The sequence below is a fragment of the Burkholderia pyrrocinia genome (assembly GCF_018417535.1).
GTDB lineage: Bacteria > Pseudomonadota > Gammaproteobacteria > Burkholderiales > Burkholderiaceae > Burkholderia > Burkholderia pyrrocinia_E.
This window is the reverse complement of record NZ_CP070978.1, coordinates 2,682,727-2,739,355: the sequence shown is the minus strand read 5'-3', so window position 1 is coordinate 2,739,355 and position 56,629 is coordinate 2,682,727. Positions and strand designations below refer to the sequence as shown.

General features: G+C 66.2%; 55 protein-coding genes and 1 pseudogene (2 of these 56 running past the window's edge). 28 read left to right on the top strand and 28 right to left on the bottom strand.

What is annotated here, in order from left to right; all coding sequences use genetic code 11:
- The 3 genes from JYG32_RS30435 to JYG32_RS30425 form a co-directional block, all read left to right on the top strand.
- Positions 1-273, top strand: the final stretch of a protein-coding gene (locus JYG32_RS30435) for an ABC transporter permease (protein WP_213266063.1). The gene continues 516 nt to the left of window position 1, outside the view; only the last 273 of its 789 coding nucleotides appear in the window; its start codon lies beyond the left edge, outside the window; its stop codon occupies positions 271-273.
- A gap of 220 nt (positions 274-493) precedes the next feature.
- Complete coding sequence (locus JYG32_RS30430) at positions 494-1,171, top strand: lytic transglycosylase domain-containing protein (protein WP_213266062.1); 678 nt, start codon at positions 494-496, stop codon at positions 1,169-1,171.
- Positions 1,172-1,211: 40 nt separating this feature from the next.
- The gene (locus JYG32_RS30425) at positions 1,212-1,622 is read left to right on the top strand and encodes a lysozyme inhibitor LprI family protein (RefSeq protein ID WP_213266061.1); all 411 of its coding nucleotides are present in this window, start codon (positions 1,212-1,214) and stop codon (positions 1,620-1,622) included.
- Between the two features lie 30 nt (positions 1,623-1,652).
- On the opposite strand, the gene JYG32_RS30420 is transcribed toward JYG32_RS30425, so the two are convergent.
- Positions 1,653-2,528 (bottom strand): LysR family transcriptional regulator, encoded by an 876-nt coding sequence (locus JYG32_RS30420; RefSeq protein ID WP_174379770.1) that lies wholly within the window; start codon positions 2,526-2,528, stop codon positions 1,653-1,655.
- Between the two features lie 169 nt (positions 2,529-2,697).
- Between JYG32_RS30420 and JYG32_RS30415 the strand changes: the two genes are divergently transcribed.
- Positions 2,698-3,771 (top strand): alkene reductase, encoded by a 1,074-nt coding sequence (locus JYG32_RS30415; protein WP_213266060.1) that lies wholly within the window; start codon positions 2,698-2,700, stop codon positions 3,769-3,771.
- 72 nt (positions 3,772-3,843) lie between these two features.
- On the opposite strand, the gene JYG32_RS30410 is transcribed toward JYG32_RS30415, so the two are convergent.
- The 8 genes from JYG32_RS30410 to JYG32_RS30375 all read right to left on the bottom strand — a co-directional run bounded on the left by JYG32_RS30410 (position 3,844) and on the right by JYG32_RS30375 (position 12,773).
- Complete coding sequence (locus JYG32_RS30410; RefSeq protein WP_174379768.1) at positions 3,844-5,196, bottom strand: HipA domain-containing protein; 1,353 nt, start codon at positions 5,194-5,196, stop codon at positions 3,844-3,846.
- A complete protein-coding gene (locus tag JYG32_RS30405) occupies positions 5,196-5,522 on the bottom strand; it encodes a helix-turn-helix domain-containing protein (RefSeq protein WP_174379767.1) in 327 nt (108 codons plus the stop codon). Before JYG32_RS30405 ends, JYG32_RS30410 begins: the two co-directional genes overlap by 1 nt.
- Before the next feature lie 208 nt (positions 5,523-5,730).
- The gene (locus JYG32_RS30400; RefSeq protein WP_213266059.1) at positions 5,731-6,171 is read right to left on the bottom strand and encodes a dihydroneopterin aldolase; all 441 of its coding nucleotides are present in this window, start codon (positions 6,169-6,171) and stop codon (positions 5,731-5,733) included.
- Complete coding sequence (locus JYG32_RS30395) at positions 6,168-6,800, bottom strand: sarcosine oxidase subunit gamma (RefSeq protein ID WP_213266058.1); 633 nt, start codon at positions 6,798-6,800, stop codon at positions 6,168-6,170. Before JYG32_RS30395 ends, JYG32_RS30400 begins: the two co-directional genes overlap by 4 nt.
- Positions 6,790-9,801 carry a sarcosine oxidase subunit alpha family protein gene (locus tag JYG32_RS30390; RefSeq protein WP_213266057.1) on the bottom strand — a complete coding sequence of 1,004 codons (3,012 nt, stop codon included), beginning with the start codon at positions 9,799-9,801 and terminating at the stop codon, positions 6,790-6,792. Before JYG32_RS30390 ends, JYG32_RS30395 begins: the two co-directional genes overlap by 11 nt.
- Complete coding sequence (locus tag JYG32_RS30385) at positions 9,798-10,097, bottom strand: sarcosine oxidase subunit delta (RefSeq protein WP_174379763.1); 300 nt, start codon at positions 10,095-10,097, stop codon at positions 9,798-9,800. The genes JYG32_RS30390 and JYG32_RS30385 overlap by 4 nt, the downstream gene beginning before the upstream one ends.
- 29 nt (positions 10,098-10,126) lie before the next feature.
- Complete coding sequence (locus JYG32_RS30380; RefSeq protein ID WP_006480591.1) at positions 10,127-11,371, bottom strand: sarcosine oxidase subunit beta family protein; 1,245 nt, start codon at positions 11,369-11,371, stop codon at positions 10,127-10,129.
- Positions 11,372-11,387: 16 nt separating this feature from the next.
- Positions 11,388-12,773, bottom strand: coding sequence for an L-serine ammonia-lyase (locus tag JYG32_RS30375; protein ID WP_174379762.1), 1,386 nt, complete (start codon positions 12,771-12,773; stop codon positions 11,388-11,390).
- 284 nt (positions 12,774-13,057) lie between these two features.
- Between JYG32_RS30375 and JYG32_RS30370 the strand changes: the two genes are divergently transcribed.
- The 8 genes from JYG32_RS30370 (at position 13,058) to denD (ending at position 21,237) form a co-directional block, all read left to right on the top strand.
- Positions 13,058-14,125, top strand: coding sequence for a GlxA family transcriptional regulator (locus JYG32_RS30370; protein ID WP_174379761.1), 1,068 nt, complete (start codon positions 13,058-13,060; stop codon positions 14,123-14,125).
- A gap of 201 nt (positions 14,126-14,326) precedes the next feature.
- Positions 14,327-15,031 carry a FadR/GntR family transcriptional regulator gene (locus JYG32_RS30365; RefSeq protein WP_213266056.1) on the top strand — a complete coding sequence of 235 codons (705 nt, stop codon included), beginning with the start codon at positions 14,327-14,329 and terminating at the stop codon, positions 15,029-15,031.
- Positions 15,032-15,092: 61 nt separating this feature from the next.
- A complete protein-coding gene (ltnD, locus tag JYG32_RS30360; protein ID WP_213266055.1) occupies positions 15,093-15,983 on the top strand; it encodes an L-threonate dehydrogenase in 891 nt (296 codons plus the stop codon).
- Positions 15,984-16,002: 19 nt separating this feature from the next.
- Positions 16,003-17,301, top strand: coding sequence for a 3-oxo-tetronate kinase (gene otnK / locus JYG32_RS30355; RefSeq protein WP_213266054.1), 1,299 nt, complete (start codon positions 16,003-16,005; stop codon positions 17,299-17,301).
- Positions 17,298-17,939, top strand: a complete 642-nt coding sequence (locus tag JYG32_RS30350) for an aldolase (RefSeq protein WP_433960865.1) — start codon at positions 17,298-17,300, stop codon at positions 17,937-17,939. The genes otnK and JYG32_RS30350 overlap by 4 nt, the downstream gene beginning before the upstream one ends.
- A 119-nt stretch (positions 17,940-18,058) precedes the next feature.
- Complete coding sequence (locus JYG32_RS30345; RefSeq protein ID WP_213266053.1) at positions 18,059-19,384, top strand: MFS transporter; 1,326 nt, start codon at positions 18,059-18,061, stop codon at positions 19,382-19,384.
- Positions 19,385-19,460: 76 nt separating this feature from the next.
- Entirely contained in the window at positions 19,461-20,237 is a 777-nt protein-coding gene (gene otnI, locus JYG32_RS30340; protein WP_213266052.1) for a 2-oxo-tetronate isomerase, read from the top strand.
- Between the two features lie 28 nt (positions 20,238-20,265).
- A complete protein-coding gene (denD, locus tag JYG32_RS30335) occupies positions 20,266-21,237 on the top strand; it encodes a D-erythronate dehydrogenase (protein ID WP_213266051.1) in 972 nt (323 codons plus the stop codon).
- A 68-nt stretch (positions 21,238-21,305) separates the two neighbouring features.
- On the opposite strand, the gene JYG32_RS30330 is transcribed toward denD, so the two are convergent.
- From JYG32_RS30330 to JYG32_RS30320, 3 genes are all read right to left on the bottom strand, one after another.
- The gene (locus JYG32_RS30330; protein ID WP_213266050.1) at positions 21,306-22,394 is read right to left on the bottom strand and encodes a lysylphosphatidylglycerol synthase domain-containing protein; all 1,089 of its coding nucleotides are present in this window, start codon (positions 22,392-22,394) and stop codon (positions 21,306-21,308) included.
- Positions 22,391-23,560 carry a bacteriohopanetetrol glucosamine biosynthesis glycosyltransferase HpnI gene (hpnI, locus tag JYG32_RS30325; protein ID WP_213266049.1) on the bottom strand — a complete coding sequence of 390 codons (1,170 nt, stop codon included), beginning with the start codon at positions 23,558-23,560 and terminating at the stop codon, positions 22,391-22,393. The genes JYG32_RS30330 and hpnI overlap by 4 nt, the downstream gene beginning before the upstream one ends.
- A gap of 62 nt (positions 23,561-23,622) precedes the next feature.
- The gene (locus tag JYG32_RS30320; protein WP_213266048.1) at positions 23,623-24,252 is read right to left on the bottom strand and encodes a hypothetical protein; all 630 of its coding nucleotides are present in this window, start codon (positions 24,250-24,252) and stop codon (positions 23,623-23,625) included.
- Between JYG32_RS30320 and JYG32_RS30315 the strand changes: the two genes are divergently transcribed.
- From JYG32_RS30315 to JYG32_RS30305, 3 genes are all read left to right on the top strand, one after another.
- The gene (locus JYG32_RS30315; RefSeq protein WP_174379751.1) at positions 24,251-24,910 is read left to right on the top strand and encodes a response regulator; all 660 of its coding nucleotides are present in this window, start codon (positions 24,251-24,253) and stop codon (positions 24,908-24,910) included. The genes JYG32_RS30320 and JYG32_RS30315 overlap by 2 nt on opposite strands.
- A complete protein-coding gene (locus tag JYG32_RS30310; RefSeq protein ID WP_174379750.1) occupies positions 24,907-26,370 on the top strand; it encodes an ATP-binding protein in 1,464 nt (487 codons plus the stop codon). The genes JYG32_RS30315 and JYG32_RS30310 overlap by 4 nt, the downstream gene beginning before the upstream one ends.
- A 70-nt stretch (positions 26,371-26,440) precedes the next feature.
- Positions 26,441-26,968 (top strand): cytochrome b, encoded by a 528-nt coding sequence (locus JYG32_RS30305; protein ID WP_213266047.1) that lies wholly within the window; start codon positions 26,441-26,443, stop codon positions 26,966-26,968.
- A gap of 267 nt (positions 26,969-27,235) precedes the next feature.
- Here the strand turns inward: JYG32_RS30305 and JYG32_RS30300 are convergent, their stop codons facing one another.
- Complete coding sequence (locus tag JYG32_RS30300; RefSeq protein ID WP_213266046.1) at positions 27,236-27,511, bottom strand: DUF4148 domain-containing protein; 276 nt, start codon at positions 27,509-27,511, stop codon at positions 27,236-27,238.
- 71 nt (positions 27,512-27,582) lie between these two features.
- A complete protein-coding gene (locus JYG32_RS30295; protein WP_213266045.1) occupies positions 27,583-27,927 on the bottom strand; it encodes a DUF4148 domain-containing protein in 345 nt (114 codons plus the stop codon).
- A gap of 242 nt (positions 27,928-28,169) precedes the next feature.
- Between JYG32_RS30295 and JYG32_RS30290 the strand changes: the two genes are divergently transcribed.
- Positions 28,170-28,859, top strand: a complete 690-nt coding sequence (locus JYG32_RS30290; protein WP_174379746.1) for an aspartyl/asparaginyl beta-hydroxylase domain-containing protein — start codon at positions 28,170-28,172, stop codon at positions 28,857-28,859.
- A gap of 30 nt (positions 28,860-28,889) precedes the next feature.
- Here JYG32_RS30290 and JYG32_RS30285 read toward each other — a convergent pair whose 3' ends face one another.
- Positions 28,890-29,831 (bottom strand): LysR substrate-binding domain-containing protein, encoded by a 942-nt coding sequence (locus tag JYG32_RS30285; RefSeq protein ID WP_174379745.1) that lies wholly within the window; start codon positions 29,829-29,831, stop codon positions 28,890-28,892.
- Positions 29,832-29,908: 77 nt separating this feature from the next.
- Here JYG32_RS30285 and JYG32_RS30280 point away from each other — a divergent pair, with 77 nt between their 5' ends.
- The 3 genes from JYG32_RS30280 (at position 29,909) to JYG32_RS30270 (ending at position 31,929) form a co-directional block, all read left to right on the top strand.
- Positions 29,909-30,307 (top strand): nuclear transport factor 2 family protein, encoded by a 399-nt coding sequence (locus JYG32_RS30280; protein WP_213266044.1) that lies wholly within the window; start codon positions 29,909-29,911, stop codon positions 30,305-30,307.
- Positions 30,308-30,434: 127 nt separating this feature from the next.
- Positions 30,435-30,704: a MoaD/ThiS family protein gene (locus JYG32_RS30275; protein ID WP_213267514.1), complete on the top strand. Its 270-nt coding sequence runs from the start codon at positions 30,435-30,437 to the stop codon at positions 30,702-30,704.
- Between the two features lie 82 nt (positions 30,705-30,786).
- The gene (locus tag JYG32_RS30270) at positions 30,787-31,929 is read left to right on the top strand and encodes a WD40/YVTN/BNR-like repeat-containing protein (RefSeq protein ID WP_213266043.1); all 1,143 of its coding nucleotides are present in this window, start codon (positions 30,787-30,789) and stop codon (positions 31,927-31,929) included.
- A 52-nt stretch (positions 31,930-31,981) separates the two neighbouring features.
- On the opposite strand, the gene JYG32_RS30265 is transcribed toward JYG32_RS30270, so the two are convergent.
- On the bottom strand, positions 31,982-32,914 hold the full coding sequence (locus JYG32_RS30265; RefSeq protein ID WP_213266042.1) for a LysR substrate-binding domain-containing protein: 933 nt from the start codon (positions 32,912-32,914) through the stop codon (positions 31,982-31,984).
- Positions 32,915-33,061: 147 nt separating this feature from the next.
- Here JYG32_RS30265 and JYG32_RS30260 point away from each other — a divergent pair, with 147 nt between their 5' ends.
- Complete coding sequence (locus JYG32_RS30260; protein WP_213266041.1) at positions 33,062-33,487, top strand: PACE efflux transporter; 426 nt, start codon at positions 33,062-33,064, stop codon at positions 33,485-33,487.
- 69 nt (positions 33,488-33,556) lie between these two features.
- Here JYG32_RS30260 and JYG32_RS30255 read toward each other — a convergent pair whose 3' ends face one another.
- The 8 genes and pseudogenes from JYG32_RS30255 to JYG32_RS30220 all read right to left on the bottom strand — a co-directional run.
- The gene (locus JYG32_RS30255; protein WP_174379740.1) at positions 33,557-33,964 is read right to left on the bottom strand and encodes a hypothetical protein; all 408 of its coding nucleotides are present in this window, start codon (positions 33,962-33,964) and stop codon (positions 33,557-33,559) included.
- A gap of 4 nt (positions 33,965-33,968) precedes the next feature.
- Positions 33,969-34,589: a M35 family metallo-endopeptidase gene (locus JYG32_RS30250; RefSeq protein WP_249744787.1), complete on the bottom strand. Its 621-nt coding sequence runs from the start codon at positions 34,587-34,589 to the stop codon at positions 33,969-33,971.
- A gap of 28 nt (positions 34,590-34,617) precedes the next feature.
- Positions 34,618-35,178, bottom strand: coding sequence for a hypothetical protein (locus tag JYG32_RS30245; RefSeq protein WP_213266039.1), 561 nt, complete (start codon positions 35,176-35,178; stop codon positions 34,618-34,620).
- Complete coding sequence (locus JYG32_RS30240) at positions 35,175-35,543, bottom strand: hypothetical protein (RefSeq protein ID WP_213266038.1); 369 nt, start codon at positions 35,541-35,543, stop codon at positions 35,175-35,177. Before JYG32_RS30240 ends, JYG32_RS30245 begins: the two co-directional genes overlap by 4 nt.
- A gap of 337 nt (positions 35,544-35,880) precedes the next feature.
- Positions 35,881-36,828 carry a choline ABC transporter substrate-binding protein gene (locus JYG32_RS30235; protein ID WP_174379736.1) on the bottom strand — a complete coding sequence of 316 codons (948 nt, stop codon included), beginning with the start codon at positions 36,826-36,828 and terminating at the stop codon, positions 35,881-35,883.
- Positions 36,829-36,931: 103 nt separating this feature from the next.
- The gene (locus tag JYG32_RS30230; protein ID WP_174379735.1) at positions 36,932-37,930 is read right to left on the bottom strand and encodes a GlxA family transcriptional regulator; all 999 of its coding nucleotides are present in this window, start codon (positions 37,928-37,930) and stop codon (positions 36,932-36,934) included.
- Between the two features lie 108 nt (positions 37,931-38,038).
- Positions 38,039-38,935, bottom strand: coding sequence for a choline ABC transporter permease subunit (choW, locus tag JYG32_RS30225; RefSeq protein WP_174379734.1), 897 nt, complete (start codon positions 38,933-38,935; stop codon positions 38,039-38,041).
- A pseudogene (locus JYG32_RS30220) lies at positions 38,928-40,477 on the bottom strand (quaternary amine ABC transporter ATP-binding protein); the annotation flags it as partial. The pseudogene JYG32_RS30220 and the gene choW, both read right to left, overlap by 8 nt.
- Before the next feature lie 277 nt (positions 40,478-40,754).
- Here JYG32_RS30220 and JYG32_RS30215 point away from each other — a divergent pair.
- From JYG32_RS30215 to JYG32_RS30205, 3 genes are all read left to right on the top strand, one after another.
- Positions 40,755-44,177 carry a DUF2339 domain-containing protein gene (locus tag JYG32_RS30215; RefSeq protein WP_213266037.1) on the top strand — a complete coding sequence of 1,141 codons (3,423 nt, stop codon included), beginning with the start codon at positions 40,755-40,757 and terminating at the stop codon, positions 44,175-44,177.
- Positions 44,174-45,532: a DUF3999 domain-containing protein gene (locus tag JYG32_RS30210; protein ID WP_213266036.1), complete on the top strand. Its 1,359-nt coding sequence runs from the start codon at positions 44,174-44,176 to the stop codon at positions 45,530-45,532. The genes JYG32_RS30215 and JYG32_RS30210 overlap by 4 nt, the downstream gene beginning before the upstream one ends.
- Positions 45,533-45,653: 121 nt before the next feature.
- A complete protein-coding gene (locus JYG32_RS30205; RefSeq protein ID WP_213266035.1) occupies positions 45,654-46,301 on the top strand; it encodes a lytic transglycosylase domain-containing protein in 648 nt (215 codons plus the stop codon).
- Between the two features lie 10 nt (positions 46,302-46,311).
- Here JYG32_RS30205 and JYG32_RS30200 read toward each other — a convergent pair whose 3' ends face one another.
- From JYG32_RS30200 to JYG32_RS30185, 4 genes are all read right to left on the bottom strand, one after another.
- Positions 46,312-47,010, bottom strand: coding sequence for a response regulator (locus JYG32_RS30200; RefSeq protein WP_213266034.1), 699 nt, complete (start codon positions 47,008-47,010; stop codon positions 46,312-46,314).
- Between the two features lie 64 nt (positions 47,011-47,074).
- Positions 47,075-49,159 carry a potassium-transporting ATPase subunit KdpB gene (kdpB, locus tag JYG32_RS30195; protein WP_213267513.1) on the bottom strand — a complete coding sequence of 695 codons (2,085 nt, stop codon included), beginning with the start codon at positions 49,157-49,159 and terminating at the stop codon, positions 47,075-47,077.
- Between the two features lie 361 nt (positions 49,160-49,520).
- Entirely contained in the window at positions 49,521-50,309 is a 789-nt protein-coding gene (locus tag JYG32_RS30190; RefSeq protein ID WP_213266033.1) for a GNAT family N-acetyltransferase, read from the bottom strand.
- Positions 50,310-50,521: 212 nt separating this feature from the next.
- Entirely contained in the window at positions 50,522-51,655 is a 1,134-nt protein-coding gene (locus JYG32_RS30185) for an RNA-guided endonuclease InsQ/TnpB family protein (protein WP_213266032.1), read from the bottom strand.
- 245 nt (positions 51,656-51,900) lie between these two features.
- Between JYG32_RS30185 and JYG32_RS30180 the strand changes: the two genes are divergently transcribed.
- The 5 genes from JYG32_RS30180 to JYG32_RS30160 all read left to right on the top strand — a co-directional run.
- Complete coding sequence (locus JYG32_RS30180; protein ID WP_213266031.1) at positions 51,901-52,206, top strand: NIPSNAP family protein; 306 nt, start codon at positions 51,901-51,903, stop codon at positions 52,204-52,206.
- 311 nt (positions 52,207-52,517) lie between these two features.
- A complete protein-coding gene (locus JYG32_RS30175) occupies positions 52,518-53,168 on the top strand; it encodes an NADPH-dependent FMN reductase (protein ID WP_174382705.1) in 651 nt (216 codons plus the stop codon).
- Between the two features lie 245 nt (positions 53,169-53,413).
- Entirely contained in the window at positions 53,414-53,632 is a 219-nt protein-coding gene (locus JYG32_RS30170; RefSeq protein WP_047902452.1) for a hypothetical protein, read from the top strand.
- 95 nt (positions 53,633-53,727) lie between these two features.
- On the top strand, positions 53,728-54,630 hold the full coding sequence (locus JYG32_RS30165) for a ferritin-like domain-containing protein (protein WP_174382704.1): 903 nt from the start codon (positions 53,728-53,730) through the stop codon (positions 54,628-54,630).
- A gap of 1,106 nt (positions 54,631-55,736) precedes the next feature.
- A protein-coding gene (locus tag JYG32_RS30160; RefSeq protein ID WP_213267512.1) for an ESPR-type extended signal peptide-containing protein crosses the window boundary here: on the top strand, positions 55,737-56,629 show its 5' end (the start). 7,384 nt of this gene lie beyond the right edge of the window; the window shows 893 of its 8,277 coding nt (coding positions 1-893); its start codon is at positions 55,737-55,739; the stop codon falls past the right edge of the window.

Below are 56,629 nucleotides of genomic sequence, written 5' to 3'. Positions count from 1 at the left end.
AGCGGCTGGCAGCAGCTGGTGTCGGTCGAGCTGCCGCTCGCGTTTCCGGTGATCGTCAACGGGATCCGGCTCGCGGTCGTGATCAATCTCGGCACCGCGACGATCGGCTCGACGGTCGCCGCGCGCGGGCTCGGCGACGTGATCATCGCGGGCCTGCAGACGTCGAACACCGCGTTCGTGCTGCAAGGCGGCGTGATCGTCGGGCTGCTCGCGGTGCTCGTCAGCGACGCGATCGGCGCGATTGCGCGGAGGGCGACCGCGCGGAGGGCGTAGGCGGTTCGCGTCGCTTTCCCGTGCACGGGGAAATGAGGATACGATCCCGGAACCGACGGTGACATTTATCCGGACTCCGATGCGTGTCCATGCAACGATCGGCCCGTCGATCATCGCAGACCGACACAAGCCTACACGTCGCTTTCATTCGAGCCGGCGCTCGACCACCGGTGACGATTGGCCGATATACTATGCGCCTCACATTTCCCAGCATTCCACCATGCGACGGTTTCTCTGGCTGATCGTGCTTTCGCTCGGCATCGCGCAACAGGCATCGGCGCAGCAAGTGCCCGCGCTGCCTGCATCCGCGCCCGAAGCGGCCGCATCGGCACCGTCCGTCGCATCCGCGCCACTCGCCAACGCCAACGATCAGCCGAACGAAGAAAACCGCCGCATCACGTCCTACCTGACGAAGAAGTTCGGCGTCGCGAAGGAACGGGCCGCGAAGCTCGCCGATATCGTGAGCGTTACTGCGACGAAATATTCACTGCCGCCGGCACTCGTTTACGCCATCATTTCGATCGAATCGCGCTTCCAGGAAAAGGCGCGCGGCCAGCACGGCGCGACGGGGCTGATGCAGGTCGTACCGGCCGCGCATCGCGGCCTGCTGCGCAACGTGAAGGATCTGACCGAGCCGAACGCGAACGTCGAAGCCGGCTCCGCGATCCTGTCGGGCTATGTGAAGGCAGCCGGCGGCAACGTGCAGGCCGGGCTGAAGAGCTATGGCGGTTCGAACGCGTATGCGGCAAAGGTGATGCAGCGGGTCGATTCGTTCCGGTTCGTGCTCGAACCCGACGACGACGCGAAAGCCGGGAAAGCCGCGAACGACACGAAGGCACGGATGGTGCCGGTCAGCGAATCGTCGTCGACATCGACGTCGGCTCGCAACACGCGGTAAGCGCGACCGCGCACTCCCCCTTTTGCGACTTGTCCTGCGCATGCGCTACGCAATCCGACACGCTGCCCGCCTTCTCGCCGTCGCCGCGCTGGCGAGCGGCGCTGCGTCCGCGTTCGCCGCGGTCGATTGCGAACAGCAGGGGCCGACGATGGACGCGGTGCGAAACTGCATCGTCGACAACAGCAATCAGGAAGTGGAGCGCGCGTACCGGTCGCTCGAACGCAAGACCCGGCAACGCAACCCCGATGCCGCGAAACAGCTCGCAAAATCGCAGGCGAGCTGGCTCGGCTTCGCGAGCGACACCTGCAATTACGTAAAGACCGCCAATCCGCAGCAGATGATTCCGGACGACGCATGGATGAACTGCTGGGTCGACTTCGGCCAGGCGCGCGTGCGCATCCTGAAAAAATGGGAAGCGCAGGGGAACGCGCCGCAACCTGCGCACAACTGACCGGCGCCCGGATGCCCGCGCCGCCGGATGTCACGCCTGCGCAAAGTGCGCGCGCAGAAACTCGATGAAAATCTGCGTCTTCGCGGGCAGCAAGCGCGTTTCCGTCATCGCGTAGACGGGAACCGGCGTGCCCTCCCATCCGGGCAGCACGCGACGCAACCTTCCTGCGGCCACGTCGTCGGCCACAATTTCCTCCGTCATCTGGATAATCCCCGCACCGTGCACGGCCAGTTGCCGGATCATGCCGACGCTGTTCACGACGAACCGCCCGCCCACCGGCACCTCGACCTCCCGCGCGCCGTCATGCAGCGTCCACGCATCGACGCGCTGCACGCTCAGGCACTGATGCTGCTTCAGGTCGTCAGGCTCGCGCGGCTCGCCCGAGCGCTCGAGATAGCGCGGCGACGCATACAGATGATTGCGGAACGTGGCGAGCCGCCGCGCGACGAGTTGCGAATCCGCCGATTCGCCGATACGGATCGCGACGTCGAACGGCTCGCTCACCAGATCGACGCGCCGTGACGTCAGCTCGAAATCGAACGTCAGCTTCGGGTAGCGGTTCGCGAATTCGACGATCAGCGGCGTCAGGTAGATCACCGCAAAATCGACCGGAAACGACGCGCGCAGCACGCCCGCCGGTTCGGCCAGCAGTTCGCCGAGCTGCTCGTGCGCGAGCCGCGCCTCGTCGACGATGCGCTTGCAGCGCTCGAAATACAGTTGCCCGGCCTCCGTGAGCTCGATCCGGCGCGTCGTGCGATGCAGCAGCCGCAAGCCGATCGCCTTTTCCAGCGCGCCGATCCGCCGCGACAGCGTCGAATTCGGCATGCCCAGCGCGTCGGCCGCACTGCGAAAGCCCTTCGCCTTCACGACCTCCACGAACAGCGCCATGTCGTTCAGTAATTCCACACCCACCGCTCCATCAATGGATCAATGTTATCCAAACTACCATATTTATCTCGAAAAAGAAGCAATGGATGATGTATCCATGGCGGCAAGGCTGGCGCAACGGTGCGCGGCCGGCGCCCGATACGGCATCGCCCCGGTGCCGTTACCCGACCCTCAAGGAGCACGCATCATGGACGCACTGTTCACCCCGGCCCGTGTCGGCCGCTACACGCTGCAGAACCGCCTGGTCATGGCACCGATGACGCGCAGCCGCGCCGCGTTCGACGGCACGCCCGGCGAACTGGCCGCCGAATACTATGCGCAGCGCGCGGGCCTCGGCCTGATCGTCAGCGAAGGCACGCAGCCGTCGGACGACGGCCAGGGCTACCTGACGACGCCCGGCATCTACACCGATGCGCACGTCGCCGGCTGGAAGGCGGTCAGCGACCGCGTGCATGCGCGCGGCGGCCGTCTGTTCATCCAGTTGATGCACGTGGGGCGCATGTCGCACCCCGACAACACGCCGCATCATCGCCAGGGCGTCGCGCCGTCCGCGATCGCGCCGGGCGTGCCGATGTTCACGGTAAAGGGGATGCAGGAGATTCCCGCGCCGCGTGCGCTGACGACGGACGAAGTGCGCGAGACGGTGAACGACTTCCGCGTTGCCGCGCGCCGCGCGATCGAGGCCGGCGCCGACGGCGTCGAGATCCATGGCGCGAACGGGTATCTGGTCCAGCAGTTCTTCGCGCCGAACGCCAACACGCGCACCGACGCGTACGGCGGTACGATCGAGAATCGCGCGCGCTTCGCGATCGAGGTGGCCGAGGCGATCGCCGACGAAATCGGCGCGGACCGCACCGCGATCCGCCTGTCGCCCGGCACCACGTTGTGGGGGATCGACGAAGGCGCGGAAGGGCCGGACCTGTATCGCCACCTGGCGACGCAGCTCGACCGGCTCGGCCTCGCGTACCTGCACGTGATGCACCAGGGCGACGAGCCGCTGCTCGCGGACCTGCGCGAGCGCTGGAGTGGCACGCTGATCGTGAACCGGCCGGGCCGCACGCGCGACGCGATCGGTACGGATGTCGCAGCGGGCATTGCCGATCTCGAAGCGTACGGCCAGATGGTGCTCGCGAATCCGGATTTCGTGACGCGGCTGAAGACGGGTGCGCCGATGAACGACGCGCAGCGCGACACGTTCTTCGGCGGCGACGCGCGCGGGTATGTCGACTATCCGGCGCTGAGCGGCGCGGCTGCGGCGTAACGCATCCGCGCAGGGCAATCGCTGCGACACGCTGAATCCGGTGTCGCAGCGTCGCCCGCCAACCGTCCGATATCAGAGAAGATCGACGTTTACCTTGGATATCATGGGGGCAATACGCAGCGTACGGTCTGCCTGAGCACACACGTACTCCGAAATATTTCGCACCCAGGCACGCTCTTCGCCTGCATAAGCCTCCAACTCCGCCAACTCGGGAGCCAGTTTCCTCGCCAGCGTCGCCATCTTTGTCATTTCACGTGCGACGAACGATGGCCGGATTTGCGCGCGATGCGCAAAGTCCGCCAGGGCAAAAGCGGTCAGCTCCTCCATTCGGAACACATCCCCGTAAGCCATCGCCATATCCTGGACATACGCGTCACCATACACGTTGACGCAAACGAGATCGTAAAGCGGCGCCGGATCGAGACCGCCGCTGCTGACGAAAAACGAAATATTCTTGCCGTGCGCGTCGCTGTTGCCGATCAGCAATTGCAGCAGCGCCCAGCGCAGCATCGCCGAACGTGCGGCCGCCGGAGTCTCGAGACACGGTGTCAAGGAAAACAGCTTCTCGAAGCTCACGCCCTCGCGAATATTACGTACGTCCGCGTTGTTGCCGAGGTTGCGTTCGTATTTGAGTGTCGCCGGCAAATCCAGCGCCTGACATCCGTCGATGATATGGAGACGACGAACCGCGCGGACGCGTTGCGGATCGTCCGGTTCGGTCGTCGCGATCCGGTCGAATCGTTCGATGAGCAGAATGGGTTCCGGGATGCGCCGCATCTCGACATGAGCCACCGGCAGCCCCATTCGGGCAGCCAGCGTCATGCAGAAATGCTCGTTCGCGACCATGAACGGAGCATGCGGGTTGCTGGACTCGGGCTTCAGGATATGCGTGCTGCTGAGCCGCCCCTCGACGAGCGCGAATTGCTCGCCCTCGACCAGCACCTGAAGCTTGTCCTGATGACCGGCAATCGATAGACGGACCTGATTGTCCCAGACGGGAAACGGAATCGCATCGCGCTTGCGAATGCGGTCGCTCAACTCCTCCGCGGATATCACGCGCCGCACCGATTCGTGGGCCTCCGGCGCCTGCGCATCGGCATTGTCGTCGGGGAAAAAGCTTAACGCGCCGACAGGCTCTTTCCCGAGCATGCGGATCAAACCGAAAACATTGTCCTTCGAGATCTGATACATCGCCGCGGCCACTTCGAGTGCGCGGCCCTCGGGCAACAGGTTGCCGATGAAGCGCTGGACCGCACCGGCAGGAGGTGGACCTCCATCGAGAGGAATGCACGGCGACAATGCAAATGCGTCGGCGCGCGCCTGCCACGTCGGATCGTACGAAAATCCGTAATCATCCTGACGGGCATCGTAGGTCAACCGGCCGACAGGCGAGCCGTTGGTCGAAATGCTCAAGCGATGGGCCATCAGGCCACCTCCTGCGACCCCGCCGGATTGGCTTGTGATGCCATATATTCGTGTAACGCCTTGCGTGCCGCAGGCACTTCGCGTTTCGGCACGACGAGCAAATTGAGACCCAGGCCGTCGAGTACCTTGAACAATTTGTCGAGGCTCACGGCGCGACCGTTTTCCAGCCGCGACAGCACGTCCTTCGAGACGCCGAGCATATCGGCCGCGTCGTCGATCCGCATCTGGTTCTGCGCTCGCCGGTTGCGGATGAGCGCACCCAGCGCGGCCAGATCCAGTGCCAGCGGGTCGGGTGTCGCAATCGGGCGAGGTAAGGTACGGGCCATAATTCCGGAATTCCAGGAACAAAGAGCCGCCGGTGAGGCCGGTCGACATTGTTACGAAAATACCGGAATTATACCCGCGCAAACCTGAAGCCACCAATTATTCCTATATTTCAGGAACAAAGGCACCCGCATTCACTGGATGCTTATTGTTCTCATATTTCAGGAACTATGCATCTCGGCAAACGACCCGACGGCACTGTCGTCGGCATCAAAACTGCCCCGCCGCCCCCGTCCACCGCAAGTAATCCCCGCGCGTCCAGTCGAGCGACACGCCGACACGCTTCGTCCCCGGCCGGATCTTCGGCTTGTACACCGACAGCGTCAGCGACTCCAGCGCGGGCCATTCGCGGAACGACAGCACCGCGATATCGGCGACGAGCGTCTCCAGCAGCCGCGTATGCGGCTTGTGCGACAGAAACGCCGCGACGCGCGTGCAATAGCCGTCGTAATCGATCCACTCGCCCTGCTCGCTCGGCTCGCAGCGATAGCCGAGCCGCGCATCGATCACGATCGGCTGCGGCGCTTCATGCTCGTGCGCGTGAATGCCGATCCGCGCGGGCACCTTGAGTTCGTCGACGAACACGCTCCAGCCGCGTCCGCGCAGGCGCGGCGCGTCGATCGCCACGAACGGTTCGTCGAACGGCTTCATGACGCGAGCGGCTCGGCCGCGTCGAGCATGATGCGCACGAAATAGTCGGCGAAGCTGCGGCGCAGGACGATCTCGAACGCATCGTCGCCGGTCGGGATCAGCACGATCGACGACTTGAAGTAATGCGACTGCGCGCACTGGCCCGGCTTGAACGCACGCGGATGGAGATCGAGCGGGCAGCCGCGCGCGAGCACGTCGCGCACGCGTTCGCCGCTGATCTCGACCACCGTGTAGCCGCTGCCGACGTCGACGGCCGCCGCATACGAACCCTGCACGGCCTCCGCCAGCTTTGCCTCGAGCACGCCGGCCGGCACGGGCCCGTTCGATCGCACGAGCCATTCGTCGGGGCCGAGCCACAGCACGTCGTACTCGGCACCGCGCGCGACCGTGTTCGGCGCCGCGGGCGGCCGGCAGCCGACCACGCGCTCGAACGCGCTCACGAATGCCGGATCGCTCAACTCGCCGCGCACGTTGACGAGATCGAGGAACGGCCGCTCGCGCAGCGTGAACTTCTTCGATGCGCGCGCCTGGTGCGTCTTCAGCACGTCGGCCGCGCCGACGAACGGCGATTCAAGCGTCACGCCGCCCGCGCCCGCCACCTGCGACTGGTTTCTCGTTTCATTCCACATGCTGGCGCACCCCTTCGGTATCGTAGAAAACCGGGCTCGAGATCTTCGCGGTGATGCGCTTGCCGTTGGCCAGCGGAATCACGACGCTCTCGCCCATCTTGTTCAGGCCGCCCTTCACCACCGCGAGCGCGATCGAGCGCTTCAGGATCGGGCTGTAGTAGCTCGACGTCACGTGGCCGATCATCGGCGTCGGATCGACCGCCGACACCTGCGTGTCCTTCGCGACGATCTGCGCGCCTTCCGGCAGCACGAACTGCTCGTCCTCGGTCAGCAGGCCGACGAACTGCTTGCGGCCTTCCTTCGTGGTGTCCGAACGCGCAAGCGAACGCTTGCCGAGGAAGTCCTTCGACTTCGCGACGACCCCGCCCATCCCGAGGTCGTACGGCGTGACCGAACCGTCGGTATCCTGGCCGACGATGATGTAGCCCTTCTCCGCGCGCAGCACGTGCATCGTCTCGGTGCCGTACGGCGTGATGTCGAACTCGGCACCGGCCGCCATCAGCGCTTCCCACACCGCGCGGCCCGCGTTCGCCGGCACGTTCACTTCATAGGCCAGCTCGCCCGAGAAGCTGATCCGCATCACGCGCGCCTTCGCGCCCGCGACGGTGCCGTTGCGGTAGCTCATGAACGGGAACGCTTCGTTGCCGAAGTCGATGTCCTGGCACACCTTCTGCACGACCTTGCGGCTCTTCGGGCCGACCACCGCGAACGTCGCCCAGTGATCGGTGACGGACGAGAGCCGCACCTTCATGTCGGGCCATTCGGTCTGCAGCCAGCGTTCGAGCCACGTGAGCACGCGCGCCGCGCCGCCCGTCGTGGTCGTCATCATGAAATGCTGGTCGGCGAGGCGCACCGTCACGCCGTCGTCGAACACCATCCCGTTCTCGTCGAGCATCAGCCCGTAGCGGCACTTGCCGACTTCGAGCTTGTTCCACGGGTTCGTGTACATCCAGTTCAGCAGCTTCACCGCATCGGGGCCCTGGATGTCGATCTTGCCGAGCGTCGACGCGTCGAGGATGCCGACGCTGTTGCGCACCGCGAGGCATTCGCGCTTCACGGCCGCATGGAGATCCTCGCCGTTCTTCGGGAAATACCACGGCCGCTTCCAGTTGCCGACGTCCTCGAACAGCGCGCCATGCTCGACGTGCCATTCATGCACGCAGGTCTTGCGGATCGGGTCGAGGAAATCGCCGAGCTCGCGGCCCGCGAACGTGCCGAACGTCACCGGCGTGTAGTTCGGGCGGAACGTCGTCGTGCCCGTTTCCGGAATCGTCTTGCCGAGCGCCTGCGCGAGGATCGCCATCCCGTTGATGTTGCCGAGCTTGCCCTGGTCGGTGCCGAAGCCCATCGCCGTATAGCGCTTCACGTGCTCGACCGACTCGAAGCCTTCGCGCGCGGCGAGCAGGATGTCGGCGGCCGACACGTCGTTCTGGAAGTCGACGAACTGCTTCGGCCCGCGCGCCGCGGCCTCGCGGCTGCCGACGAGCCACAGCGGCTGCAGTGCGCCTTCGACGGTTTCGGCGACCTGCGGCGCGACCGGGCGCTGCGCGGCCGAGAAGCCCGCCGCCTTCGCCGCTTCCGCGCCCGCATCGACCGCGAGCCGCAGCGCACGCGCCAGGCCGAATTCGCCGGCCGCCGCACCGATGCTCGCCTCCGCCTGCACGGGCTTGCCCGGCAGGAAGCAGGCCTTCTCGTCGTTCCAGCAGGCCTTGCCGCCCGACTGCGCGAACAGGTGCAGCACGGGGCTGAAGCCGCCCGACATCGCGACGAGATCGCACGGCAGCGTCTGCAGCTTGCCGCTCACCTGGCCGTTCGTGCTGGACGCGACGTCGACCGACGATACGCGCCACTTGCCCGAAGCGGCCGTCACGACCGCGCCGCTCATTACCGTCACGCCCTGCCGCTTTGCGGCGGCCGGCAGCGCGCCGTTCGACGATGCGCGCGAATCGACGACCGTCACCTTCGCGCCGCACGCCTTCAGGTCGAGCGCGGTCTGGTACGCACGGTCGTTGTTCGTGAACACGACCGCGTTGCGGCCCGGCAGCACGCCGAAGCGATGCACATAGGTGGACACGGCCGACGCGAGCATCACGCCAGGCAGATCGTTGTTGCCGAACACGATCGGACGCTCGTGCGCGCCGGTCGCGAGGATCACGCGCTTCGCGCGGACCTTCCACAGCAGCTCGCGCGTGCCCTTGCGCATCGACACCGGCAGGTGCTCGGTCAGGCGCTGCGTGACCGTCACGAGGTTGTGGTCCTGATAGCCGAACGCGGTGCTGCGCGACAGGATCGTCACGTCGGGCAGCTTGCGCAGCTCGGCCTCGATCTTCTCGACCCACTGCAGCGCGGGCTTCGCGTCGATCTCGGCGCGGCACGACAGCAGGCTGCCGCCGAGCTCGCGCTGGTCGTCGACGAGGATCACGCGCGCGCCGGCCACGGCCGCCGCATGCGCGGCCGCGAGACCCGACGGGCCGCCGCCGACGACGAGCACGTCGCAGTGCGCGTAGCACTTGTCGTAGCGATCGGCGTCGAGCGCCTCGGGCGCCTTGCCGAGGCCGGCCGCCTCGCGGATCTTCTCTTCATACTTCGGCCACATCTTGCGCGGCCACATGAAGGTCTTGTAGTAGAAGCCGGCCGGCAGGAAGCGCGAGAACTTCTGGTTGATCGCGTACTTGTCGTTCTCGAGCGTCGGCTCGGCGTTCACGCTCGTCGCGACGAGCCCCTGGTACAGCTCGATTTCGGTCGCGCGCGCGTTCGGCACCGTGTACGGGCCCGATTCGAGCTGCACGACGGCATTCGGTTCCGCGACGTCCGCCGTCACGATCCCGCGCGGACGGTGGTACTTGAAGCTGCGCGCGACGAAGTGCACGCCGTTCGCGAGCAGCGCGGACGCGAGCGTGTCGCCCTGGAAGCCCTGATACGTGCGGCCGTTGAACGTGAACGTCAACGGAATCGCGCGATTGATGCGGCCACCGGTGCCGAGGCGGTCTTTCTGGCTCATTTGCTCGTGCCCTCTTCGTGTGCGTTGCCGGCGGCCGCGCCGCCGAACTTTTCGTAGCCCTTGATATCGTAGGTCACCGTGTCGCGCGTGGCCTTGAACCAGCGGCGGCAACCCTGCGCGTGCAGCCATTGCTCCTTGTGCAGCCCGCGCTTGTTCTCGCGCATGAACACGTACTCGCCCCATTCGCGGTCGGTCATGTTCTCGTTATTGACGGGGCGCACGATGTCGGCCTCGCCGCCGCACGAGAATTCGGATTCGGCGCGCGGCCCGCACCACGGACATTCGATCAGCAACATGTTTCTTTCTCCTGGCTGTGGTGAGGGGGTTAGTGCGCGACAGCGGCAGCGCCGTGCTCGTCGATCAGGTGGCCCGTGTAGAAGCGGTCGAGCGCGAACGGCGCGTTCAGCGGATGCGGTTCGTCGCGCGCGATCGTGTGCGCGAACACCCAGCCCGAGCCGGGCGTCGCCTTGAAGCCGCCGGTGCCCCAGCCGCAGTTGAAATAAAGGCCCTTCACGTCGGTCTTGGTGATGATCGGGCACGCGTCCGGCGACACGTCGACGATGCCGCCCCACTGGCGGTTCATCCGCACGCGCGAGAACACCGGGAACATCTCGACGATCGCCTGCAGCGTGCTTTCGATGATGTGGAAGCTGCCGCGCTGGCCGAAGCCCGTGTACTGGTCGATGCCCGCGCCGATCACGAGGTCGCCCTTGTCGGACTGGCTGATGTACGCATGCACCGCGTTCGACATGATCACCGAGTTGACGACCGGCTTGATCGGCTCGGACACCAGCGCCTGCAGCGGGTGGCTTTCGATCGGCAGACGCACGCCGGCCATGTCGGCGAGCGTCGTCGTGTTGCCGGCCGCGACCACCGCGACCTTCTTCGCCTTGATGAAGCCCTTCACCGTATCGACGCCGACCACCGCGCCGCCTTCGCGGCGAATGCCCGTCACCTGGCAGTTCTGGATGATGTCGACGCCGGCGCGGTCCGCGCCGCGCGCGAAGCCCCAGGCCACCGCGTCGTGACGCGCGACGCCCGCACGGCGCTGGATCGATGCGCCGAGCACGGGATAGCGGCTGTTCAGGTTGATGGTCGGCTCGATTTCCTTGATCTGCGCGGGCGTCAGGAATTCGGCATCGACGCCGTTCAGCCGGTTCGCGTTGACGCGGCGCTCGGTGTCGCGTACGTCCTGCAGCGTGTGCGCGAGGTTCATCACGCCGCGCTGGCTGAACATCACGTTGTAGTTCAGGTCCTGCGACAGCCCTTCCCACAGCTTCATCGCCTTCTCGTACAGCGCGGCCGATTCGTCCCACAGATAGTTCGAGCGCACGATCGTCGTGTTGCGCGCGGTATTGCCGCCGCCGATCCAGCCCTTCTCGAGGATCGCGACGTTCGTGATCCCGTGTTCCTTCGCGAGGTAGTACGCGGTCGCGAGGCCGTGGCCGCCGCCGCCGACGATCACGACGTCGTATTCCTTCTTCGGTTCCGGGCTCTTCCACTGCTTTTCCCAGTTCTCGTGATACGAGAGGCCGTTGCGGAACAGGCTGAATATCGAGTAGCGGCTCATTTTGATGGACCCTTCGTTAGCATTCGATGACGTTCACGGCGAGACCGCCGCGCGACGTTTCCTTGTATTTCGTCTTCATGTCGGCGCCGGTCTCGCGCATCGTCTTGATCACGGAATCGAGCGACACGTAGTGCTGGCCGTTGCCCTTGAGCGCCATGCGCGATGCGTTCAGCGCCTTGATCGCGCCCATCGCGTTGCGCTCGATGCACGGGATCTGCACGAGCCCGCCTACGGGATCGCAGGTCATCCCGAGGTTGTGCTCCATGCCGATCTCGGCCGCGTTCTCGACCTGGTCGGGCGTACCGCCCATCACGGCGGCAAGCGCGGCCGCGGCCATCGAGCACGCGACGCCCACTTCGCCCTGGCAACCGACTTCCGCGCCGGAGATCGACGCGGTTTCCTTGTAGATGATCCCGATCGCCGCGGCCGTCAGCAGGAATTCGACGATGCCGGCTTCGTTCGAGCCCGGCACGAACTTCACGTAGTAGTGCAGCACCGCGGGAATCACGCCGGCCGCGCCGTTGGTCGGCGCGGTGACGACGCGCCCGCCCGCCGCGTTTTCCTCGTTGACGGCCATCGCATACAGGTTGACCCAGTCGAGCATCGACAGCGGGTCGCGCAGCGACTCTTCCGAACGCGCGCGCAGATGCCCGTTCATCTCGGCCGCGCGGCGCTTCACGCGCATCGGGCCCGGCAGCTCGCCCTCGACCTTGCAGCCGCGCTCGACGCATGCGGCCATCGTGCGCCAGATCGCGAGCAGCCCGGCGCGCACTTCGTCGGCGGGGCGCAGCGCGCTTTCGTTGCGCAGCATCAGCTCGGCGATCGACAGCCCGTGTTCGCGGCACTGGCGCATCAGGTCGTCGCCGGTGCGGAACGGATAGGGCACCTCGACCGCCGCGCGCACGCCGTTCACGCGATCGCCGTCGCGGTTCACGACGAAGCCGCCGCCGATCGAGTAATACTCTTTCTCGACCAGCAGCTGGCCGTGTTCGTCGAATGCCTGGAAGCGCATCCCGTTCGGGTGCACGATGCTCGTGCCGCTCATCAGCTTGCGATAGAAGCCGATGTGCTCCTTTTCCTCGAAGCGGACCGTCTGCTTGCCGAGCAGCGACAGCGACTTCTCCGCGCGGATCGCGGCAAGGCGCGGCTCGATCAGGTCGGGATCGATCGTGTCGGGCAGGTGGCCCTCGAGGCCGAGCAGCACGGCCTTGTCGGTGCCGTGGCCCTTGCCGGTCGCGCCGAGCGAGCCGTACAGCTCGACCCGCACGCGGCGCACGAAGCCGAGCAGGTTCGCGTCCTCGACGTGCGACGCGAAGCGGCACGCGGCGATCATCGGGCCGACCGTATGCGAACTGGACGGGCCGATACCGATCTTGAACAGGTCGAACGCGCTGACGTTCATCTGGCTTCCTCTGGGTGGCATGCGTGGAATGACGTTGGGCACCAGTACATCAAAGCGTAAAATCGGCCGATAGAACAAAAACGGCATCGACGTGGGATACCGCCGCCAAGCACCGTGCCGACCGGCCCGAAAGTACGTTTTGGCGATGGTTCGCGACGGAAAACCACAAGTCCGGCCCGGGCCGATCGGCGACGCTGGCTTCATCCGCGCCGCCTCGGCAGCCGTACCCGCAAACAGAGTGAAACGAGTGAGACCGCCTGCCCGGCGTGACGAGATTGGCCGCGATGACACCCGACGTACCCGCTTCCCCCCTCGCAGAACCCGCGCCGCGGCGCATCCGCTTCGGCATCGTGCTGCTGCCGAACTTCACGCTGACGGCCTTCTCGGGCTTCGTCGACATGCTGCGGCTGTCGGCCGACGACGGCGACTACAGCAAGCCCGTGCGCTGCGCGTGGAGCGTGATCGGCGAGACCCTCGCGCCGGTGCGCGCGAGTTGCGGGATCCAGATCACGCCGTGGGAGACGTTCGACGCGGCCGAACCGTTCGACTACGTGGTCGTGGTCGGCGGGCTGCTGCATTCGGGGCCGCAGGCCGGCCCTGAAACGCTCGACTTCATCCGCCGCGCGGCGGCCGGCGGCGCGACGGTCGTCGGGATCTGCACCGGCGTGTTCACGCTGATGCGCGCCGGCGTGCTCGACGGCTACCGCACCTGCGTGAGCTGGTTCCACTACTGGGATTTCATCGAACGCTTTCCGGCCGCCGACCCCGACCTGCTGATCGCCGACCGGCTGTTCGTGATCGACCGGCGCCGGATCACGTGTTCGGGCGGCCGCGCGTCGATCGACGTCGCCGCCGCGATCCTGTTGCGCCATTTCGACCACGCGACCGTGCAGAAGGCGCTGCGCATCCTGCTGGTCGGCGAGATGCAGAAAGGCAATGCGCCGCAGCCGCATCCGCCGGGCCTCGAACCGGCGACGCACCCGAAGGTCAAGCGCGCGATTCTTCTGATGGAACAGCATGTCGGCCGCGCACTGTCGCTCGACGAGCTCGCGAACAAGCTCGACCTGTCGACGCGGCAGCTCGAGCGGCTGTTCAAGGCCGAGACGGGCAAGAGCCCGCAGGCGTTTGCGAAGCAGGTGCGGCTGCGCACCGCTGCGTGGCTGCTGACGAGTTCGGACCGGACCGTCGCCGATATCGCGTCGAGTTGCGGGTTTGCCGATGCGTCGCACCTCGGGCGCGAATTCCGCAAGCAGTTCGGCGTGCCGCCGGCGACCTATCGGGAGCGCGGCGCAGAAGCGGCGGAAGGCGGCGTGGCAGCGGCGGTCGATCCCGTCGAGGACATCGCCGACTGACAGCCGCGGGCACCCCGTCGCGCTTCCCTGATCGACCCATCGCAAGGCGATACCTGATCCGACCGCGCCGGTTTCGATTCAATTGGAACCGGTTTCAATCAACTTGACCGACGTTGCCCGCCGTTAATCGAGGGTTATTCCGGATGCTGCATTCTGCTCAAATTTGTATGATGACCACATCACCTTACAAACCTGAGCGCCATGTTCGAGAAGATTCCCGCCCGTGCGATGAGCGACCACGTCGCGCAGCAACTGCTCAAGCAGATCGAAGCCGGCAGTTTCTCGGCCAGCGGCAAGCTGCCGACCGAAGCCGTGCTCGCGCAGGAATTCGGCGTGAGCCGCACCGTGATCCGCGAGGCGATCTCGCGGCTGAAGAACGAAGGCGTGGTCGAGCCGCGCCAGGGCAGCGGCGTGTACGTGAACCAGCACGGCGCGATCCGGCCGCTGCGAATCGACTACGCGGAAGCCGTCGAGGCGAACTCGCTGCCGCACCTGCTCGCGGTGCGCCGCGCGATCGAGGCCGAAGTCGCGGCCGAAGCCGCGCTGCACCACTCCGCCGACGACATGGCCGACATCGACGACGCACTGCGCAAGATCGACGATGCGGTGGCCGAAGGGCGCGACGGCGTCGCGGAAGACGTCGCGTTCCATCGCACGATCGCGGCCGTCACCGGCAACCCGTATTTCCTGAAGACGCTGCAGTTCCTGAACCAGTACCTCGAAGCCGGCGTGAAGGTCACGCGGCGCAACGAAGCGACGCGCGAGGATTTCTCGCGCCAGGTGCGCGAGGAACACGCGGCGATCGCCGACGCGATTCGCTCGCGCGACCCGATGGCGGCGCGCAACGCGGCGCGCACGCACATGTATAACGCCGCCCGCCGTCTCGCGGAAGCCGGCATCTGCTGAAGCCGGCGGCGCCCGCCGCCGCTGTTGTCCAGAACCTCTCCCGAATCGATCAAGGTTGACCATGTCACGAAATGTTGGAGTCATCGGCCTCGGCGCGATGGGCCTCGGCGTCGCCCGCTCGCTGCTGCGCGCGGGCCTGCGCGTGCACGCATGCGACGTGCGCGACACCGTGCTGCAGGCGTTCGCCTCCGAAGGCGGCGTGGCCTGCGCGACGCCGGCCGCACTCGGCGCGCAGTGCGACGTCGTCGTCACGCTCGTCGTCAATGCCGCGCAGACGGAAACGGTGCTGTTCGGCGAGCACGGCGCGGTCGCGGCGATGAAGCCGGGCGGCGTCGTGATCGCGAGCGCGACCGTCGCGCCCGAATTCGCGGTCGCGCTCGGCGCACGCATCGAGGCCGCCGGCCTGCAGATGCTCGATGCGCCCGTGTCGGGCGGCGCCGCGCGCGCGGCATCCGGCGAGATGACGATGATGACGTCGGGCCCGGCCGCCGCGTACGCGGGCTGCGAGGACGTGCTCGCCGCGATCGCCGGCAAGGTCTATCGCCTCGGCGACGCGCACGGCATCGGCTCGAAAGTGAAGATCATCAACCAGTTGCTGGCCGGCGTGCATATCGCGGCGGCCGCCGAGGCGATGGCGCTGGGCCTGCGCGAAGGCGTCGACGCCGACGCGCTGTACGACGTGATCACGCACAGCGCCGGCAATTCGTGGATGTTCGAGAACCGCGTGCCGCACATCCTGAACGGCGACTACACGCCGCTGTCGGCCGTCGACATCTTCGTGAAAGATCTCGGCCTCGTGCTCGATACCGCGCGCCGCAGCAAGTTCCCGCTGCCGCTGTCGGCCACCGCGCACCAGATGTTCATGAGCGCGTCGAGCGCCGGCCACGGCGGCGAGGACGATTCCGCCGTGATCAAGACCTTCCCCGGCATCACGCTGCCGCCCGCCCGCTGATTCGAACGACGTTCCCGCCATGACCGCTTCCGCTTTCCGTCCCCTGCTCGGCTGCATCGCCGACGATTTCACCGGCGCGACCGATCTCGCGAACATGCTCGTCAAGAGCGGCATGCGCACCGTGCAGACGATCGGCGTGCCCGCCGACGGCGCCGCAGTCGACACTGCAGTCGACGCCGATGCGATCGTCGTCGCGCTGAAGTCGCGCACGATCCCCGCGGCCGATGCCGTCGCGCAATCGCTCGCCGCGTACGCATGGCTGCGCGCGCAAGGCTGCCGGCAGTTTTTCTTCAAGTACTGCTCGACCTTCGACTCGACCGACGCGGGCAACATCGGGCCCGTCGCCGACGCGCTGCTCGATGCGGCCGGCGGCGGCTTCACGATCGCATGCCCGGCATTCCCGGAGAACGGCCGCACGATCTATCGCGGCCACCTGTTCGTCGGCGACGTACTGCTGAACGAATCGGGCATGGAGAACCATCCGCTCACGCCGATGCAGGACGCGAACCTCGTGCGCGTGCTGCAGCGGCAGACGCAGTCGCCGGTCGGCCTGATCCGCTACGACACGATCGCGCTGGGCGCGGCCGCGGTGCGCGCGCGGATCGACCAGCTGCGCGCGGAAGGCGCGCGCTTCGCGATCGCCGACGCGCTGTCCGACCGCGACCTCTACGTGCTGGGCGAAGCATGCGCGGGCCTGCCGCTCGTCACCGGCGGCTCGGGCGTCGCGCTCGGCCTGCCCGCGAATTTCCGCCGCGCGGAATTGCTGCCCGAGCGCGACAACGCGGCATCGCTGCCGCGCATCGACGGGCTGTCGGCCGTGCTCGCCGGCAGCGCGTCGAAAGCGACCAACGCGCAGGTCGCCGCGTGGCGCGCGACGCGGCCGAGCTTCCGCATCGATCCGCTCGCGGCGTCGCGCGGCGAGCCCGTCGTCGATGAAGCGCTCGCCTTCGCGCGCGCGCACCTGCCGCAGCCGGTGCTGATCTACGCGACCGCGACGCCCGACGAAGTGAAGGCCGTGCAGCAGGCGCTCGGCGTCGAAGCGGCCGGCCATCTCGTCGAAAGCACGCTCGCGGCGATCGCGCGGGGCCTGCGCGAACTCGGCGTGCGCAAGTTCGTCGTCGCCGGCGGCGAGACGTCCGGCGCGGTCGTGCAGGCGCTCGACGTGAAGTCGCTGCAGATCGGCGCGCAGATCGATCCGGGCGTGCCGGCCACAGCCACGATCGATGCGCAGCCGCTCGGCCTCGCGCTGAAATCCGGCAACTTCGGCACGACGGACTTTTTCGACAAGGCGCTGCGCGCGCTGGACGGAGCCGCATGATGAGCCAGGAAGCGAAACTGCGCGAAGAGATCTGCGTCGTCGGCGCGAGCCTGTACGCACGCGGCCACGCGGTCGGCAGCGCCGGCAACATCAGCGCGCGCCTCTCCGACGGCTGGCTGATCACGCCGACCGACGCGTGCCTCGGCCGGCTCGACCCGAACGACATCGCGAAGGTCGGCGCCGACGGCCAGCCCGTCTCGGGCGGCAAGCCGTCGAAGACGCTCGCGCTGCATCGCGGCATCTATACGCGCAACGCGGAAGCGAACGGCGTCGTCCACACGCATTCGACGCACCTCGTCGCGTTGACGCTCGCAGGCGTGTGGCGCGATACCGACGTGCTGCCGCCGATCACGCCGTACTACGTGATGAAGGTCGGCCACATCCCGCTGATCCGATACCGCCGCCCCGGCGACCCGGCCGTCGCGGCCGAAGTCGCGGCGCTCGCCGGCCAGGTGCGCGGCGTGCTGCTCGACCGCCTCGGCCCCGTGATGTGGGGGCCGTCGGTGTCGCACGCGTCGTATGCGCTCGAGGAGCTCGAGGAAACGGCACGGCTGTGGCTGATGACGAACCCGAAGCCCGAGCCGCTTTCCGACGCGGCGCTCGACGAACTGCGCCAGACCTTCGGCGCGCGCTGGTAACGCGGCGCGCACCACATACCGATTCCCATGCCCGCCGTGTGCGCGGGCCCTTCCGTCAGCACACACAAACGATCCGGCGGCCTATGCGCCACCGGCACACGACATCCTTGGAGACGACGATGACTGCTCTCGACGCGGCCGCAAGCCGCTCGCCCGCCGCGACCGCCCGTTCGGCCGAACTGGACCGCACCTACAAGAAAGTGTTCTGGCGCATCGTGCCGTTCCTGATGCTCTGCTACGTGGTCGCGTATCTCGACCGCGTGAACGTCGGCTTCGCGAAGCTGCAGATGTCGCAGGATCTCGCGTTCAGCGAAACCGTGTTCGGGCTCGGCGCGGGAATTTTCTTCCTTGGCTACTTTCTGTTCGAACTGCCAAGCAACCTGCTGATGCACCGGCTCGGCGCGCGCATCTGGATCGCGCGGATCATGATCACGTGGGGCCTGCTGTCCGCGCTGTTCGCGTTCGTGAAGACACCGACGCAGTTCTACGTGCTGCGCTTCCTGCTCGGCCTCGCGGAAGCCGGCTTCTATCCCGGCGTGATCCTGTACCTCACGTACTGGTTCCCGTCGCATCGCCGCGCGAAGATCATCGCGGTGTTCATGTCCGCGATCCCCGTATCGGGCATCTTCGGCAACCCGCTGTCGGGCTGGATCATGGAGCGCTTCCACGGCGGCTCGGGCTTCCACGGCTGGCAATGGATGTTCATGATCGAAGCCGTGCCGGCCGTGCTGGTCGGCATCGCGACGATCCTGTATCTCGACAACAGCATCCGCGGCGCGAAGTGGCTCGACGAGCGCGAGAAGCAGCTCCTCGAAGAGGAAATCGCCGCGCAGCCGCAGGAACAGCAGCAGCACGGCCATTCGCTGAAGGCCGTGTTCTCGGACCCGCGCATGTGGTGGATGTCGCTGATCTACTTCGCGTTCGTCACCGGCCAGTACGGCCTCACGTTCTGGATGCCGACGCTCGTGAAATCGACCGGCATCACCGATACGCTTCAGATCGGCCTGCTGTCCGCGATCCCGTTCCTCGTCGCGATCGTCGTGATGAACCTGTTCGGCCACAGCGCGGACAAGCGCCGCGAACGCCGCTGGCACCTGATCGTGCCGGCGCTGATGGGCGCGGTCGGGTTTGCGGTCGCCGCGTCGTACTCGCACAATACGGCGGTGTCGATCGTGTTCCTGTCGCTCGCGGCGGGCGGCGTGCTGACCTGCGCACCGCTGTTCTGGTCGCTGCCGACCGCGTTCCTCGCGGGCTCCGCGGCCGCCGCCGGGATCGCGATCATCAACTCGATCGGCAACCTCGCCGGTTTCGCGAGCCCGTACGTGATCGGCTACCTGAAGGACGTCACGCACAGCACGTCGTCCGGCATGTACGTGCTGGCGGCCATGCTCGTGATCGGCGCGATCGCCGTGTGGCTCACGCCCGCGAAACTCGTGAACCGCTGAGCCACTGAGCCACTGAGCTGCCATTCGACGCGGGGCGCGGTACGCCCCGCCCCCTTCATTCACAGGACCCGCTGCCATGCCACGCTTCGCCGCCAACCTCTCGATGATGTACAACGAGCACGCGTTCCTCGAACGCTTCGCCGCTGCCGCCTACGACGGCTTCAAGGCCGTCGAGTACCTGTTCCCGTACGACTTCGCCGCCGAGGACATCCGCGCGCGCCTCGACGCGCACAACCTCGAACAGGCGCTGTTCAACGCACCGCCCGGCGACTGGGCCGCGGGCGAACGCGGTATCGCGTCGCTGCCGGGCCGCGAAGACGAATTCCGGCGCGGTATCGACCAGGCGCTCGACTACGCGCGCGTGCTCGGCAACAGGAAACTGCACGTGATGGCCGGCATGGTCGCGCCGGGTGCCGACCGCGCGCGCCATCGCGACACCTACCTGTCGAACCTGCGGCATGCGGCGCAGGCCGCCGCCGCACACGGCGTCACGATCCTGATCGAACCGATCAACCAGCGCGACATGCCCGGCTATTTCCTCAGCCGCCAGGACGACGCACAAGCGATCTGCGCGGAAGTCGGCGCGCCGAACCTGAAGGTGCAGTTCGACTGCTACCACTGCCAGATCGTCGAAGGCGATCTCGCGGTGAAGCTCAAGCGCGATTTCGCGGGCATCGGCCACATCCAGATCGCGGGCGTGCCCGAGCGCCACGAGCCGGATCTCGGCGAACTCAACTACCCGTACCTGTTCGAGCTGATCGATGCGCTCGGCTACGACGGCTGGATCGGCTGCGAATACCGCCCGAAGGCCGGCACGTCGGAAGGTCTCGGCTGGATCAAGCCGTACCTGTGATTCAAGCATTCCAAAGAGGATAACGACCATGAAAGTACTGATCACCGGCGGCGCCGGCTTTCTCGGCCAGCGTCTCGCGCGCAAGCTGCTCGAGCGCGGCGAACTGACCGGCCCCGACGGCCGGATCGGGAAGATCGACGAGCTGGTGCTGCTCGACGTCGTCAAGGGCGGCGATTTCGGCGACGCGCGCGTGACGTCGATCGTCGGCGACATCGCCGATCGCGCAGTGCTCGAACGCGCGATCGACACGCAGACCGGCGCGATCTTCCACCTCGCGGCGATCGTCAGCGGGCAGGCCGAAGCCGATTTCGATCTCGGCATGCGGATCAACCTCGACGCATCGCGCACGCTGCTCGAAGTGTGCCGCGCGCGCGGCCACCAGCCGCGCGTCGTGTTCACGAGCTCCGTCGCGGTGTACGGCGGCGCATTGCCCGACATCGTGCAGGACGACACCGCGCTGAACCCGCAATCGTCGTACGGCGCCGAGAAGGCGATCGCCGAACTGCTGCTGTGCGACTACGCGCGGCGCGGCTTCGTCGACGGCCGCGTGCTGCGGCTGCCGACCATCAGCGTGCGGCCCGGCCGCCCGAACGCGGCCGCGTCGTCGTTTGCGAGCGGCATCATCCGCGAGCCGCTGAACGGCGAGGAAAGCGTGTGCCCGGTACCGGGTTCGACGCGGCTGTGGCTGCTGTCGCCGCGCGGCGCGATCGAAGCGCTCGTCGCCGGCTGCGAAATCGACAGTGCCAAGCTCGGCGACAAGCGCGTGATCAACCTGCCCGGCCTGTCGGTGTCGGTCGACGAGATGATCGAAGCGCTGCGCGAAGTCGCGGGCGACGACGTCGTGAAGCTGATCCGCCATGCGCCCGACGAGCGCGTCGAGAAGATCGTCGGCAGCTGGCCGGGCCGCTGGGACACGACGCGCGCGGAAGCGCTCGGGCTGAAGGGCGACACGTCGTTCGCGGACGTGATCCGCAGTCATATCGCGGACGAACGACGCTGATTCACGCGTCGCGCCGCCCCGGCGGATACGCACCCGCCCGGGCACGCACGCATCGTCGTCGGGCCGCGTCAGCGCGGCCTGGCGGATTCCTCGATGCTCAGCGAAGCACGCTTCGCGCCGCCCGGTCGTTTCGCCGAACCGGCCGCCCACTGCCACGCCAGCAAGCCCGGCAGATAGAACAGCAGATCGCGCACGCGACGGGCGCCGGCCAGTGCAAGACAGGTCGGCGCATCAAACCCGAGCAGCCCGCCGATCAGCACGAACCCGCCCTCCTGCACGCCCAGACCACCCGGCATCAGGAACGCAATGCTGCTCACGAGCTGGATCAGCGCCTCGATCGCGAGCGCCTGCGCAAAAGTCGGATCGGCGCCGAGGAAGTAAAGCGCGAGCCAGATTTCCAGCGCATAACCCGCAAACTGCAGCGTCTGCCATATCCCCAGATAGCGCACGACGATGCCGGTCTTTCTCCAGATCATCCGGATCGACTGATCGGTGCGCGCCGATTCGCCGACCAGCGCAACCACCTTGCCGCTGGTGATCCGGTTGATCACGCGCATCGCGCGCTCGAACGGTCGCGCATGCTGCACCAGCGCGAACAGCAGCAACACCGGCACCAGCGCGGCCATGCCGATGGCGAGGTGCGCGGCCACCTTCGCGGCGTCGGACGACACATGTTCGAGCACGTAGCCGATCGCGATCAACGCGAATATCAGCTGGCTGATCAGCGTGAGCTGCATGTCGGCGACGAGGCTGGCCACGGCCGTTGCCGGTCGCACGCCCGCCTGCCGCAGCAGCCCGAACGACACGACCTCGCCGCCGATCCGCGCGACCGGCAACAGCCCGTTGATCGATTCGCGGATCCAGACGAGCTTCAGCATCGTCGCGAACGACGGCCGGCGCGGGCCGCGGATCAGCATCCGCCAGTCCCACGCGTTTGCGAGCATCGGCAGGATGTGGGCCAGCGCAGCGACGAGCAGCCCCGCGCCCGCGATCCGCAGCCGGTGCAGGATTTCCAGCGGATGCTCGCGCCAGATCAGCCACACCGCGAGCGCCAGCCCGGCCAGCGCCGCCGCGCGCCCCGCATGCCGGAGCCGTGCCTCGTGACGCGCGGACAGCCGGTCCGCGTCGGCGTTGGCGGGGTTCGTCTCGGTCGTCATGACTCACCCGCCGGCGACAGCAAGCCTTCCCGGTCGACGCGAAAGCGCGTGCCGCGCCAGACGACGTGCGACGAGAAGAAGCTCGACACGAAAACCAGGAACTGCAGGAGATCGACGAACGGCAGCCAGAGGGCGCCGCGCAGGCCGGCACCGGTCGCACGGCTCGTTTTCAGCATCAGCAGCGCCCGCGCGGCGAGCGCGGCGACCGTGAGCCAGCAGGCGGCGAGCGTGCCGCCGGAGAACAGCACGGCCAGCAGCGCGAGCGGCACCGGGTGCATCAGCACCGACCCGGCGTGACCGAGCCGGTCGGCCGCGCGGATCGTGCAACTCCAGCGCAATTCGTGCGCGTACAGCTTCGCGAACGTCTCTTCGACACAGGCATGCCCGACGACGAACGGCGGGATGACGACCTGCGCACCGACCTGCCGTACCGCTTCGCCGAGCGCGTGATCCTCGGCCAGGTGATGCGCGAAACGCGCGAGCCCGCCGATACGCTCGAGCGTCGCGCGCGTGATCGCAATCGTCTGCCCAAAGCACGGCCGTGCACGCCCGATGAACAGCCCGGTAATCACACCGGGCAGGAAATGGTAGTTCGTCATCGCGACGGCGACACCGGGCCAGAAACCCGGCGACGCGATGCCGCGATACACGCTCGTCACGATACCGACTTCCGGCTGCTGTAGCGCGCCGACGACGGCACGCAGATAATCGCGCTCGACCAGCACGTCGCTATCGGCGAGACACAGCACCGAATGCTCGGCGTGTTCGAGCATGTTGACGAGATTGGCGATCTTGCGGTTCGGCCCGTACAGCCGCGCATCGGCGACGACCTTGATGTTCGCGTCCGGATAACGCGCACGCAGCGTCTCGACGGCCGCGAGCGCCGCATCGCCCGCATCGTGCACACCGAACAGGTGCTGTACCGGCCCCGGATAGTCCTGCACGAAGAAGCTTTCGAGATGCTGTACGAGATCCCATTCGTCGCCGTGCAGCGGCTTGGCGACGGTGACGCCCGGATAATCGCGCGGCACCGCCGGCGCCCGGGAAAAGAACCTGCCGACCAGCACACTGGCTGTAACCGTGTAGGCAATGCCCAGCAACACGCCCAGCCCGCAGACGATCGACATTGCCCCGGCCAGCGCGTGCAGCACATGCAGCAAAACCATGCTTCTCCCCAGTGATGGCCCGACGACCGTGATGCCCGGGGCCGGCACGCGCGAAGGCGGGCTCACCCGTGCACGCCGCCGTATCGATTCCCGTTGAGCCGGATGTGAAGGACGACCAATCGACGATACGCGCAATCAGATGACACAACTACCGTGCGGCGATCGATTCCGGTCACGCGCACATAGCCGCACACGACCGCTGCCCTGAACGCCGCGCCGGCAAGCTTACGGGCCGACAGGATCGCGGTCGCGACCGCGACGACGGTCCAGATGCGGAATGTCATCGTCGTGAAAAACGCTTCGGGTATGCGCAACGCAAACAACGAAACCAGCACGATACACTGAATGAACATGCCGGCGAGCGCGGCGATCAGCAGGTAGGCGCGCCATCGCTCGATCGTCGAGGGTGCCATCAGGAATGAACCTCCCGTGCAGGCGACCTGGATCGATTTGAAATCAAACTGAAGGGTCGCGGATTCGTGGGCCGGTGCGTACGGTGCGTGCCGGACGCGGCAAACCCGGATCGGGATCAGGGGAGAAATGTCGTGGCCGATAGTAGCGGGAATGCCGGCAGCAAACCTTAAGCGTTCTTCAGAATCGGGCGATGTTCGAGACGGCTCAATTACAATCCGTTGCATGGCGTGCACAGTCAGGCTCGTACAATCGCAGACGTCTGCACACGAATCGACCATGCGACTCCTCCTTGTTGAAGACGACGACCTGATCGGCAGCGGCCTCGAAATCAGCCTGAGCCAGGCCGGCTATCACGTCGACTGGCTGCGCGACGGACACGCTGCCGCAGCCGCGCTCGCGACGACGCGCTTCGCGCTCGTCGTGCTCGATCTCGGCCTGCCCGGCAAATCGGGAACGGAACTGCTGCGCGCGTTGCGCGATGCGGGCGATACGGTGCCGGTGCTGGTGCTGACCGCGCGCGGCACCGTGGCCGACCGCGTCCGCGGCCTCGACGACGGCGCGGACGACTATCTCGCGAAACCGTTCGAACTGTCCGAGGTGCTCGCCCGCTGTCGCGCGCTCGTGCGTCGCTCGCAGGGCCGCGCCGGCGACGAGATCGTGTGGCGCGACATCACGATCGACCTGACCACCCACACGGTGACACGCGACGCGTCGCGCGTCGCTCTCACTTCGCGCGAATGGGCCATCCTGGTTCAACTCGTCAGCCACCCGGGCAGCCCTCAGTCGCGGGCGCGTCTCGAGGACGGGCTGTACGGCTGGCAGGAAGGCATCGAAAGCAATGCGATCGAGGTCCATGTGTCGAACCTGCGCAAGAAGCTCGGTGCGGATTTGATCCGCACCGTCCGCGGCATCGGCTACGTTGTCGACCCGCCATGATCTCGCGGTCGATACGACGCCGCGTTTCGCTGATGGCGCTCGGCTGCGTGACCGTCGTCTGGCTCGTCGCGGTGTTCGGCAGCTTCCGGCACGCGACGCGCGAGATCGGCGAATGGGAAGACGCGCGCCTCGTCGAATACGCGTCGCTGCTCGTCAATCTCGCCCCGGTCGACCTCGACCGTCTCGCGCGCTTCCCGCCCGATGCGCGCGTCGAGCTGGCGCCCGGCAATTCACGATCCGGCCCTGACAACGACGGCGATCGCCTGCCGCGCGACATGCTGTTCGAGGTGCGCGACGCGCAGGGCAACGTCGTCGCGTCGAACCTGCCGGCCGCCGCCGCAGGTTTGCCCGACGCACGCGATCCGCGCGGTGCGCCTGAAACCATCGTCATGCGCGACGTGCCGTGGCGCACGCACACGTTGCGCGACAACGCGTCGGGGCGCTGGGTGCGGGTGATGGAAACGGTCAACACGCGCAGCGATCTGGCGACCGGCATCGCGCGCGGCATCGTCTGGCCGCTGATCGTCGCGCTCCCGGTGCTGGCGCTCCTCCTCTGGTACCTGATCGGGCGCAGTCTCGCGCCGTTGAAGACGCTGTCGACGCTGATCGGCGCGCGCGATGCGCGATCGCTCGAACCGCTCGGCATCGCCACCGTGCCGGAGGAAGTGCGCACGCTGGTCGACGCGATCGACCGCCTGCTGGCAAGGCTGCGGCAATCGATCGTGCGCGAGCGCGCGTTCACGTCCGATGCGGCGCACGAACTCAAGACGCCGCTGGCCGCAATCAAGGTTCAGGCCCAAGTGGCGATCGCGACCGACGATCCGGCGCGCAAGCAGCTTGCGATGCAGCGTGTCGTGCAAGGCGTCGACCGCAGCGCGCGTCTCGCCGAACAGTTGCTGCTGCTCGCGCGGCTCGACGAATACGAACGCATTCCGACGCGCGCCGTCGTCGTCCGCGAACTCGTCGAAGCCGCCATCGATCGCCATCTGGCAAAGGCATCGGACAAGGCCATCGACATCGTGACCGGCAGCGCATCCGAACGCGCGATCGAGGCCGATCCGATCCTGATCGGCATCCTGCTCGACAATCTCGTCGACAACGCCGTCAAGTACGGCCGCCGCCGCGGACGTATCGAACTCGGCGTGCACGACGACGGCGCGCTGCAACGCATCGTCGTGCGCGACGACGGGCCGGGTGTCGCTCCCGGCGAGCACGAACGGCTCGGCGATCGCTTCTATCGCGGCAGCGGCACGCAAGCGCCCGGCAGCGGGCTCGGGCTGTCGATCGTCACGCGCATCGCGCAATACTTCGGCGGCACCGTGCAATTCGAGACCGGCATCGACGGCCATGGCCTGGGCGTCACGATCGCGCTGCCGTCGGCGAACGCGGCCGGAACGATGCCGCGCGATGTGCCGGCCGACGAGCATGACGACCGATCGCGCGCGATGCCGCGTGCTTAACGTTTCGTTAAGGATTCGACCGTAGAATCCACCCCACCGATACCATCCCTGTCGCTCGTCTGGAGTTTTCATGGCCACGCCCGCCCGCTATGACGCAGTTGCACGTTTTCTTCACTGGCTGATCGTGGCGCTGGTCGTCGCGCAGTACGCGATCGGCTGGACGATGCCCGATGTGCATCGCGACACGCAACCGATCGGCCTGATCGCCGCGCACCTGCTCGTCGGCACGGCGCTGATCGCGGCGATGGCTGGCCGCGTGCTGTGGCGCGCGACGCATCGCCCGCCTGCAAGCGACCTGTCGCCCGCGATGCGCGCGCTGTCGGGTGTGACGCATTTCGCACTCTACGCGCTGCTGATCGCGGTGCCGCTGCTCGGCTGGATCAACGCATCGTCGCGCGCATGGGCCGTGACGCTGGTCGGTGTCGTCCCGTTGCCGGCGCTGTCGGCGGCCGGCTCCGGATTCGGTCACGCGATGGGCGACGTGCACGGCATCCTCGCATGGGTGCTGTTCGCCGGCATTTGCCTGCACGTGGCAGCCGCGCTGGCACACCGGTTCGTGCTGCGCGATCGGATCGTGCAGCGCATGATGCCGTGGTGATCGCCTCTCGCCTGTTTGAGCGCACCATCGCGGATATGAGCCGGGCTGTTCGAGTTCGCGATATCTTCGGTCTGCCTTTTCATCTCGCGATCAACCTGCCCGCCCATCGGGACCGGTTGGCGAGATGATCGCGACGCCGCGCGAAGCGGCGTGCGATGAGCGGTACTGCAGCCGTTGCCCTTCGTCCAGGTCGAGCGGCGCGAACGGCATGCGGATTGCCGTACCGCGAACACGACGGCCAGAAGCCACACACGATCATATCGACTCCTAGTTGCCGGTCTGCGCCGGCATAGCGGGGGCCGGTGCATGCGCGGCAGAGGCGGCCATCCTGGCTCGATCCTGCTCGGCGAGCTTCGCTTCCGCGGCCTGGATGTCCGCCGGATACTCGCCGTCGTCGCCCTTCGCCGGGTCGTACCCGGCTGCTTCCAGGCGCATCAGCTCGTCGCGAACCTGCGCGCGCGTCAGCGGTGCGGCCGATTGCGCGAATGCCGACTGACCGACGATCATTCCGATCATTGTCAGTACTGCGATATATGTTTTCATCATGAACTCCTTCAATGTTCCGTATCGATCAACCGCTGTGAATGCCTGACCTGCGAACGCAGGCGGTTGTATCAGCTTCCGAAATAGATCGTGCAGAAGCTCGCGGGGCCGACGCACGCGGCCTGGCGCTGGCGCGGCGACGTCGCCGCCGGCTTGCCCGCTTCGGATGAAACGGCCGGATCGCTGCCGACCGCCGTGTTGGACTGACGCTGCGGCATCTGTTCGGCCTGCCGCTGGAAGAGCGGGCTCACGTCCGGATACGACGTATCGGTCACGAAGCGCAGCCCGTTGTTTTCAGCGTCGATCAGTTCCTGCCTGACCTGCGCTCGAGTGAGTTCCTGTGCCGACGCTTGCGTCGCAATACCCGCGAGAGACATCGCCACCACCGTGGCGGCCACCAGCCAATGCTTGTTCATGGTTTACTCCTTCAGAAGTCAACGAGAAGATGTGCTACACCCGTATGACGACGGAGGGGGTTCGTTTATTCCCGCGCATTGTGGCTCGGGCCGTTTGTGTTTTCCGGCTTTCCGGGCCGCTTGCGTCGACCGGTCATCAAACTGTCATTCTTTCGTCAGCCGGCGTAACCTGACGTAACGCAGCGCCCGTCGCGCTTCGGGCAGACTGACGACACTTCATACGGATCGCCGATCGATCGACCATGTCCGCCGCTTACGACTATGCAGCCGGCCTGCTCCGCACGCTGTACGACCGCCATATCGACGGCGACGCGGTGCTCGATACGGCGGCGTTCCCGGATGCCGGGCGTTTCGTGCGCGCATGGCCTGCCATCCGCGCGGAAGCGCTCGCCGTGGCGCGCGACATGCCGCGTATCCCGCGCTTCCACGAGATCATGCGCGAGCAGTACGACATCTCGGCCAACGATGCGCGCGACTGGCGGATGTTCATCATGCAGGCGTACGGCCACCCGTTCCCGCGCAACCTGGCGCGCTGCCCGACTGTCGCGTCGATCGTCGCGGCGTCGCCGGACGTGCTGTCCGCATCGCTGTCGTTTCTCGCACCGGGCAAGCACATTCCGCCGCATCGCGGGCCGTTTCGCGGCATCCTGCGCGGCTATCTCGTGCTGTCGATGCCGAAGCGCGCGGACGGCACGCCGGCCGCCGTGCTGAAGGTCGATGGCCGCGAACATCGGCTCGACGAAGGCCGCTTCCTGCTGTGGGACGATACGTTCATGCACGAGGTGTGGAACGACAGCGGCGAAGTGCGGATCGTGCTGCTGCTCGATATCCGCCGGCGCGGGATGCCGCGTTTGCTCACGTGGCTGTCGAATGCGGTGATCGGTGTCGTGCGGCTCGGGATTCGGGTGCGGGGGCGGTCGATTCCGGTTTAGCGAACCGTTCGGCGCACACGCCCATCGCAATCAACCCTCACGCGCGAGACGCGTCAGAACCTCCGCGAGCGCTTGAATCGTGGGTTGCGCGGCGCGCTGCACCGGAAACACGAGGTAATAGCCGAGACCGTTGCGCACCACATCGGAAAACGGTGCGACCAGCGTTCCGGCTTCCAGCCGATCCGCCGCCATGCGTGGATCGCCGATCGCGACGCCGTGCGCCTGGGCAGCCGCCGTCAATGTCAGTTCGAGCGTATCGAATACGAGGCCGGTGCCCGGGTCGATCTGCGTCGCGCCGACGGCATCCAGCCAGCATCGCCATTCGTCGCGATTGCGCGCGGGATGCAGTAGCGTCACATGCGCGAGATCGGCGATCGACTTCAGCGATGCACCGGTCTCGCGCGTGCACATCGGCGTGAGGCACTCGTCGAACAGCGGAATCGCCACCATTCCGGCCCAGCTTCCGGTGCCGCGCACGACGATTGCATCGAAATCGGCGTCGGTGAAATCGGGCGTGTCGTCCGCCGACGTGTGAACACGCAGCTCGGTCCGCGGCAACGCATGATTGAGCGCCGAAAGCCGCGGCAACAGCCAGCGGATCGCGAACGTGGAAGGCAACCGCACCGTGAGGGTCGACATGCAATGCGCATGGGCGTGCGAGTGCCGCGCGAGCTGCGTGAGTATGTCGACGGCCACCGTCAGCAACGCGCCGCCCTCCGTGGTCAGCGTCAATCCCGACGGACGGCGCACGAACAACGCACATCGGTAGTGCGCTTCCAGTTGCTGCACCTGACGGCTCACGGCGCCCTGGGTCCGGCACAAATGCTCGGCTGCCCGGTTGAAGCTGCCAAGTTCGGCGGCGGCGACAAAAGCCTGGAACGCGGTCAGCGGCGGCAGCGCACGCGTGAGGTCCGCCAGCGGATATGCGCGGGCTGCATACCCGGGTTGCGGATTTTTCGTTTGTTCGGTCATCGCTGCATCGCTATCGTGGTTGAGCCGATCGCACTCGCGGTCGCGGATGGCTCGTCAACAATCAGCGGAGAAATACCATGGTCACGTCGTCCGACGCACTATACACGCGGCAGGTCGATACCTATCTGAAAACGCTCGAACGCGGCGACATCGCCGCAATCTGTGCATTGTTCACGCCGGATGCGCGGATATTTTCGCCGTTTCTCGGCTGGATGGCGCCGCAGCCCTTCTTCGAAAAGGTCGCGTCGGCATCCGGACAGAGCCGCATCACGCCGATCGACATCTGCGTCAGCACTACCGGCGCACGTCGGGCCACCGGCTATTTCGTCTACGACTGGGGACTGAAGGACGGCTCCGCGGTGCAATTCGAGTGCGTCGACGTGTTCGAATTCGACGACGATGCGCGCATCGAGCGCATGATCATCGTCTACGACACTCACCCGATCCGCAGCACGGTCGGCGACAAGTACGCGTAGCGGATACGTGCCGACACGCATCGCCGTCTGCTGCACCGCAATGCCGCAAACCACGAAACGTTTCGCCTACACTACAGAACCGACGCCGCCGTCCACGCCCCGCACGGCTCCCTTCCGGTTACTCGCCATGGCTCATCTCTTCTTCGCCGCTTCGATTCAGCGGCACATCGAAACGCCCGAACGCGACGTCGATGCGCGTTCGATCAGCGAAGCGTTTGAAGCCGTCTTCAGCGAGCAGCCGCGACTGCGCGGCTACATCGTCGACGACCAGGGCGCGCTGCGAAAGCATCTCGCCGTGTTTATCGACGGCCGGCCGATACGCGACCGGGAACATCTGTCGGATCCGCTTGGCGGCGCGAGCCGCGTGTATGTCGTTCAGGCGTTGTCGGGTGGATAAGGGGTCGTACCCACCCGCGAGCAGTGTATGGAACCCGAGCAAGCGCTGAAGCGCCAATCCGGGTCGACAGGAGACACTCGAAATGAATGACCGATTGCTTGTCGCAACCCGCAAGGGCCTGTTCGTTCTTCATTCCGACAAAAACGGCGGCTGGACGCTCGGCGACCCGCACTTCGTCGGCGAGCCGGTCAGCATGGCGCTGGCCGACCCGCGCGACGGCACGCTCTATGCCGCGCTCAACCTCGGCCATTTCGGCGTGAAACTGCATCGCAGGCGCACAGACGCAGCCGCATGGGAAGAATGCAGCGTCCCCGTCTATCCGCCGCAGCCTGCCGACGAACCGCCCGCCAGCGCGCATGCAAGCACGGGCGACGCGGACGACGAGCCCCCCGGCCCGCCCCGGCCGCCCTGGACGCTTCAGCAGATCTGGTCGCTCGAAACCGGCGGCGCCGACGAGCCGGGCGTACTGTGGGCCGGCACGATACCCGGCGGGCTGTTCCGCTCCGACGACTACGGCGACTCGTGGGTGCTCAACCGCCCGCTGTGGGATCGCCCGGAACGCGCCGAGTGGGGCGGCGGCGGGTACGACGCGCCGGGTATCCATTCGGTGATGGTCGATCCGCGCGACAGCCGGCACGTGACGATCGGCATCTCGTGCGGCGGCGTCTGGCAGACCGTCGACGGCGGCGCGACCTGGCGCGTGACCGCCGACGGCATGGAAGCCGACTACATGCCGCCCGAGCGGCGCGGCGAGCCCAACGTGCAGGACCCGCACCGCGTCGTGCAGTGCGCGGCCGACCCGGACGTGCTGTGGACGCAGCATCACTGCGCGATCTTCCGCTCGACCGACGGCGCCGAGCACTGGCGGCGGATCGAGGCACAGCCTTCGAGCTTCGGCTTCGCGGTCGCCGTGCATCCGAACGAACCGGACACCGCGTGGTTCGTGCCGGCCGTGAAGGATGCGTGCCGGATTCCGGTGAACGGCCAGTTCGTCGTCACGCGCACGCGCGACGGCGGCCGCAGTTTCGAGCGCTTGTCGAACGGGTTGCCGGCCGCGCCGGCGTACGACCTCGTGTATCGGCACGGGCTCGCGGTGGACGATTCCGGCACGCGCCTCGCGATGGCATCGACGACCGGCGGGTTATGGACGTCCGGCGATGGCGGTGACAACTGGCAGATGGTGTCGGCGCATTTGCCGCCGGTGTACTGCGTCAGGTTCGGGTGACGGCGGGCAACCGGAACCCGATACGTTCGAGTTCCCGCTCACTCGCCCGATCTCACCTCGACGTGCTCATCGGCGCCATCCGCGCCACCGCCGCACGCGTCTGCGCGATCTCCGCTTCGAGCCAGTCGAGAAACCGCCTGACCTGCGGCTCGCGTTCCCGCCCGGGTCGACACAGCGCGACGAAGCGTGCGCCGGCAAGTCGCACCGACCGCTCGATCGGCGTCAACGCGCCGCGCTCGACATGCTCGGCCGCCAGCACGGAGCTGAGCAGCCCGACGCCCTGCCCGTGCAACACCGCCTGCAACGCGTAATGCTCGTCGTCGTAATGCCGGAACACCGCGCGTTCGAGCCATGCTTCGCGGCCCGCCGCACGACACCACGAAGCCCAGTCGACCGACACCGGCAGCGGCGTATCCCACTCGGTCTCGATCAAATCGAGCCGCTCGTCCGAACGATTCGCATCGAACCCGGCAGCCGCATACGCGCCGAAATACTCGTCGATCAGCGCAATCTCGTGCAGCGCCGGGAACGTGCGCGACGTCGCGCGAATCGCGAGATCGATTCGCGCGTCGCGTTCGAGATCGGCGAGCGCGTTGCCGGTTTCCACCTTGATGTTCAATTGCGGATCGACCTGCCGGAACCGGCCGAGACGCGGAATCAGCCACATCGCGGCAAACGCGGGCGTGGTGGTCAGCACGAGCGTGCGCTCGTCGGCCGCTTCGGGCCGCACCGCGTCGAGCCCGCGACTCAGCGCAAGCAACGCATCGTGGCTCGTTCGAAACAGGCGCTCGCCCTCCTCCGTGGGCCTCACGCCGCTCGCGCCGCGCTCGAACAGCAGCACGCCGAGCCGGCTTTCGAGCGACTTGATCTGGTGCGACACGGCGGCCGGCGTCACGGACAGTTCGTCCGCGGCGGCCTTGAACGTGCCGAGCCGCGCCGACGATTCGAATACACGCAATGCGGTCAGGGGAATTTTCGAGAACACGGGGCCTCGCGGGCCGGATGCGGCCGGGTTGAATTCGATTCAATCGGGGTGAGATTAGGTGAATTGAAGCGGGCGCGCAACGCGGATAGCCTTGCGGAACGTCGCGGCACGGTGCCGCGGCGGTTGCCGTCGAACCGGAGAAACAACGTGCAAGGCCTACCGCGCAGGATCACGCAGGCGGTGCTCTACGAAGCGATCGCCATCTCCTGCATCTCGCCCGTGATCGCGGCGATCTTCAAGCAGGACCTCGTGTATTCGGGTGCGCTGTCGGCGACGATGTCGGCAATCGCGCTGCTGTGGAACATGATCTTCAACGCGCTGTTCGAGCGCTGGGAAGCGTCGCGCCGGCAGCCGGCGCGTACGTTCGGGCGACGGATCCTGCACGCCACCGGATTCGAAGGCGGGCTGATCTTCATGCTCGTGCCCGTCGTGGCGTGGTGGCTCGACATCTCGTGGTTCGACGCGTTCGTCGTCGATATCGGGCTGTTCGCGTTCTTCTTCTGTTACGCGTTCGTGTTCCAGTGGGCGTTCGATCGCGTGTTCGACGTGCCGGCGGCGACGAAGGGGTTGTGAATCGAACGTCTGTCATTGCAAGACGGCGGCCGGGACATGCCCTGACGCCGCCTCACCTCACGAGGTGCCTTACATATCGGCACAACAATTTCCGGGGCAGCCAGGAAGCAATGTTATCTCAGCCCGCTTCGCATTTTCACTGTCTCGAATACTCATGCGCTTATAGACATAACTATGAATAGCATAGCGCTCTTGTGTTAATCCGAAATACCGTAACAGACGATGAGCGGCCTCGGCACGCCTGGCAGATAATTCCTCGGGATCGGTTTCCGTCGACTCCGCTACGCCGCTCACGGCTACTCCTTCGCGAATCGGAAATCTTGACAACATATCTGATACCCAGCCTCTCAGCTTCTCCGCTTGCTCCGCGCTCACCGACACAGAATTACTCTCAAACATAAGGTCAAAATTCTGGCCCGGCAAATTCTCGGATCCATCACAAGCATACGAATTTGTAGCCACAAACAGGAAAATCACACCTCTAATCAAGCCATACAACATATGCCGAAATACTGTCCGCATTTTTAATTGCCAGCTCCGGGTTATCTTGCCCCCACTTCGGGAGAAATCGCGTGATTCCATATTTTGGATCGCTCGCCCCAAACGTATCCTTGAAATGAGTACACTCGTGGATGATAGTTGACAACTTCGAGGTGGCCGCCCGACTTCGATCACGAATCGTACAAAATTCCTCGTGGATACTTATCGTGTGCGTTGCCGTGTCGGGACCACATACGTGCGCAACAGTTCCGACATTCTTGTTGGTAGGCAAGCATCCAAGAGATCGATCCAGATCAGGATGTGCCCTCAGAAAATTCCCAGGGCCTAGTGACCGCATGACTGCCAGGGTCGCAGTCAGTCCGGTGATAAGGCTAAGACGAATCCCCTCATCATTCGCGCCGAACCACGTCCAGACACGCCTACGTTCGTCCTGCGGCCACTCTGCCAGTCTTTTGAGCCGCTCCTCCACGAGGTCTGCCCCTTCGTCGCGAAGTTGCATCACCAGCTTTCTGAATTCTGCGTCGGTCATGGTCGGGCAGATGGGTGGGCCGTTGAGCGTCAGCAAAACTTTAAGCTTCGAACCATGCCTGGTGTTCGTCACTGCCGAATCGTGGACGCAAATATATTCGTTACAAGGCATCGTTATTGTTCTCCATGACCTCAAGCCTAAGTTTTTCGGCGCGACGTGTTGTTACACGCTGAGTGTTTCCCTCGAAATCCGTGACACCACTGAAGATTCGACCTGATGTTGTATGTATGCGGTATCGAACACGCGCAAGCGGTTGACCACTTTGCTCATCGCACAAAACATACTGTTCGTCATGTTCATCGTTAGTTGCCGAAGTCGAATGAGCATGATTTCGACCCAGCCCCACCGGCGCTCCGACCTGCTGATCGCTGACGATCATGCGCATCCCCCGCTCGGCATAAAAAACCGGCGATGGATTGCACCCGCAAACATTGATATCGCCGCTCAGCGCCCACGGCTGACCATTCGTCGCTGTGCCAGGTAAACGTGGACCTTCCGGCGCGACGTACCCTTCCTGCTCGCAAGCCGTGCAATAGGTCTTCATATAGAGCGTCGCGATATGCACCCGCGGCGGCGGATTGGAACAGGTGACAGTCGGCAGCCCTTCGATGATCGTCGCGCTGCCGCCGCGATCCCCTTGTGCAAGAAAGTAGCGGATCATGCGACCTCGCATTGACGCATAGCGTCCGGTTGCGTCACCCCCCTAAGCCAGCTACCCAACGCCAGCCCTTCACGTTCCGAGATGCCGGTGATGACATCACCGTTATCGAGTTCGCTGCCGACAGACGCGAGCCGTTTGAAATCGCCGAGATCGGCCAAGTCAAGACCACCGACGATCCAGGCTGTCGAGCCGTCCGCAATAGCCGCCGCACTGCCATCCGCGTAAGCAACGACGTTGCTCACGCAGGCGACCGCGGGCCCCGCAACCGTCAGCCCGCTGCTGGTTCGGGCGTTTCCCCCGCCTCGCTCGGTAAGCGAGCCGATGATGGCAAACAAATGAGTGAGTAATTTTTGCTCGTGCGGCATCCTGATTCCCCTTCGTGAGATTGGTGCGAATGACCGACACCAAAATGCGCGATCCGAAAGGGACTTTCAATCATACGAATTCGAAATTCGTATAACTAATTGTTATTATATTTCTGTATTTCAATTTTTTAATCGTGCGCACGGGATACTGGCCGGTTGCTCGCCGGCAGTCGGCTATGCCGAAAATCCGGTACTCGACCGGTTCCGGAAAACTCGTTGACACGCACCGGACAAGCGTGAGGATCGCCCCCGAACACCGGTATCTACCCTGTCATTCGGGGGCGTGCGACCACAGTCAAACCTCAGCCAAAAGTGGTAAACGCCTGAAAAACTCCGCTCAATGCACGCCGAGATACGCCTTCACCGCAGGCAGCCCCGGCTTCCCGTCGAACGTCGTCACGCCCGCGAGCCACTTGTCGAGCGCCTGCGGGTTCGCCTTCAGCCACTCGGCCGCCGCCTTGTTCGGCTCTTCCTTGTTCATGATCGGCATCATCACGTGGTTCTCGATCGTCGTCGTGAACTGCAGGTTCGACACGAACTTCGCGACGTTCGGGCAGCGCTGCGCGTAGTCGGGCGGCGTTGCCGTCAGTACCTTCGCTTCGCCGTAGTTCGGGCCGAACACGTCGTCGCCGCCGCTCAGGTAGTCGATCTTCATCTGCACGTTCATCGGATGCGGTTCCCAGCCCAGGAACACGATCCACTGCTTGTCGCGGATCGCGCGATTCACCTCGACCAGCATCCCGGCCTCGCTCGACTCGACCATCTTGAACTTGCCGAGGCCGAACTGGTTGCCGTCGATCATCTTCTTGATCAGCAGGTTGCCGTCGTTGCCCGGTTCGATCCCGTAGATCTTGCCGTTCAGCTTGTCGGCGAACTTCTGGATGTCCGCGAACGACTTCAGGCCGCCCTGGTACACGTAGTCGGGCACCGCGAGCGTGTATTTCGCACCGGTCAGGTTGGGCGTCGCGAGCACCTTGATCGTGCCGGCCTTCGTGAACGGCTGGATGATCGGGTCCATCGTCGGCGACCAGTAGCCGAGGAACACGTCGATCTGCTTGCTCTTGATCCCGGCGAACGTGATCGGCACCGATGCGATCGTCTTCGTCGGGCTGTAGCCGAGCCCCTGCAGCATCGTCGATGCAAGGCCCGTGGTCGCCGCGATGTCGGACCAGCCGACATCCGCGAAGCGCACGTTCTTGCATACGGGCGGATCGGCCGCATAAACGGCCGACATCGGCGCGGTTATCCCGATCCCGCACACCGCTGCGATCAATAGGCGCTTCATCTTTCTTCTCCTCAAAGTGATGTCGTTTGCATGAATGCGGGATCGTTTATTGAAGCCGCGCGCCGCGATCCCGGCGACGTCGCGACTGGATGATTCTTGACGGTCAGCGCCCCGGCAACCTGCGCTCGTAGCTCGGCGCATGGCCGAACTGCGCGCGGTACGCCTTGCTGAAATGACACGGCGAATGAAAACCGCAGACCGTCGTCACGCGCGCGATCGACGCATCGGTCGTGCGCAGCAGGTCGCGCGCGCGTTTCAGGCGCATCGTCAGGTAATAGTGGGTCGGCGACACGTTCAGGTACACCTTGAACATCCGCTGCAGGTGCCGCTGCGACAACCGCACGAGCCGCGCGAGTTCCTCCAGCGACAGCGGCTCCTCGATGTTCGCCTCCATCAACCGCACGACCTCGATCAGCTCGGCACGCGAGAAGCCGACGCGCGCATCGACAGGAATCGGCTGCGTGTCGGTCGAGCTGCGGATGCGCTCCAGGATGAACTGCTCCGACACCTGCGCGGCAAGCTGCTGGCCGAACCGCATGCCGACGAGGTTCAGCATCAGGTCGAGCGGCGCGGTGCCGCCCGTGCAGGTCAGCCGGTCGCGGTCGACGACGAACAATTCGTCGGCGAAGCCGACCTGCGGAAACTCGGAATGCAGCGCGGACAGGTTCTCCCAGTGCACGGTGCAGCGATAGCCGTCGAGCAGCCCGCTCGACATCAGCGCGTACGCGCCCGTGCAGATGCCGCCGAGCGGCAGCCCGCGTTCGGCGAGCGCCGCGAGCGTATCGCGCGCGCCCTCGTCGACCACATCGCGGATGCGAATGCCGCCGCACACGATCATCACGTCGGGCAGGTCCGTGTAGTCGAGCGCCTGCGTGGGCCGCACCGCGATGCCGTTGCTGGCATGCGCCGGCGCGCCGTCGAGCGAATAGATCGACCACTTGTAATGGTCGGCGCGCCCAACGTAGTTCGCCATCCGAAGCACTTCGACGGCGCTCGAGAACGCGATCATCGAGAAGTTCGGCAGCGTCAGGAAGCCGAAATGGGCGAGGGACGAAACCGGTGAAACGCAGGCGGCGGGCGCGACAGCGACGGCAGACGTCACATCGGTCTCCTGGCGAGGAGGTTGCAGGGAGCCAGCCCCGCGGCCGAAGCCGCGGAAGCCGTTATCGATTCAGGGAAGGCGGCCGGAAGACCGGCCGGCCGCCGTCGGTCAGGCTTGAGCGGGTGCGGTCTTCACACGAAAGAGCTGCTTGAGGCCCGAGAACAGCGGTGCCTTCACGGTGCCCGGCGCACGGCCGAAGCTTTCGGTGATGCGGTCGAGAATGATCGCGAGCAGCACGACCGACAGACCGCTTTCGAAACCGAGGCCGATGTCGAGGCGCTGGATACTCGCGAGCACGTCGTTGCCGAGACCGCCCGCGCCGACCATCGACGCGATGATCACCATCGACAGCGCCATCATGATCGTCTGGTTCACGCCCTGCATGATCGACGGCAGCGCGTTCGGGAACTGCACCTTGTACAGCAGTTGCCACGGCGTGCAGCCGAATGCCTGGCCGGCTTCGACGATCTCGCGGTTCACGTGACGGATGCCGAGGCTCGTCAGGCGCACGGCAGGCGGCATCGCGAAGATCACCGTCGACAGGATCCCCGGCACGCGGCCGAGACCGAACAGCATCGCGGCCGGAATCAGGTAGACGAAGGCCGGCATCGTCTGCATCAGGTCGAGGATCGGACGCACGGTCGCGGCGACCCACTTGCTCTTCGCAGCCCAGATGCCGAGCGGGATGCCGAGCACGAGGCTGATGATCGTCGACGACAGCGTGAGGCCGAGCGTGATGACCGTCTGATCCCAGAAGCCCGTCGCGAAGATCAGGAGCAGCGACGCGGTGGTGAACAGCGCGAAACGCCAGCCCACCCGCCACAGCCCGACGCCGATGAAGATCGCCATCATCAGCCACATCGGGATCGCCTGCAGGCTGTGCTCGACGAATGCCGCGAGACCTTCGATCGCCTGGCCGATCGCGTCGAATGTCTTCGCGTCGTGGTCGAGCAGGTAATGGACGGACTGGTCGACCCAGGTACCGAGCGGAATCATTTCAGACATGGGAGCCTCGCGAACGCGTGATGGCCTTCAGGATGAGCGCACGATCGACCGAGCCGCAGTAGCAGCCGTCGTCGTCGACGACGGGCAGTGCATTCGGGCTCGCGACCACGCGCGCGACGACATGTTCGAGCGACGCATCGCGCCGGATGCTCTCGATCGGCCGCACGGACGGCGTGGCCTGACCGATCGCATCGCGCGTGACGAAGCCGCGGATCTTGCGTTCGGCGTCGAGCACGAACGCGTATTCGGCGCTGCCGTTCAGCGTCGCCGCGACGTTCGCGGCATCGAACTTCGACATGAGCGGCACGGCACCCGTCTGCATCAGGTCGCCGGCGGTGAGGTAACGGCTCGTGTCGATGCCGTCGAAGAACGCGCGCACGTAGTCGTCGGCCGGATTCGCGATGATGTCCTGCGGCGTGCCGACCTGCACGAGCCGACCGCCTTCCATGATCGCGATGCGGTTGCCGATGCGCAGCGCTTCCTCGAGATCGTGCGACACGAACATGATCGTGCGGCGCTGCTCCTTCTGGAGCTGCAGCAGCACGTCCTGCATTTCCCTGCGCTTCAGCGGATCGAGCGCGGAGAACGCCTCGTCCATGATCATCAGCGACGGGTTCACGGCCAGCGCGCGGGCAAGGCCGACACGCTGCTGCATGCCGCCCGACAGCTCGGACGGCAGCTTCTGCGAGAACGGCGCGAGGCCGACCTGCTCGAGCACCTCCATCGCGCGCCGTTCGCGTTCCTTCTTGCCGACGCCCGCGACCTCGAGGCCGAACGCGGCATTCGACACCACGGTGCGATGCGGCATCAGCGCGAACGACTGGAACACCATGCTCATGTCCTTGCGGCGCAGCGCGGTGAGCGCCGAGCGGCGCGCCGACGCGACGTCGAGCCCATCGATCATCACTTTGCCCGCGCTCGGGTCGACGAGCCGGTTCACGAGGCGGATCAGCGTGGATTTGCCGGAGCCGGACAGGCCCATCAGCACGAAAATCTCGCCTTCCTGCACGTCGAACGACACGTTGTGCACGCCGACGACCTGGCCGGTGCGCTTGAGCACGTCATCCTTCGTCGCACCGGCGGCGAGCATGTCGAGCGCCTGTTGCGGGTTGTTTCCAAATACCTTGCACAGACCTTCGACTACGACCTTGGGGGCATCCATTGAAACCTTCTCCTCGTGTAGCGGGGACTCACGCGTGTCACTCAGCGTGACTACATAGTTGCCAGAAAAAACCCCGACCTGCCGACGAATTACGACAAACGCTTGCGCAAATACGACACGGCCTCCCGCCCCGCCTGGCGGGCCGCGGCACGCGGCGACACCCGATTGCGGCAGCGCAATACGCGCACACCCAACAACGACGGGCATCGCACGCTGGACTTGTGCGCAGCAGCGCGGTGCAGATCGGATGGCTTTTTGCGCCAATTCGCATCGGGCGCACGTCGCTTTGCGACAATTTCACGTCCAATCAGCCTGCGACGCGAATGTCGTCTGATCAATGCACGTCGATCGCCCGTTTCGCGTGCCTGTCGGCTATCCGCAAAAAGCATGACCGTACAAAAAAATGCCGTGCTGCGCGATCGTCATGAACGGAAATCAGCCACGTTTCGCGGCCCGCCCGCAACCCAGAAAATCCCGCATGGCCGCTGTGATACATTGCCGGCAAACACGCCGATCGCGCCGTTGCCGCGTGCCTTGCGCGCGACGGTCCGCCAACGGCGCGCACATGCCGGTTCGCCTGCCGGCCGTGCTGAACCCGCCTCGATCCGGTGCGAGCCGCGATCGATGGACGATAACGATACGAGAGGGAGTAAGGCGTTGAACTGGGCATTCGCCGGAATCGGCTTCATCGTGGGCGGCATCGCCGCATTGGTCGGGGATTTCTCGGCCGCCAACGGCGCGCTGCTCGGCGCCGCCGTCGGGTTCTGCATCGGTCACGCGCTGCGGCAGCACAAACTCAAGAACAACGGCGCCGCGCCCGACGCGTTCGCGATGCCCGCGACGCCGCCACCCACGCCCGCGCCGCTCGCCGAGCGCGTCGCACGCCTCGAAGCGACCGTCGAAACGCTCACGCGCGAACTCGATTCGCTGCGCGGCCAGCTCGCCGGCGCGAAGGCCGGTGCGGCCGCTATCGGCAGTACCGCGCAAACGCCTTCTTCCACTGCGGCCGGCACCCCGTCCGCTCCGCTGTCGCCCCCCGCTCCGGCAACGCCACCGACACCGCCCGCGCAGCCCGCAGTCGCAGCGGCCGCGCGCGCGGGCACGCCGGCAGCCACATCGGCGCCGGCGCCTGCCGCAGCACCCGCACCCGCACTTGCACCCACCGCACCCGCCGCGCGCCCCCCCGTTCCCGCTGCCGCCAACGCGACGACGAACGCACCGGCCGCACCCGCACGCCCTGCCCCGCCCGCGCCGCGCGAACCCGGCATCGCCGATCGTGCATTCAGCGCCGCACGCGACTGGCTGCTCGGCGGCAACACGGTCGTGCGCGTCGGGATCATCGTGCTGTTTTTCGGCGTCGCGTTCCTGCTCAAGTACGCGGCCGACAACAGCATGCTGCCGATCGAATTCCGCCTCGCGGGCACCGCGCTCGCCGCGGCCGCGCTGCTCGCGATCGGCTGGCGCGTACGGGCGCGCCGCGCCGCGTACGGCCTCGTGCTGCAGGGCGGCGGCGTCGGCATCCTGTACCTGACGATCTTCGCCGCGACCAAGCTTTATGCGCTGCTGCCCGTCGGCGCCGCGTTTCCGCTGATGGTCGCGGTCTGCGCGCTGAGCGCGTTCCTCGCGGTGCGGCAGAACGCGCTGCCGCTCGCGTTCATGGGCAGCGCGGGCGGTTTTCTCGCGCCGGTGCTGCTGTCGACCGGCCAGGGCAACCATGTCGCGCTGTTCAGCTACTACGCGCTGCTGAACGCGGGCATCTTCGCGATCGCGTGGTTCAAGGCATGGCGCCCGCTGAACCTGCTCGGCTTCGTGTTCACGTTCACGATCGGCTCGGCGTGGGGCGTGACGGCCTACCGCCCCGCGCTGTTCGCGAGCACCGAGCCGTTCCTGGTCCTGTTCTTCCTGATGTATGTCGGCATCGCGCTGCTGTACGCGGTGAAACGCGAGCTCGCGCTGCGGCACTACGTGGACGGCACGCTCGTGTTCGGCACGCCGATCGTCGCGACCGCGCTGCAGGCGTCGCTCGTGAAGGGCATGCCGTTCGGGCTCGCATGGAGCGCCGTCGCGCTGTCGGCGTTCTACGTCGCGATCGCCGCGTGGCTCGCGCGGCGCCGCGATCGCCTCGCGCTGCTGTTCGAAGCGACGCTCGCGCTCGCGGTGATCTTCGCGACGCTCGCGGTGCCGCTCGCATTCTCGGGCCCGACGACGAGCGCCGCGTGGGCAATCGAAGGCGCGGCCGTCGTGTGGCTCGGGGTGCGCCAGAAGCGCCTGCTGCCGTTCGGCTTCGGTCTGCTGATGCAGGTCGCCGCGGCCGGCGCGTTCTTCACGAGCCTGCTCGGACCGGCCGACACAACCGCGCTGCCCGTGCTCAACAGCCCGTATATCGCGATGCTGCTGATCGCGCTCGCCGGCCTGTTCACCGGCTGGTGGCTGCACGGGCGCGACGAAGCACGCGCGTGGCACGCGTGGATGCCCGAAATCGGCGCCGCGGCCGCGGCGTGGGGGCTGCTGTGGTGGGTGAGCGGCGGGCTGCACGAGATCCTCGTCTACGCGAGCCGTCACGTCGATCTGCATGCCGACCGCTTCGTTGTCGACACAACCGCGCTGTTCGCGGCCGGCACCGCGTGGCTCGCGCACATCGCGCGCCGCCGGCTGGCCTGGCCGCTCGCCGAATGGCCTGCGCTCGCGCTGACGCCGGTGCTGGCGCTGCTCGCGTTGCGTGCGTTCGATGCGCACGAAGCGCCGCTGTCGGGCCTCGGCGCGTTCGCGTGGCCTGTCTCCGTCGGCGCAGGTCTTGCGCTGCTGTGGCGCCAGTCGCGCGGACCGGCAAGCGCCGATGCCGCGAAGGGTACGGCGCCCGGCATCGGGCAATCCATCGCCGCAGGCGTGATCGCGCCGCTGCATACGCTGACGTTCTGGACGCTGTGCGGGCTGCTGTCGCTGGAAGGCTTCTGGCGCCTGCGCGCATTCGTGCCCGAAGGCGCGTGGAGCTGGAGCGCGTGGGCGTACGGTTTCGGTGCGCTGCTCCTGCTCGTATCGGGCCCCGGCTCGCGCCTGCGCTGGCCCGTCGCGGCATTCCCGCGCGCTTACCAGGTCTGGGGCGCGGCACCGCTCGCCGCGCTGCTGTGGCTGTGGAGCATCGCCAGCGTGATCAGCGACGGCGACGCCTCGCCGCTCTTCTGGCTGCCGCTGCTCAATCCGCTCGACATCGCGCAGTTCCTCGTCTTCGTCGCGTTCGCCGCATGGCTGCGACGCCTGAAGAGGCTCGGCATCGCATGGCACCCGCACGTCGTCGACTATGCGGCGATTGCAACCGTGTTCCTGTGGTTCAACGCGCTGATGCTGCGCACGCTGCATCACCGCTTCCACATGGCCTACGACATCGACACCGTGCTGTCGTCGTTCGGCATCCAGCAGGTGTTCATGGTCGGCTGGAGCCTGTTCGCGTTCGCCGGAATGTGGCTGACGCGTCGCGACGGAATCGCCCGCGTGTGTGCACTCGCGTCGCTGCCGCTGATCGTCGTGATGTGGGTGTGGACCTTCTACACGAACTTCACGCAGGACGGCGGAAGCTGGGCGCGCGTGCCGCTCTTCAACCCGCTCGATCTCGTGCTCGCGATCGTCTATGCGCTCGCCGCGTCGTGGTTCGTGCGCGCGCGCAAGCTCGGCTGGCCGTTCGGCAACTATCGCGTCGAACTGCTGAGCGCGGCCGGTGCGACCGTATTCCTGTGGCTGAACGCGATCCTGCTGCGCACGCTGCATCACTGGGCCGGCGTGCCGTACGAGTTCGGCGCGATGGCCGAATCGACGCTCGTGCAGGCTTCGGTGTCCGTGTACTGGACGGTCTGCGCGCTCGCGACGACGATCTGGGCCACGCGCCGCGGGCTGCGCCCGCTGTGGTTCGTCGGCGCCGCGCTGCTTGCGCTCACGGTCGTCAAGCTGTTCCTGTTCGACCTGTCGCACGTGACCGGCATCGAGCGCATCGTGTCGTTCATCGGCATCGGCGTGCTGCTGCTGTTGATCGGCTATTTCTCGCCGCTGCCGCCGAAGGCCGCGGGTCAACAGGACGACAAGCAATGAAACGACTCGCAGCCCTGCTCGGACTGAGCCTGCTCGCGTCGTTCGCGGCGGCCGACGGCACGCCGGGCGCCGGGCGCGTCGCGCAGCGCTTCTCGCTCGACCTCGACGGCAGCGCCGCGTATTACCAGCTCACCGTGCCGCAGCCCGTGTATGCGGCCAGCCGGCGCGACGATCTCGGCGACGTGCGCATCTTCAACGGTGCGGGCGAGCCGGTTCCGTATTCGCTCGACGCGCCCGTCTCGGCCGCGCCCGCCGTGCCGCCGTCGCGCATGCCGGTGCACTGGTTCCCGCTGCCGACCGCCCGCACCGATAACGGCACCGCGCCGCTCGGCGTGACGGTCGGCCCGGACGGCTCGCTGCGCGCGGCCGTCGCCACGCCATCGCCGGCAAGGCGTGGCGCGGATCTCGTCGACCTGTCGCGTGCGGACGGCGACATCGACGCGCTGCTCGTGCACGTGGGCGACGACAGCTACCAGGGACGTGTCGCCGTCGATGCCAGCGACGACTTGCGCAACTGGCGGTCGCTCGGCAGCACGCAGTTGCTGAAGGTCGGCCGCGGCGACGACATGCTGGTGCAGGAACGCATCGCGCTCGAAGGCGCGGCGCCGCGCTACCTGCGGCTGGACTGGCTCGACGGCGCGCCCGCGATCGCGTCCATCGACGTCGAAACGCATCCGCGCGACGCGCGCGGGACGGACACCGCGTCCGTGCCCCGCCAATGGCGCGACGCCGCGCGCGTGCGGGCCGGCGGCACGCCCGGCGAATATCTGTTCGACACCGACGGCGCGTATCCGGTCGACCGCGTACGCATCGACCTGCCGCAGCCGAACACCGTCGCGCGTGCGACGCTGCAAAGCCGCGCCGACGCGCAGGCACCGTGGCGCGACGTCGCGGGCGCCGTGCTGTTCCGGCTGCAGGGCAAGGCCGGCGAGCAGCGCAATCCGCCGCTCGAGTTCGCCGCGAATACGGATCGCGCGTGGCGGATCGTCGTCGACATGCGCAACGGCGGATTCGGCGCCGGCCAGCCGGCGGTCGCGATCGGCTGGCATCCGGCCGCGCTGACCTTCGTCGCGCGCGGCACGCCGCCGTTTACGCTCGGCGTCGGCGACGCGTCGCTCGTATCGTCGGCAGTGAGCCGCGAAGCGCTGCTGATCGGCATGGCGCCTGAAGTGCGGCCCGCGCGCGTCGGCGCGGCGCTGCCGGTTTCGGCGGTCGCGCCGGTGCCGGCCGCCGATACGGACGCGAAGCGCCGCTATGTGCTGTGGGGCGCGCTGGTCGTCGCGGTCAGCATGCTCGGCACGATCGCCTGGCGTCTCGCGAAAGGCGGCGGCGAGTCGCGCAACCGCGACGAGTGACGCGACGCGGTTGCGCCCGTCGCCCGTCTTTACGCGCCGTTTATCCGGCAAGCCTGTTTCTTTCGATGGTCGCAATGCATAACTGCGTACAGTCGTCGCATCGGAACCACGATGCGACGACATGCAGGAAACCCATCCATCGTATGACCGGCCGGCACCGCGCACGCGCCCGGCCCTGCCGCTGAAACGGCTTCTGCTCCTTTGCCCGATCGCGCTGTCGCTGTCGGTGGCGCTGCCCGCGCAGGCCGACGACACGCCGGCTGCGCCGGCCACCGCCGCGAGCACACCCGCTCCGTCGCTCCCCCCGACCCTCGACACGATCGTCACGACGCTGCGCAACCGCTTTCACGTTGCGTATGCCGATGCGGGCACGATCGCCCATGCGGTGCAGACCGAATCGGACCGCTACGGGCTCGCACCGGCGCTGCTGCTCGCGATCATCGCGGTCGAATCGGGCTTCAATCGCCGCGCGGTCAGTGTCGCCGGCGCACGCGGGCTGATGCAGGTGCTGCCCACCGCGCATCGCGACCTCGTCGCGCATGTAAAGGACCTGTCCGATCCCGCGACCAACGTGCGGATCGGCGCAGCCATCTTCCGCGGCTACCTCGACGATGCGGACGGCGACGTCGAAACCGCGCTCGTGCGCTACAACGGCGGCACGAAGCGCTATGCGCAGCGCGTCGCGCTGCGCGTACAGCAATTCGACGCGCAATTGCGCGGTTCGAACGGCGCGGCAGCCGACGCACCGCGGACGGCCGCCAACCCCTGAGCGCGCCGCGCTACGCGACGCCGGTGAGCCGGTAACCGACACCCATCTCCGTCACGATGTACCCGGGCCGCCGCGGATCGCACTCCAGCTTGCGCCGCAAGTGGCCGACAACCACCCGCAGGTGATGCGCATCCTTGCCGTGCGCCGCGCCCCACACCTCGCTCAGCAGACGGTCGTGCGTGAGCAGCCGTCCCGCGTGATGCGCGAGCACGGCCAGCAACCGGTATTCGATCGGGCTCAAATGCACGCGCGCACCGCCGCGAAACACCTGGCGATCGCCGAGATCGACGGTCACGTCGCCGAAGCGCACGCGCACCGCATCGAGGCGCCCGCCGCCGGCCTGACGGCGCAGATGCGCACGAATCCGCGCGATCAGCTCGGCGGCGCCGAAGGGCTTGGTCAGATAGTCGTCCGCGCCCGCGTCGAGCGCGGCGACCTTGTCGCCTTCCGCGCTCAGCGCCGACAGCACGATCAGCGGCGCGTCCGAACACGCGCGCAGCGCACGGATCAGTTCGGTGCCGCCGAGATCGCGCAGGTTCGTGTCCGCGACGATCAGGTCCGGACGGCGCGCGGTGACGGCCGCCACACCCGCGACACCGGTCGCGGCCTCGCAGACGTGCATGTGTTCGGCCATCAGCGCGACACGAACGAAATGCCGGATCAACCTGTCTTCGTCGACGATCGCGATGACGACGGTCGGTTCGCTCATGCGGCAGCGCCTTTGTCTGCGGAGTCATGCGTACTGTCGCGGCCGGCACCGGGCGCGTCCATGCTCATGCCCATCCGAACGCGACGAGCGTCATGTCGATCAGCTTGATGAACGGGAACGGCAGCAGCACGCCACCGAGACCGTACAGCAGCAGGTTCCTGCGCAGCAGCGGCGCCGCGCCGAGAGGACGATAGCGCACGCCCTTCAGCGCGAGCGGGATCAGCGCGACGATGATCAGCGCGTTGAAGATCACCGCCGACAGGATCGCCGACGCCGGCGACGCGAGGTGCATCACGTCGAGCACGCGCAGTTGCGGGTACGTCGTCGCGAATGCGGCCGGGATGATCGCGAAGTACTTCGCGACGTCGTTCGCGATCGAGAACGTCGTCAGCGAGCCGCGCGTCATCAACATCTGCTTGCCGATCTCGACGATCTCGATCAGCTTCGTCGGGTTCGAATCGAGGTCGACCATGTTGCCCGCTTCCTTCGCGGCCTGCGTGCCCGTGTTCATCGCCACCGCCACGTCGGCCTGCGCGAGCGCCGGCGCGTCGTTGGTGCCGTCGCCCGTCATCGCGACGAGCCGGCCGGCCGCCTGGTGCTCGCGGATCGTCGCGAGCTTGGTTTCCGGCGTCGCTTCCGCGAGGAAATCGTCCACACCTGCTTCCGCCGCGATCGCCGCGGCCGTCAGCCGGTTGTCGCCCGTCACCATCACGGTCTTGATGCCCATCTTGCGCAGCTCCGCGAAGCGCTCCTTGATGCCGCCCTTCACGATGTCCTTCAGCTCGATCACGCCAAGCATGCGCGCGACGCCGTCGCGTCGCTCCGCGACCGCAAGCGGCGTGCTGCCGCGGCGCGCGATGTCGGTCACGGCCGCTTCGACCTCGCGCGTGACACGGCCGCCGTGGGCCTCGACGTAATGCGCGATCGCGTCGGCCGCGCCCTTGCGGATCTCGCGGCCGGGCGCCCCGGACGAAGTCCCGGCCGGGAAGAGATCGACACCGCTCATCCGCGTCTGAGCGCTGAACGACAGAAAGATGGCATGCAGCGCCTGCATGTCGCGCTCGCGCAGATTGAAGCGCTGCTTCGCGAGCACGACGATGCTGCGGCCTTCCGGCGTTTCGTCGGCGAGCGACGACAGTTGCGCGGCATCGGCCAGCGCTTCCTCGGTCACGAACGGCGCGGGCACGAACGTCGACGCCTGGCGGTTGCCGAGCGTGATCGTGCCGGTCTTGTCGAGCAGCAGCACGTCGACGTCGCCGGCCGCTTCGACCGCGCGGCCCGACGTTGCGATCACGTTCGCCTGCATCATCCGGCTCATCCCGGCCACGCCGATCGCGGACAGCAAACCGCCGATCGTCGTCGGGATCAGGCACACGAGCAGCGCGACGAGCGCGGTGATCGTCACCACGTGGCCGGACTTCATCGCCTCGACCGCGAACGTCGAGAACGGCAGCAGCGTCGCGGTCGCAAGCAGCATCATGATCGTCAAGGCCACCAGCAGGATCGTCAGCGCGATTTCGTTCGGCGTCTTCTTGCGCTTCGCGCCTTCGACCATCGCGATCATCCGGTCGAGGAACGCTTCGCCCGGGTTCGCGGTGACCTTGACGACGATCCAGTCGGACAGCACGCGCGTGCCGCCCGTCACCGACGAGAAGTCGCCGCCCGATTCGCGGATCACCGGCGCGGATTCGCCGGTGATCGCCGATTCGTCGACGGACGCGACGCCGTCGACAACCTCGCCGTCGGCCGGGATCACGTCGCCGGCTTCGACGAGCACGACGTCGCCACGGCGCAGGTCGGTCGACGCCATCACCTCGACGGCGGCTTTCGCATGCGGCGCCGCGAGCTTTTTCGCGACCACGTTGTGTTTCGCGCTGCGCAGCGATGCGGCCTGCGCCTTCGAGCGCCCTTCGGCGAGCGCTTCGGCGAAGTTCGCGAACAGCACGGTGAACCACAGCCACAGCGCGATCGCGACGATGAACCCGGCGGGCGCTTCGGCCTGGCCGAACAGCGCGGCGCCCCACAGAATGGTCGTCAGGATGCTGCCGACGTACACGCAGAACATCACCGGGTTGCGGAACTGCGTGCGCGGCGTGAGTTTCCTGAACGAATCGGCGATCGCCGGGCGCACGAGCGCGGGATCGAACATCGAGAGCCCGGCCGTGCGCGCATGGCCGGGATGCTCGGGGCGCTGGCCGGTCAACGGTGCGAGAGACATGGCGTTTTCCTTTTGCCGGCGAGCCGTCGCGGCGGCACTCGGCATCGCTCTTCGCGAGCCGACGCCGTCGCGCGCATGGTCGCGCGGCATCCGTTTCCACGTGAACCATCTTATGAAGGTTCGCGTGAAGATCGCGGCAAAGGATCGCGTCAAAGCATAAAAAGCGCGTAAACATCCGTTTCGCCGCGACGCGGCGGGGGTGTCTCATGGGCCGTACACGAGCGGAAGCGCCACACTCCGCTCACGCGACGCTTACGCGGTAAAAGCAGGAAAGAGAGCCTGGGCGCGGCGCTCAGCCGAATGTGTGGCGTCCATGCTGGCGCGGCCGCCACGGCGACGAGCGGCAGCTCGCGGCGCCGGCCGCGCGTCGCGCCGCCCATCCCGCGCCACGGCGCACGCGCAGGTCGCGCCGGGCCACCGCGGCAACGCGCGACGGCAACGCATACGCAACGCGCCGCACGGCCACCACGCGCGCAACCAGCCGCGACGCCGGCGACACGCGGCGCACGACGTGCGCGACGGGCCGCTTGCAGAGGATCGCGCTGTCGTAGCGCTTGCCGGCGAAGCGCATCACGTCGACGACCTCGAATCCCTGCGCGCCGTAGAACGCCAGCAGGTGCGAAGCGGGATGCGGCGTATCCAGCGCGAGCAGCGTATAGCCGCGCAACGCGGCCCACTGCTCGGCGAACGACAGCAGCAATGCGCCGATCCCGCGGCTCTGGCAATCGGGATCCACGGCCACCTGGCGCACGCTCGCGACGCCTTCCCGCCGGTACAGCGAGCAGGCCGAAGACGGATCGGTCCCATACAGCGTGGCCGTGCCGATCACGCGCCCGCCGCACACGGCGACGTAGCACTCGCCCGCTTCCGCACGGCGACGCGTGACGTCTTCGTCCTGATCGACGCACGTGCAGTTGAGCCCCATCGCGCCGAGCCGCGCGAACGCGCGATGCAGCATCGGCGTGAGTTGCGCATAGCTGTCGACTGCCGGATCGAAACGCCGTACGACCACCCGGTCGGCGCACACAGAAGGCGGCGCAGCGGGGGTACGTTCGGCGATCGCGTTCCAGGGTATCGACATCGCAGTGCTCCGTGGTTGGGATGCCCGAAGTCTATGAGCGCGCCGGTGGGCGTCGCAAGAAAAAATGTCGTAAAAGTTTGGGGAAATGCGTGCAGGAAACACGGCGGCGACGGTGCGTGCCGCCGCTCCGCTGGCGTCGTTGCAAGCGCTTGACTGCTCCTCTCCCTAAAGGAAGCGGATTCCCACTTCGCAGAATGCAACCCGACATCATCTCAAAGAGACATGGGACTTACGCGTTCTCCATAGGCTGACACCGCCAGCCCGGCGGCCAAAACATTGCGCGCAGCATTGATATCTCGGTCGTGGATGGCCCCGCATTCAAGGCAGTCCCATGCACGCACCTTCAACGGCATCCTCGCGACGGTATGCCCGCAGTCACTGCATCGTTTGCTGGACGGATACCAGCGGTCGATGCCGATCAGCCTGCGCCCATACCACTGCGCTTTGTACTCAAGTTGTCGGGTGAACTCCGACCAGCTTGCATCGCTGATCGACTTCGCGAGCTTTCGATTCGTCTGCATATGGCTAACGGACAGACTTTCAATGGCGATCACTTGGTTTTCGTTGATCAACCGGGACGACAGTTTGTGCAGGAAATCCCTGCGGGAATCCGCCGTCTTGGCATACATGCGTGCGACCTTAAGCTTCACCTTCCGATGGTTGGCCGAGCCCTTTTGCTTCTTCGCCAGCCGCCGCTGCAGCTTCGCGAGCTTGGCCTCGTTCTTGTGAAACGTATTCGGCGCGGCAATCTTCTCGCCGGTCGAAAGGATGGCGAAATGTGTCAGCCCGAGGTCGATGCCGATCTTTCCGTCGGCGCCCGCGTGCGGGCTCACAGCATCGTCGCACAGCATCGATACGTGGTATCGGCCGGCCGGGTCTTTCGACACCGTGACCGTCGTCACCCTCGCGGATTTCGGGATCGTGCGCGACCAGCGGATCGCAAGTGGCTCAGCCATCTTTGCCAGCTTGAGCGCCGAACCATCCCACTTGAAAGCACTGGCGGTGTATTCGGCAGATTGCTTGCCGTGCTTGCTGCGGAAGGTCGGGTACTTCGCCCGCTTCGCGAAGAAGTGCGCGAACGCAGCCTGCAAATGGCGTAACGCCTGCTGCACCGGCACCGAACTGACTTCGTTCAGCCACGCGTACCCATCAGCCCTCTTGAGCACCGTCAACGCCGCGGAGGTTTCGTGATAACCCATGCGTTCCTGTCGCTGATGCCAGGCATCCGTGCGGCGGCGAAGCATCTCGTTATAGACAAAGCGCGCACATCCAAACGTCCGGGCAAGCGTCGCTGCCTGCTCGGGCGTCGGGTAGAACCGGAATCGGTAGGCGCGTTTGATATCCATGCTTCGTACCCTACCATCGGCGATTACGTGGCCGTCAACAGGAACACGGAAGCAATGTCAAAACCGTCTCCTTTCCTCCCCGGCCTGAAGGCCGGAGTTTCTCGGAGACCATGATGAAATGACGCCGATCGTTGTTCGCGCAAGCAACGAATCCCGCGACGGCATCGACACTCGCCACGCACTCCGTTGACACCTGCGGCGACGCGATCCAGACTCGCTGTTCCCTCACCGCACCGCGAGCGCTCATGGTCACCTGCTTCCTTCGCTACATCATCGATCCGTACAAGCTCGACCAGTTCGAAACCTACGGCAAGATGTGGATTCCGCTCGTCGAAAAGTTCGGCGGCACGCATCACGGCTACTTCCTGCCGTCCGAAGGCGCGAGCAACATTGCGCTCGCGATGTTCTCGTTCCCGAGCCTCGCCGAATACGAGCGCTACCGCGAACGCTCGAAGGACGATCCGGCGTGCCAGGCCGCGTTTCGATACGCGGAGGAAACGCGCTGCATCGTCAGCTACGAACGGAGCTTCTTCCGGCCGGTATTCGAGTAACCGGCAACGTCCGCAGACATCGCGCCCCTTTTTCCTGACCGGGACGAAAAAAAGCCCCGCCTGCATCCGCGCGGCGGGGCCAACCCATGTCAGTAGAGACATCATGGAGGAGACGAGCCCATCTTATCGACCGCGGTACACCGTCCCAACCAAGCATTTCTGCTATCGATCTGCGCGGCCGCGCACACGATTGCCCCCGCCGCGCGGCATATCGATAGAACGAAAAGTCGTTTTCAGAGTGGCGACGGGGTCGTTACCATCTGGTTTTAAGCCTGTGCTTAGCCGGGCAAGCCATCCCCGAGGAGCGCCCCTTGACTGCATTCGATCAACACCGCCGCCCGTTCGTCGTCGGCATCGGCGGTACCACCCGAGCAGCGTCGTCGACCGAACGCGCGCTGTCGTTCGCGCTGCGCGGCGCGCAAGCCGCCGGCGCACGCACGCGCCTGTTCGACGGCCCGTTCCTGCATACGCTGCCGCACTACGCGCCCGAACACAAAACGCTGACCGACCCGCAGCGCGAACTGATCGACACCGTGCGCCAGGCCGACGCGATCATCATCGCGACGCCCGGCTATCACGGCGGCGTCTCCGGTCTCGTGAAGAACGCGCTCGACACGCTCGAGGAACTGCGCGCGGACGATCGCCCCTATCTCGACGGCCGCGCGGTCGGCCTGATCGTCACCGCGTACGGCTGGCAGGCGGCCGGCACCGTGCTGACGTCGCTGCGCTCGATCGTCCATGCGCTGCGCGGCTGGCCGACGCCGTTCGGCGCGACCGTGAACACGCTCGAAACGCGTTTCGAAAGCGCCGACAGCTGCTCGGATCCGAAGGTCGTCGCGCAGCTCGAGACGGTCGGCGCGCAAGCGGCCGAGTTCGCGCTCGCGTTTGCGTCGCACCGCGCGGCCACGCATGCGGCGTCGGTCGACGCGCTCGCGCCCGTGCTGAAGATCGCCAACCAGTAATCCCGTCACTCCGCCGCCCGCGCCCGGCCGACAAGGTTCGCCGTGCGCGGGCGGCGCGCCTTCGGACGCGCGGCGATGTCTCGTGCGCGCCGACACCGCGCCGGTGCTTCGCCGTGCATACCCTTCCCCGGCTGCCCCCTCGATAACGATTCGGCCCACCGCATGATTTGCATTGGCCGAAAGATTGGTTCACGCAGCCGGCGGGTTTTCGTACGCTGAAAGCCCGAACTTTCTCCGCGCACGCCATGAACCGTACGATCCGCTACAAGGGCTATGAAGTCGCCCCCGCTGCCGCCCGGTTGCCGAACGGGCTGTTCGCCGCCAACCTGACGATCGCGCGGGCGAGCGGCGGCCCGTCGTCGCGCTCCGTTTCGTTCGACGCGATCGATTTCTTCTTCGAAGAGGAGCACGCGCTCGCCTATGCGTCCCGCTGGGGCCGCCTCTGGGTCGACACGCACGCGTGACGCGCGCCTGGCCGGCGTGCGCATGGCCGCTCGAAAATACGCGTTTACGGAAGCTATGCAAGAATCTTTCGGCCCGTAATCGCATAACAACAGCCATGACTGACACGCTGCAGGAAGAGCACGCAGCCGCAGATCACGCGATGCGCAACTGGACCTTCGACAAGCAAGGTCCGGTCAGGATCGGTTCCGATGCGCACAAGCAGATGTTCTGTCGCATGCTGCTCGACACACACAACCCGTACAAGCCGGCCGTGATCGACTGGCCGGCGCTCAAGCCCGCCGAACTCAGGCGGCTCACGTCGCTGCCGATCTGGGACATCGCGGTGCAAACCGAAGGCCGCGCATCGATCCGCGTAGCAACGTATGCGGAGACGGTCGGCGATCCGCTGCTGCGCCGCGCGCTCGAGATGGACGGCGGCGAGGAAGCTCGCCACAAGGTCGTACTGTCGAAGCTCGTCGACGCATACGGCATCCGGCTCGCGCCCGAGCCGGCCTACCCGGCGCCGACGGACCCCGAGTGGTCGTGGATGGTGACCGGCTTCAGCGAATGCATCGACAGCTTCTTCGCGTTCGGCCTGTTCCGCTCCGCGCAGCGCTCGGGCTATTTCCCGTCCGAACTCGTCGAAACCTTCGAGCCGGTGATCCAGGAGGAAGGCCGGCACATCCTGTTCTTCGCGAACTGGTATGCATGGTACTGGCGCACGATGCCTTGGTGGCGCCGGCCGTGGTTCTTCGCGCGCGTCGCAGCCGTGTGGGTGCAACTGGTTCGCGATCGCATCGGCATCGCGCGCGGCATCGATGCCGATGGCGCCGCGCGTGACGCGAACTTCCCGGCGACCGGCACCGCCGATATCGGCGATGCGCTGAACCCGCGCGAGCTGATCGAGCTGTGTCTCGTCGAGAACGACCGGCGGATGGCCGGGTACGACAAGCGGCTGCTGCGCCCGACGTTCGTGCCGCGGATGGCGCGGTTCGCGTTGCGGTTTCTCAAGAAGTAAGGTCGGGGGGCGCGGCCGCAGGTCATGCGGGCCGGCAAACCTTCGTGCGCGGTGCGGTGCGTCCGCGCAGCGCGGGTTGATCGTCGCCCCCGCGGCCGATTCGATCCCGAACACTCGCGTCGCACTCCGGACGAATCGGCGCCCCTCCTGCCCGAAGCCGGCTCGTTGCATGCGGTGAGCGACGACTTCAGCTCACATCCGTGGACCGAATGTGGCGCGCCCGATACACCTTCTCCCTCCTTTTTTCCTCCGACGATTCGGCGCGCCCCCGGCGCGGGGACAACTTGCCGCCCCCGGAATCCGGCATTCCAGGTGCGTCATCCCCGGCGCTGACCAGCGGTCCTCGACAACCTGTCGACGCCGCGTGGGCACCGCTGCGGGGCCGTCTCCCCGGCTGTCCGGCACGCCTCCTAATTTGGCGCGGATACGGACATCACCGATATCGTCAATAGGACAAATCCGATAGTTGAATGCCAAGAACACTATCTGTCGCTTTGTATCAATTTTTTACAACTTCGACGAGCCAGCCGGCCCGGAGCGCCCGCCACACGGGCAGCCACGACGGACGAGATGCGGAAATCAGCACATCCAGATATTCGTCACCTCAGATGAAATTGATTTACAGATAATCGTTAATAGCAAAAACAAATTCGCCCAAAAATAAACAATTAACACATTAACAAGATGATCAATATATTATCAATCGACACGCCACTTTCCATTACAAAAATGAAAGACTGATCCGACGCGCAAACGTTTGCTATTTCATTTGTCTTACTTATTGGCACGCGGCTTGTGTTATCTACCGCACAAAACACATATAACTCATTGATTTTTATAGAAAATGAGAAGGGCTGATCGAAAAAATCAAACCCTACACGACACATTCTCACACCTTTCATTTCCATACCATCCGAATACATCAAAACACGACACATTAACCATTCTTTAACTTTAAAAACACTTCATTTATCACTATTTGTCAATCTCATAAATCCACCTCCAATAAACTCCGCCCATCAATTTTGAGATTCGCGCGAGCGCACGGAGTATTCCTCTAACAAAAGAGACCGGTGTGTGGCGTGCACATTTGGAGGTAGCAGGACATGAACCGCACGTACCGCTCGATCTGGAACGAAGCTCTTGGAGCCTGGGTCGCGGCATCGGAACACGATTCGGCACGGGGCAAGCCGAACAAGTCGGCCGTCGTGGTCGCAGCAGTCGCAGCACTGGCGATCAGCCTGCCGGGGCTCGCCGAGGCCAACACGCTCAACACACAGCAGACCTGCTTCACGGGAAGCAACAGCGCAGTCGGCCGCGTCAACCCGGGCGGCACGCAAAACCAGGCCGGCGACGGTTCCGGCACGTATTCGGTCGTGGCCGGGTGTAACTCCAACGGCAACGGCTGGACCGGCGTCACGGTTTACGGTTCATTCGCGCAAGCGACCGGTAACGGTGCCGTCGCCAACGGCATGCTGTCGTCAGCCGGCCTGTGGGGCGTGGCCGCCGGCCTCGAAACCACCGCGAGCGGCGCAGGCGCCACCGCGCTCGGCTTCGGCTCGACGGCGAACGCGCTGAACTCGGTCGCGATCGGCGGTGCGGGCGGCAACGGCACGACGCCGCTGTCGCAGGCGAACTCGACCATCGCGTCGGGCGCAGGTTCGATCGCGATCGGCAGCAACGCAACGAAGGGCGCGCAGGCGGCCGCTTCTGACAGCATCGCGATCGGCGGGCAGTCGTCCGTCGCGTCGACCGCCACATCGGGTATCGCAATCGGCCTCAATGCCTCTGCGCAGTATGCAAACAGCGTCGCAATCGGTCAGGGTAGCGTGACCGGCGCAGCCGCGCCGACCGGCACCGGGTACTTGACCGGTACAGCCGCACCGGCGTCTGAATTCTCGGTCGGCAGTTCGTCCAACCTGCGCCGAATCACCAACGTCGCCGACGGTTCCGCCCCCCAGGACGCCGTCACGGTAGCTCAGCTCAGCACCGGGATGAG

Excerpts from the sequence above, each read along its gene's own strand:
- JYG32_RS30320 (WP_213266048.1), bottom strand. The coding sequence starts at position 24,252 with ATGGTCGATTCGTGTGCAGACGTCTGCGATTGTACGAGCCTGACTGTG.
- JYG32_RS30395 (WP_213266058.1), bottom strand. The coding sequence starts at position 6,800 with ATGTGGAATGAAACGAGAAACCAGTCGCAGGTGGCGGGCGCGGGCGGC.
- JYG32_RS30170 (WP_047902452.1), top strand. The coding sequence starts at position 53,414 with ATGAACCGTACGATCCGCTACAAGGGCTATGAAGTCGCCCCCGCTGCC.
- JYG32_RS30305 (WP_213266047.1), top strand. The coding sequence starts at position 26,441 with ATGGCCACGCCCGCCCGCTATGACGCAGTTGCACGTTTTCTTCACTGG.
- JYG32_RS30165 (WP_174382704.1), top strand. The coding sequence starts at position 53,728 with ATGACTGACACGCTGCAGGAAGAGCACGCAGCCGCAGATCACGCGATG.
- choW (WP_174379734.1), bottom strand. The coding sequence starts at position 38,935 with ATGTCTGAAATGATTCCGCTCGGTACCTGGGTCGACCAGTCCGTCCAT.
- JYG32_RS30245 (WP_213266039.1), bottom strand. The coding sequence starts at position 35,178 with ATGATCCGCTACTTTCTTGCACAAGGGGATCGCGGCGGCAGCGCGACG.
- JYG32_RS30315 (WP_174379751.1), top strand. The coding sequence starts at position 24,251 with ATGCGACTCCTCCTTGTTGAAGACGACGACCTGATCGGCAGCGGCCTC.
- JYG32_RS30430 (WP_213266062.1), top strand. The coding sequence starts at position 494 with ATGCGACGGTTTCTCTGGCTGATCGTGCTTTCGCTCGGCATCGCGCAA.
- JYG32_RS30190 (WP_213266033.1), bottom strand. The coding sequence starts at position 50,309 with ATGTCGATACCCTGGAACGCGATCGCCGAACGTACCCCCGCTGCGCCG.
- JYG32_RS30180 (WP_213266031.1), top strand. The coding sequence starts at position 51,901 with ATGGTCACCTGCTTCCTTCGCTACATCATCGATCCGTACAAGCTCGAC.
- JYG32_RS30390 (WP_213266057.1), bottom strand. The coding sequence starts at position 9,801 with ATGAGCCAGAAAGACCGCCTCGGCACCGGTGGCCGCATCAATCGCGCG.
- JYG32_RS30350 (WP_433960865.1), top strand. The coding sequence starts at position 17,298 with ATGATGAGCCAGGAAGCGAAACTGCGCGAAGAGATCTGCGTCGTCGGC.
- otnI (WP_213266052.1), top strand. The coding sequence starts at position 19,461 with ATGCCACGCTTCGCCGCCAACCTCTCGATGATGTACAACGAGCACGCG.
- JYG32_RS30240 (WP_213266038.1), bottom strand. The coding sequence starts at position 35,543 with ATGCCGCACGAGCAAAAATTACTCACTCATTTGTTTGCCATCATCGGC.
- JYG32_RS30385 (WP_174379763.1), bottom strand. The coding sequence starts at position 10,097 with ATGTTGCTGATCGAATGTCCGTGGTGCGGGCCGCGCGCCGAATCCGAA.
- JYG32_RS30285 (WP_174379745.1), bottom strand. The coding sequence starts at position 29,831 with ATGACCGAACAAACGAAAAATCCGCAACCCGGGTATGCAGCCCGCGCA.
- denD (WP_213266051.1), top strand. The coding sequence starts at position 20,266 with ATGAAAGTACTGATCACCGGCGGCGCCGGCTTTCTCGGCCAGCGTCTC.
- JYG32_RS30345 (WP_213266053.1), top strand. The coding sequence starts at position 18,059 with ATGACTGCTCTCGACGCGGCCGCAAGCCGCTCGCCCGCCGCGACCGCC.
- JYG32_RS30275 (WP_213267514.1), top strand. The coding sequence starts at position 30,435 with ATGGCTCATCTCTTCTTCGCCGCTTCGATTCAGCGGCACATCGAAACG.
- JYG32_RS30400 (WP_213266059.1), bottom strand. The coding sequence starts at position 6,171 with ATGAAGCCGTTCGACGAACCGTTCGTGGCGATCGACGCGCCGCGCCTG.
- JYG32_RS30185 (WP_213266032.1), bottom strand. The coding sequence starts at position 51,655 with ATGGATATCAAACGCGCCTACCGATTCCGGTTCTACCCGACGCCCGAG.
- JYG32_RS30200 (WP_213266034.1), bottom strand. The coding sequence starts at position 47,010 with ATGAGCGAACCGACCGTCGTCATCGCGATCGTCGACGAAGACAGGTTG.
- JYG32_RS30405 (WP_174379767.1), bottom strand. The coding sequence starts at position 5,522 with ATGGCCCGTACCTTACCTCGCCCGATTGCGACACCCGACCCGCTGGCA.
- JYG32_RS30365 (WP_213266056.1), top strand. The coding sequence starts at position 14,327 with ATGTTCGAGAAGATTCCCGCCCGTGCGATGAGCGACCACGTCGCGCAG.
- JYG32_RS30310 (WP_174379750.1), top strand. The coding sequence starts at position 24,907 with ATGATCTCGCGGTCGATACGACGCCGCGTTTCGCTGATGGCGCTCGGC.
- JYG32_RS30330 (WP_213266050.1), bottom strand. The coding sequence starts at position 22,394 with ATGACGACCGAGACGAACCCCGCCAACGCCGACGCGGACCGGCTGTCC.
- JYG32_RS30270 (WP_213266043.1), top strand. The coding sequence starts at position 30,787 with ATGAATGACCGATTGCTTGTCGCAACCCGCAAGGGCCTGTTCGTTCTT.
- JYG32_RS30290 (WP_174379746.1), top strand. The coding sequence starts at position 28,170 with ATGTCCGCCGCTTACGACTATGCAGCCGGCCTGCTCCGCACGCTGTAC.
- otnK (WP_213266054.1), top strand. The coding sequence starts at position 16,003 with ATGACCGCTTCCGCTTTCCGTCCCCTGCTCGGCTGCATCGCCGACGAT.
- JYG32_RS30280 (WP_213266044.1), top strand. The coding sequence starts at position 29,909 with ATGGTCACGTCGTCCGACGCACTATACACGCGGCAGGTCGATACCTAT.
- JYG32_RS30235 (WP_174379736.1), bottom strand. The coding sequence starts at position 36,828 with ATGAAGCGCCTATTGATCGCAGCGGTGTGCGGGATCGGGATAACCGCG.
- JYG32_RS30370 (WP_174379761.1), top strand. The coding sequence starts at position 13,058 with ATGACACCCGACGTACCCGCTTCCCCCCTCGCAGAACCCGCGCCGCGG.
- JYG32_RS30205 (WP_213266035.1), top strand. The coding sequence starts at position 45,654 with ATGCAGGAAACCCATCCATCGTATGACCGGCCGGCACCGCGCACGCGC.
- JYG32_RS30415 (WP_213266060.1), top strand. The coding sequence starts at position 2,698 with ATGGACGCACTGTTCACCCCGGCCCGTGTCGGCCGCTACACGCTGCAG.
- JYG32_RS30380 (WP_006480591.1), bottom strand. The coding sequence starts at position 11,371 with ATGAGCCGCTACTCGATATTCAGCCTGTTCCGCAACGGCCTCTCGTAT.
- hpnI (WP_213266049.1), bottom strand. The coding sequence starts at position 23,560 with ATGGTTTTGCTGCATGTGCTGCACGCGCTGGCCGGGGCAATGTCGATC.
- JYG32_RS30410 (WP_174379768.1), bottom strand. The coding sequence starts at position 5,196 with ATGGCCCATCGCTTGAGCATTTCGACCAACGGCTCGCCTGTCGGCCGG.
- JYG32_RS30425 (WP_213266061.1), top strand. The coding sequence starts at position 1,212 with ATGCGCTACGCAATCCGACACGCTGCCCGCCTTCTCGCCGTCGCCGCG.
- JYG32_RS30210 (WP_213266036.1), top strand. The coding sequence starts at position 44,174 with ATGAAACGACTCGCAGCCCTGCTCGGACTGAGCCTGCTCGCGTCGTTC.
- JYG32_RS30300 (WP_213266046.1), bottom strand. The coding sequence starts at position 27,511 with ATGAAAACATATATCGCAGTACTGACAATGATCGGAATGATCGTCGGT.
- JYG32_RS30295 (WP_213266045.1), bottom strand. The coding sequence starts at position 27,927 with ATGAACAAGCATTGGCTGGTGGCCGCCACGGTGGTGGCGATGTCTCTC.
- kdpB (WP_213267513.1), bottom strand. The coding sequence starts at position 49,159 with ATGTTCGATCCCGCGCTCGTGCGCCCGGCGATCGCCGATTCGTTCAGG.
- ltnD (WP_213266055.1), top strand. The coding sequence starts at position 15,093 with ATGTCACGAAATGTTGGAGTCATCGGCCTCGGCGCGATGGGCCTCGGC.
- JYG32_RS30375 (WP_174379762.1), bottom strand. The coding sequence starts at position 12,773 with ATGAACGTCAGCGCGTTCGACCTGTTCAAGATCGGTATCGGCCCGTCC.